50 protein-coding genes are annotated in these 52,857 nt (G+C 69.8%); 32 read left to right on the top strand and 18 right to left on the bottom strand.

Features of this window, described 5'->3' with window-relative positions:
- Nucleotides 1–196: 196 nt before the first annotated feature.
- From QMK28_RS19850 to QMK28_RS19835, 4 genes are all read right to left on the bottom strand, one after another.
- Complete coding sequence (locus QMK28_RS19850; protein ID WP_326439797.1) at nucleotides 197–967, bottom strand: succinate dehydrogenase/fumarate reductase iron-sulfur subunit; 771 nt, start codon at nucleotides 965–967, stop codon at nucleotides 197–199.
- Nucleotides 964–2,952 (bottom strand): fumarate reductase/succinate dehydrogenase flavoprotein subunit, encoded by a 1,989-nt coding sequence (locus tag QMK28_RS19845; protein WP_326439795.1) that lies wholly within the window; start codon nucleotides 2,950–2,952, stop codon nucleotides 964–966. The genes QMK28_RS19850 and QMK28_RS19845 overlap by 4 nt, the downstream gene beginning before the upstream one ends.
- 49 nt (nucleotides 2,953–3,001) lie before the next feature.
- Nucleotides 3,002–3,829: a hypothetical protein gene (locus QMK28_RS19840; RefSeq protein ID WP_326439793.1), complete on the bottom strand. Its 828-nt coding sequence runs from the start codon at nucleotides 3,827–3,829 to the stop codon at nucleotides 3,002–3,004.
- Between the two features lie 320 nt (nucleotides 3,830–4,149).
- Complete coding sequence (locus QMK28_RS19835; RefSeq protein WP_326439791.1) at nucleotides 4,150–4,440, bottom strand: hypothetical protein; 291 nt, start codon at nucleotides 4,438–4,440, stop codon at nucleotides 4,150–4,152.
- A 386-nt stretch (nucleotides 4,441–4,826) separates the two neighbouring features.
- On the opposite strand from QMK28_RS19835, the gene QMK28_RS19830 reads away from it, so the two are divergent.
- The 8 genes from QMK28_RS19830 to QMK28_RS19795 all read left to right on the top strand — a co-directional run bounded on the left by QMK28_RS19830 (nucleotide 4,827) and on the right by QMK28_RS19795 (nucleotide 15,977).
- Nucleotides 4,827–7,208, top strand: a complete 2,382-nt coding sequence (locus QMK28_RS19830) for an ABC transporter family substrate-binding protein (protein ID WP_326439789.1) — start codon at nucleotides 4,827–4,829, stop codon at nucleotides 7,206–7,208.
- Nucleotides 7,209–7,566: 358 nt separating this feature from the next.
- Nucleotides 7,567–9,432: a translational GTPase TypA gene (gene typA / locus QMK28_RS19825; protein ID WP_326439787.1), complete on the top strand. Its 1,866-nt coding sequence runs from the start codon at nucleotides 7,567–7,569 to the stop codon at nucleotides 9,430–9,432.
- 21 nt (nucleotides 9,433–9,453) lie between these two features.
- The gene (locus QMK28_RS19820) at nucleotides 9,454–9,810 is read left to right on the top strand and encodes a hypothetical protein (RefSeq protein ID WP_326439785.1); all 357 of its coding nucleotides are present in this window, start codon (nucleotides 9,454–9,456) and stop codon (nucleotides 9,808–9,810) included.
- A 440-nt stretch (nucleotides 9,811–10,250) separates the two neighbouring features.
- A complete protein-coding gene (locus tag QMK28_RS19815) occupies nucleotides 10,251–11,879 on the top strand; it encodes a peptide ABC transporter substrate-binding protein (RefSeq protein WP_326439783.1) in 1,629 nt (542 codons plus the stop codon).
- A gap of 125 nt (nucleotides 11,880–12,004) precedes the next feature.
- A complete protein-coding gene (locus tag QMK28_RS19810) occupies nucleotides 12,005–12,928 on the top strand; it encodes an ABC transporter permease (protein ID WP_326439781.1) in 924 nt (307 codons plus the stop codon).
- Nucleotides 12,921–13,898, top strand: coding sequence for an ABC transporter permease (locus tag QMK28_RS19805; protein WP_326439779.1), 978 nt, complete (start codon nucleotides 12,921–12,923; stop codon nucleotides 13,896–13,898). The genes QMK28_RS19810 and QMK28_RS19805 overlap by 8 nt, the downstream gene beginning before the upstream one ends.
- Before the next feature lie 11 nt (nucleotides 13,899–13,909).
- Complete coding sequence (locus QMK28_RS19800) at nucleotides 13,910–14,947, top strand: ABC transporter ATP-binding protein (RefSeq protein ID WP_326439777.1); 1,038 nt, start codon at nucleotides 13,910–13,912, stop codon at nucleotides 14,945–14,947.
- Nucleotides 14,940–15,977 (top strand): ABC transporter ATP-binding protein, encoded by a 1,038-nt coding sequence (locus QMK28_RS19795; protein ID WP_326439775.1) that lies wholly within the window; start codon nucleotides 14,940–14,942, stop codon nucleotides 15,975–15,977. The genes QMK28_RS19800 and QMK28_RS19795 overlap by 8 nt, the downstream gene beginning before the upstream one ends.
- A gap of 121 nt (nucleotides 15,978–16,098) precedes the next feature.
- Here QMK28_RS19795 and QMK28_RS19790 read toward each other — a convergent pair whose 3' ends face one another.
- Nucleotides 16,099–16,509 carry an ATP-binding protein gene (locus QMK28_RS19790; RefSeq protein ID WP_326439773.1) on the bottom strand — a complete coding sequence of 137 codons (411 nt, stop codon included), beginning with the start codon at nucleotides 16,507–16,509 and terminating at the stop codon, nucleotides 16,099–16,101.
- Between the two features lie 162 nt (nucleotides 16,510–16,671).
- Here QMK28_RS19790 and QMK28_RS19785 point away from each other — a divergent pair, with 162 nt between their 5' ends.
- From QMK28_RS19785 to QMK28_RS19735, 11 genes are all read left to right on the top strand, one after another.
- Complete coding sequence (locus tag QMK28_RS19785; RefSeq protein ID WP_326439771.1) at nucleotides 16,672–17,562, top strand: helix-turn-helix domain-containing protein; 891 nt, start codon at nucleotides 16,672–16,674, stop codon at nucleotides 17,560–17,562.
- Between the two features lie 11 nt (nucleotides 17,563–17,573).
- A complete protein-coding gene (locus QMK28_RS19780; RefSeq protein WP_326439769.1) occupies nucleotides 17,574–17,771 on the top strand; it encodes a DUF397 domain-containing protein in 198 nt (65 codons plus the stop codon).
- Between the two features lie 40 nt (nucleotides 17,772–17,811).
- Nucleotides 17,812–18,009 (top strand): DUF397 domain-containing protein, encoded by a 198-nt coding sequence (locus QMK28_RS19775; protein ID WP_326439767.1) that lies wholly within the window; start codon nucleotides 17,812–17,814, stop codon nucleotides 18,007–18,009.
- A gap of 195 nt (nucleotides 18,010–18,204) precedes the next feature.
- Complete coding sequence (locus tag QMK28_RS19770) at nucleotides 18,205–18,975, top strand: alpha/beta fold hydrolase (RefSeq protein ID WP_326439764.1); 771 nt, start codon at nucleotides 18,205–18,207, stop codon at nucleotides 18,973–18,975.
- 402 nt (nucleotides 18,976–19,377) lie between these two features.
- The gene (locus QMK28_RS19765; RefSeq protein WP_326439762.1) at nucleotides 19,378–19,638 is read left to right on the top strand and encodes a type II toxin-antitoxin system Phd/YefM family antitoxin; all 261 of its coding nucleotides are present in this window, start codon (nucleotides 19,378–19,380) and stop codon (nucleotides 19,636–19,638) included.
- Nucleotides 19,635–19,880, top strand: a complete 246-nt coding sequence (locus tag QMK28_RS19760) for a type II toxin-antitoxin system RelE family toxin (protein WP_326439760.1) — start codon at nucleotides 19,635–19,637, stop codon at nucleotides 19,878–19,880. The genes QMK28_RS19765 and QMK28_RS19760 overlap by 4 nt, the downstream gene beginning before the upstream one ends.
- Before the next feature lie 175 nt (nucleotides 19,881–20,055).
- Entirely contained in the window at nucleotides 20,056–21,690 is a 1,635-nt protein-coding gene (locus QMK28_RS19755; RefSeq protein WP_326439758.1) for a peptide ABC transporter substrate-binding protein, read from the top strand.
- Nucleotides 21,691–21,762: 72 nt separating this feature from the next.
- Nucleotides 21,763–22,686, top strand: coding sequence for an ABC transporter permease (locus QMK28_RS19750; protein WP_326439756.1), 924 nt, complete (start codon nucleotides 21,763–21,765; stop codon nucleotides 22,684–22,686).
- On the top strand, nucleotides 22,679–23,680 hold the full coding sequence (locus QMK28_RS19745; RefSeq protein ID WP_326439754.1) for an ABC transporter permease: 1,002 nt from the start codon (nucleotides 22,679–22,681) through the stop codon (nucleotides 23,678–23,680). The genes QMK28_RS19750 and QMK28_RS19745 overlap by 8 nt, the downstream gene beginning before the upstream one ends.
- Before the next feature lie 11 nt (nucleotides 23,681–23,691).
- Nucleotides 23,692–24,738 carry an ABC transporter ATP-binding protein gene (locus QMK28_RS19740; protein WP_326439752.1) on the top strand — a complete coding sequence of 349 codons (1,047 nt, stop codon included), beginning with the start codon at nucleotides 23,692–23,694 and terminating at the stop codon, nucleotides 24,736–24,738.
- Nucleotides 24,731–25,837 carry an ABC transporter ATP-binding protein gene (locus QMK28_RS19735; protein ID WP_326439750.1) on the top strand — a complete coding sequence of 369 codons (1,107 nt, stop codon included), beginning with the start codon at nucleotides 24,731–24,733 and terminating at the stop codon, nucleotides 25,835–25,837. The genes QMK28_RS19740 and QMK28_RS19735 overlap by 8 nt, the downstream gene beginning before the upstream one ends.
- 180 nt (nucleotides 25,838–26,017) lie before the next feature.
- Here the strand turns inward: QMK28_RS19735 and QMK28_RS19730 are convergent, their stop codons facing one another.
- The 5 genes from QMK28_RS19730 to QMK28_RS19710 form a co-directional block, all read right to left on the bottom strand.
- The gene (locus QMK28_RS19730) at nucleotides 26,018–27,148 is read right to left on the bottom strand and encodes an ABC transporter ATP-binding protein (protein ID WP_326439748.1); all 1,131 of its coding nucleotides are present in this window, start codon (nucleotides 27,146–27,148) and stop codon (nucleotides 26,018–26,020) included.
- 12 nt (nucleotides 27,149–27,160) lie between these two features.
- Nucleotides 27,161–28,222 carry an ABC transporter ATP-binding protein gene (locus tag QMK28_RS19725; protein WP_326439745.1) on the bottom strand — a complete coding sequence of 354 codons (1,062 nt, stop codon included), beginning with the start codon at nucleotides 28,220–28,222 and terminating at the stop codon, nucleotides 27,161–27,163.
- Between the two features lie 11 nt (nucleotides 28,223–28,233).
- On the bottom strand, nucleotides 28,234–29,211 hold the full coding sequence (locus QMK28_RS19720; RefSeq protein ID WP_326439743.1) for an ABC transporter permease: 978 nt from the start codon (nucleotides 29,209–29,211) through the stop codon (nucleotides 28,234–28,236).
- Between the two features lie 109 nt (nucleotides 29,212–29,320).
- On the bottom strand, nucleotides 29,321–31,117 hold the full coding sequence (locus tag QMK28_RS19715; protein WP_326439741.1) for an ABC transporter substrate-binding protein: 1,797 nt from the start codon (nucleotides 31,115–31,117) through the stop codon (nucleotides 29,321–29,323).
- A 56-nt stretch (nucleotides 31,118–31,173) separates the two neighbouring features.
- Complete coding sequence (locus QMK28_RS19710; RefSeq protein WP_326439808.1) at nucleotides 31,174–32,208, bottom strand: ABC transporter permease; 1,035 nt, start codon at nucleotides 32,206–32,208, stop codon at nucleotides 31,174–31,176.
- A gap of 461 nt (nucleotides 32,209–32,669) precedes the next feature.
- Between QMK28_RS19710 and QMK28_RS19705 the strand changes: the two genes are divergently transcribed.
- On the top strand, nucleotides 32,670–33,764 hold the full coding sequence (locus tag QMK28_RS19705; RefSeq protein ID WP_326439739.1) for a hypothetical protein: 1,095 nt from the start codon (nucleotides 32,670–32,672) through the stop codon (nucleotides 33,762–33,764).
- 114 nt (nucleotides 33,765–33,878) lie between these two features.
- On the opposite strand, the gene QMK28_RS19700 is transcribed toward QMK28_RS19705, so the two are convergent.
- Entirely contained in the window at nucleotides 33,879–36,035 is a 2,157-nt protein-coding gene (locus QMK28_RS19700; protein WP_326439737.1) for a S9 family peptidase, read from the bottom strand.
- A 190-nt stretch (nucleotides 36,036–36,225) separates the two neighbouring features.
- Between QMK28_RS19700 and QMK28_RS19695 the strand changes: the two genes are divergently transcribed.
- From QMK28_RS19695 to QMK28_RS19680, 4 genes are all read left to right on the top strand, one after another.
- On the top strand, nucleotides 36,226–36,420 hold the full coding sequence (locus QMK28_RS19695) for a hypothetical protein (RefSeq protein ID WP_326439735.1): 195 nt from the start codon (nucleotides 36,226–36,228) through the stop codon (nucleotides 36,418–36,420).
- Between the two features lie 46 nt (nucleotides 36,421–36,466).
- The gene (gene mshB, locus QMK28_RS19690; RefSeq protein WP_326439733.1) at nucleotides 36,467–37,375 is read left to right on the top strand and encodes an N-acetyl-1-D-myo-inositol-2-amino-2-deoxy-alpha-D-glucopyranoside deacetylase; all 909 of its coding nucleotides are present in this window, start codon (nucleotides 36,467–36,469) and stop codon (nucleotides 37,373–37,375) included.
- 65 nt (nucleotides 37,376–37,440) lie between these two features.
- On the top strand, nucleotides 37,441–37,809 hold the full coding sequence (locus tag QMK28_RS19685; RefSeq protein ID WP_326439806.1) for a DUF6113 family protein: 369 nt from the start codon (nucleotides 37,441–37,443) through the stop codon (nucleotides 37,807–37,809).
- A 255-nt stretch (nucleotides 37,810–38,064) separates the two neighbouring features.
- Nucleotides 38,065–40,224: a hypothetical protein gene (locus QMK28_RS19680; RefSeq protein WP_326439731.1), complete on the top strand. Its 2,160-nt coding sequence runs from the start codon at nucleotides 38,065–38,067 to the stop codon at nucleotides 40,222–40,224.
- 246 nt (nucleotides 40,225–40,470) lie between these two features.
- Here QMK28_RS19680 and QMK28_RS19675 read toward each other — a convergent pair whose 3' ends face one another.
- Entirely contained in the window at nucleotides 40,471–40,689 is a 219-nt protein-coding gene (locus QMK28_RS19675) for a DUF397 domain-containing protein (RefSeq protein WP_326439730.1), read from the bottom strand.
- Nucleotides 40,686–41,534, bottom strand: a complete 849-nt coding sequence (locus QMK28_RS19670; RefSeq protein WP_326439728.1) for a helix-turn-helix domain-containing protein — start codon at nucleotides 41,532–41,534, stop codon at nucleotides 40,686–40,688. The genes QMK28_RS19675 and QMK28_RS19670 overlap by 4 nt, the downstream gene beginning before the upstream one ends.
- A gap of 126 nt (nucleotides 41,535–41,660) precedes the next feature.
- On the opposite strand from QMK28_RS19670, the gene QMK28_RS19665 reads away from it, so the two are divergent.
- The 4 genes from QMK28_RS19665 to QMK28_RS19650 all read left to right on the top strand — a co-directional run bounded on the left by QMK28_RS19665 (nucleotide 41,661) and on the right by QMK28_RS19650 (nucleotide 42,902).
- The gene (locus QMK28_RS19665; RefSeq protein ID WP_326439726.1) at nucleotides 41,661–41,846 is read left to right on the top strand and encodes a hypothetical protein; all 186 of its coding nucleotides are present in this window, start codon (nucleotides 41,661–41,663) and stop codon (nucleotides 41,844–41,846) included.
- Entirely contained in the window at nucleotides 41,843–42,100 is a 258-nt protein-coding gene (locus QMK28_RS19660) for a hypothetical protein (RefSeq protein ID WP_326439724.1), read from the top strand. Before QMK28_RS19665 ends, QMK28_RS19660 begins: the two co-directional genes overlap by 4 nt.
- Before the next feature lie 11 nt (nucleotides 42,101–42,111).
- The gene (locus tag QMK28_RS19655) at nucleotides 42,112–42,366 is read left to right on the top strand and encodes a DUF7848 domain-containing protein (RefSeq protein WP_326439722.1); all 255 of its coding nucleotides are present in this window, start codon (nucleotides 42,112–42,114) and stop codon (nucleotides 42,364–42,366) included.
- Between the two features lie 245 nt (nucleotides 42,367–42,611).
- Nucleotides 42,612–42,902, top strand: a complete 291-nt coding sequence (locus QMK28_RS19650) for a response regulator transcription factor (protein WP_326439804.1) — start codon at nucleotides 42,612–42,614, stop codon at nucleotides 42,900–42,902.
- Nucleotides 42,903–42,945: 43 nt separating this feature from the next.
- On the opposite strand, the gene QMK28_RS19645 is transcribed toward QMK28_RS19650, so the two are convergent.
- Together QMK28_RS19645 and QMK28_RS19640 are read right to left on the bottom strand one after the other, a co-directional pair.
- Entirely contained in the window at nucleotides 42,946–43,785 is an 840-nt protein-coding gene (locus tag QMK28_RS19645) for a transglutaminase-like domain-containing protein (protein WP_326439720.1), read from the bottom strand.
- 17 nt (nucleotides 43,786–43,802) lie between these two features.
- Nucleotides 43,803–44,993, bottom strand: coding sequence for a GNAT family N-acetyltransferase (locus tag QMK28_RS19640; RefSeq protein WP_326439718.1), 1,191 nt, complete (start codon nucleotides 44,991–44,993; stop codon nucleotides 43,803–43,805).
- A gap of 140 nt (nucleotides 44,994–45,133) precedes the next feature.
- Here QMK28_RS19640 and fdxA point away from each other — a divergent pair, with 140 nt between their 5' ends.
- Both fdxA and dapC read left to right on the top strand, forming a co-directional pair.
- The gene (fdxA, locus tag QMK28_RS19635) at nucleotides 45,134–45,460 is read left to right on the top strand and encodes a ferredoxin (protein ID WP_326439716.1); all 327 of its coding nucleotides are present in this window, start codon (nucleotides 45,134–45,136) and stop codon (nucleotides 45,458–45,460) included.
- A gap of 323 nt (nucleotides 45,461–45,783) precedes the next feature.
- A complete protein-coding gene (gene dapC / locus QMK28_RS19630; RefSeq protein WP_326439801.1) occupies nucleotides 45,784–46,908 on the top strand; it encodes a succinyldiaminopimelate transaminase in 1,125 nt (374 codons plus the stop codon).
- A gap of 201 nt (nucleotides 46,909–47,109) precedes the next feature.
- Here dapC and QMK28_RS19625 read toward each other — a convergent pair whose 3' ends face one another.
- Both QMK28_RS19625 and QMK28_RS19620 read right to left on the bottom strand, forming a co-directional pair.
- Nucleotides 47,110–47,559: an ATP-binding protein gene (locus QMK28_RS19625; protein WP_326439714.1), complete on the bottom strand. Its 450-nt coding sequence runs from the start codon at nucleotides 47,557–47,559 to the stop codon at nucleotides 47,110–47,112.
- Between the two features lie 302 nt (nucleotides 47,560–47,861).
- Complete coding sequence (locus QMK28_RS19620) at nucleotides 47,862–49,001, bottom strand: hypothetical protein (RefSeq protein WP_326439712.1); 1,140 nt, start codon at nucleotides 48,999–49,001, stop codon at nucleotides 47,862–47,864.
- A 293-nt stretch (nucleotides 49,002–49,294) separates the two neighbouring features.
- Here QMK28_RS19620 and dapE point away from each other — a divergent pair, with 293 nt between their 5' ends.
- Together dapE and QMK28_RS19610 are read left to right on the top strand one after the other, a co-directional pair.
- The gene (gene dapE / locus QMK28_RS19615) at nucleotides 49,295–50,365 is read left to right on the top strand and encodes a succinyl-diaminopimelate desuccinylase (RefSeq protein ID WP_326439710.1); all 1,071 of its coding nucleotides are present in this window, start codon (nucleotides 49,295–49,297) and stop codon (nucleotides 50,363–50,365) included.
- A gap of 215 nt (nucleotides 50,366–50,580) precedes the next feature.
- On the top strand, nucleotides 50,581–51,450 hold the full coding sequence (locus QMK28_RS19610) for a TIGR00730 family Rossman fold protein (protein WP_326439708.1): 870 nt from the start codon (nucleotides 50,581–50,583) through the stop codon (nucleotides 51,448–51,450).
- A 167-nt stretch (nucleotides 51,451–51,617) separates the two neighbouring features.
- Here the strand turns inward: QMK28_RS19610 and folP are convergent, their stop codons facing one another.
- A complete protein-coding gene (gene folP / locus QMK28_RS19605) occupies nucleotides 51,618–52,478 on the bottom strand; it encodes a dihydropteroate synthase (RefSeq protein ID WP_326439799.1) in 861 nt (286 codons plus the stop codon).
- Nucleotides 52,479–52,857 lie beyond the last annotated feature (379 nt).

The raw sequence follows: 52,857 nt of genomic DNA, 5'->3' as shown, positions 1-52,857 counted from the left end.
GCATGAACCCGACATGGACGAATCATCACAAGACAGGCAGCTCGGGGTTGACGAAAGACATAGGGGCACCCCCCCCGCGCCGGCGCGGGGGGAGGGAGAGGGCGTGCGGGGCGGCGCGGGATTCCGCGCGGGCCCGTCCCGTCCCGCGCTTACGATCCACCCCGCGCTTACGGTCCCGCCCCGCGCGCCCCCAAGCTCACCCGTTCCGACGCCTGATCTTGTCCCCCAGCCAGACCAGCGGATCGTACTTACGATCCGCAGCCCGCTCCTTCAGCGGGATCAACGCATTGTCGGTGATCTTGATGTGCTCCGGGCAGACCTCGGTGCAGCACTTGGTGATGTTGCACATCCCGAGCCCGTGGTCGTCCTGGGCGGAGGACTTACGGTCGAGACCCGTCTCGGCCGCCGCGTCGAGCGGGTGCATGTCCAGTTCCGCGATGCGCATCAGGAAGCGCGGCCCGGCGAACGCCGGTTTGTTCTCCTCGTGGTCGCGGACCACATGGCAGGTGTCCTGGCACAGGAAGCACTCGATGCACTTGCGGAACTCCTGCGAGCGCTCGATGTCCTGCTGCGCCATCCGGTACTCGCCCGGCTTCAGGTCGGCGGGCGGCACGAAGGCCGGGATCTCGCGCGCCTTGGCGTAGTTGAAGGACACATCCGTCACCAGGTCCCGGATGACCGGGAAGGCCCGCATCGGGGTGACGGTGATGACGTCCGTCCGCTCGAAGGTCGACATCCGGGTCATGCACAGCAGCCGGGGCCGTCCGTTGATCTCGGCGCTGCACGAACCGCACTTGCCCGCCTTGCAGTTCCAGCGCACCGCGAGATCTGGCGTCTGGGTCGCCTGCAAGCGGTGGATGATGTCGAGCACGACCTCGCCCTCGTTGACCTCCACCTGGAAGTCCCGCAGGCCGCCGCCCTCCGCGTCGCCCCGCCACACCTTGAAGTGCGCCTCGTACCCGCTCACCGGCTCAGCTCCTCGTCCGTCAGGTACTTCACCAGTTCGTCCGTCTCGAACAGCTCCAGCAGATCGGGCCGGATCGGCGTCACCTCGCGCCGCTCCAGCTTGATCCGGCCGAGCGCCGGGTCCAGGACGTTCAGCCCGCCGTTGGGCTCGGTCAGCCGGCAGTAGAGGTTGACCCGCCGCCACTGCCGGTCCATCTCCGGATGGTCGTCGCGGGTGTGCCCGCCGCGGCTCTCGGTGCGCTCCAGCGCCGCCCGCGCTACGCACTCGCTGACCAGCAGCATGTTGCGCAGGTCGATCGCGAGGTGCCAGCCGGGGTTGAACTGCCGGTGCCCCTCGACGCCGGCCTGCCGGATGCGTACGCCCAGATCGGCCAGCCGGCGCAGCGCCTCGGTCATCTCGTCCGCCCGGCGGATGATGCCCACCAGGTCGTTCATCGTCTGCTGGAGTTCCTGGTGCAGGGTGTACGGGTTCTCGGCGGCGCTCGACGCCTGCTGCGGATCGGCGGTCTCCGCGCTGAACGGGCGCAGCGCCTCCACCGCCGCCAGGTCCACCTGGGCGTCGTCCACCTCGGGGCGCGCGTCGCCCAGGCCGAGGGTGTACCGGGCCGCGTGCAGCCCCGCGCGGCGGCCGAAGACCAGCAGGTCGGAGAGCGAATTGCCGCCGAGCCGGTTGGAGCCGTGCATGCCTCCGGAGACCTCACCGGCCGCATAGAGGCCGGGCACGCCGGCCGCCGCGGCGCTGTCCGGGTCGACGGCGATGCCGCCCATCACGTAGTGGCAGGTGGGGCCCACCTCCATCGGCTGGGCGGTGATGTCCACGTCCGCCAGTTCCTTGAACTGGTGGTGCATGGACGGCAGCCGGCGGCGGATCGTCTCGGCGGGCATCCGGGTCGAGACGTCCAGGAACACACCGCCGTGCGGGGTGCCGCGGCCCGCCTTGACCTCGGAGTTGATCGCGCGGGCGACCTCGTCGCGGGGGAGCAGTTCGGGCGGCCTGCGGTTGTGGTCCGGGTCCTCGTACCAGCGGTCGCCCTCCTCCTCGGACTGCGCGTACTTCTCCTTGAAGACGTCCGGGATGTAGTCGAACATGAAGCGCTTGCCCTCGCTGTTGCGCAGCACCCCGCCGTCGCCGCGCACCGACTCGGTGACGAGGATGCCCTTCACGGAGGGCGGCCAGACCATCCCGGTGGGGTGGAACTGCACGAACTCCATGTTGATCAGCGGCGCCCCGGCGAGCAGCGCGAGCGCGTGCCCGTCCCCGGTGTACTCCCAGGAGTTGGACGTCACCTTGAAGGACTTGCCGATGCCGCCGGTGGCGAGCACCACGGCCGGGGCCTCGATGACGAAGAACCGGCCGGACTCGCGCTCGTACCCGAAGACCCCCGCGACGCGCTGCGCGGCTTCGCCGGCGGCGGCCCCGGCGCCCTCTGCGCCCTCAGTGGGGCCCTCTTTGAGCACCCGGGTGACCGTGAACTCCTGGAAGACCTTCAGCCGGGCCTCGTAGTCGCCGAACTCCCGCAGGTCCTCCTGCTGGAGCGAGACGATCTTCTGCTGGAGGGTGCGGATCAGCTCCAGGCCGGTCCGGTCGCCGACGTGCGCGAGCCGGGGATACTCGTGACCGCCGAAGTTGCGCTGCGAGATCCGGCCGTCCGGCGTCCGGTCGAAGAGCGCGCCCCAAGTCTCCAACTCCCAGACGCGGTCCGGTGCTTCGCGGGCGTGCAGCTCCGCCATCCGCCAGTGGTTGAGGAACTTGCCGCCGCGCATCGTGTCGCGGAAGTGCACCTGCCAGTTGTCGCCCTCGTTGACGTTGCCCATGCTGGCCGCGATGCCGCCCTCGGCCATCACCGTATGGGCCTTGCCGAACAGTGACTTGCAGATCACCGCGACCCGCATGCCCTGTTCGCGGGCCTCGATCGCGGCGCGCAGCCCGGCGCCGCCCGCACCGACCACGACGACGTCCCACGACTGCCGTTCGACTTGCGTCATTTCCCTGTCCCCTTCGAAGTCCCGCCCACAGTCCCGCTCAACAGACTTCTCAAAACAGTCTTGGGTCGTCGAAGGCGCCGCTGGCCAGCAGATACACATAGAAGTCGGCGAGGGCGACGCTGACCAGCGAGACCCAGGCCAGGAGCATGTGGCGCTCGTTGAGCCGGCTCACCAGATTCCACATCCGGTAGCGCACGGGATGTTTGGAGAAGTGCTTGAGCCGCCCGCCGACGATGTGCCGGCAGGAGTGGCAGGACAGCGTGTAGGCCCAGATCAGCGTGATGTTGACGAGGAAGATGATCGTCCCGAGGCCCATGTGGCCCCACTCGTAGTGCTCGTCGCGGAAGCTCAGGACGGTGTCGTACGTCAGGATGCCCGCGACCGGCACCGCGGCGTAGAAGAAGTACCGGTGGATGTTCTGCAGGATCAGCGGGAAACGGGTCTCGCCGGTGTACTTCTTGTGCGGCTCGGCGACCGCGCAGGCCGGCGGCGAGGCCCAGAATCCCCGGTAGTACGCCTTGCGGTAGTAGTAGCAGGTCAGCCGGAAGCCGAGCGGGAAGATCAGGATCAGCAGCGCGGGCGAGAGCCCCCACCAGCTGCCGAAGACGTCCAGGTTCGGGCCGTTGCGCATCGACTCGCAGTTGTCCGCCAGGCAGGGCGAGTAGAACGGTGAGACGTACGGGGCGTCGTAGTAGTCGGCGTTCCAGAAGGCCCGCCACGTCGAGTACACGATGAAGGCGAACAGCCCGGCCGCGGTGGCGGCGGGCGCGAGCCACCACCGGTCGGTGCGCAGATGCCGGGCCGGGATCGCGGCGCGGGTGGCGGAGCGCACTCCGTACGCGCCCGCTGAGGGTTTGGGTTCGGTGCCGGTTGCCAAAGGGGGCTCCGTGGTCGGGGATGGTCGCTGGTCCTGATCTGGCGAACGGGCTCGCCCGCGCCGGGCGGGGCCGCCGCTCGCGGGCCTCCGGGCCGGTGTCCGGCCGGCGTCGGCGCGGGCCGCCGGGACGCCCGCAAGCCGGCCGCCGGGCGACGAGGCGCGCTCGCGCGGGGCCGCCCGGACGGCCCCGTACGGCTCGCGCCGCTCCGGCGTCCGCGGCGGGCGTACGGCTGACCCGGCCGCCGCCGGTGCGGGGCCGTGCGTGCCGGACGCCTGGGAGGTCGCCGGAGCGGGGCGGGGCCGAGGTTCGTCGGACGGGGCTAAGGGGCGTGCCGGTCCTGCGCCCCCAGCCCCTCGTCGTCCACGTCCGTCCACAGCGCGCTGTCGTACGGCGCGTCGGGGATCGTGACCATGGCGGGTCGGCCGCTCCGCTCACGGTCGGGGGGAGCGGAGTCGTGCAGCAGCGCGAGACTCTCGCGCAGGTGGTCCGTGTCGCTCCGGACCCGCCGGATCTCCAGACCTGAGCCGATCCGCGCTTCGAGTCGGCCGATGGAGCGGACCAGGTCGTCGAGGCAGCGCTGAGCTGCCGTCAAATCGTCCTGCAGGGACATGACTTGCCTCCACCTCGCAGCTGCGGCGGGCAATGTGCGGGCGCGTCGCCGAGTAGTCCGGGGTCCTGCCCCCGGACCCCGGAAGTGTGGCGCGTCGCACTCCCCGTTGGGAAGGGATCTGTCGTGATTGTACCCACGCGAGGGTATGTTTTCCGGTTGCTTTCTCCACGAACAGAGCCATTCGTCCGGATTGAGCAACGCTCTTCGTCCCGATTGAGCCGGGCGGGTGGCATCCGGGCCGCGGCCGTCGTGTCGCCGTCGCGGAGTGCCGCCGGTCGCTTTCAGTGGGTCAGCGATAGATGCGATGAGCCGCAGAATGCGCCAAATGTGATCATCCTCGGCCGACTTCCCCGGGAGGCCGCGCGGCGAGCCCTGGAGGTACAGCCATGCCCATCGACGGCGACACGAACGGGGACACGGGCCGCGAAGCCCGTACGGTCCCGGGAGCAGCCACGGACGTGAGAGCCGCCGACGCGAGCGCCGGCCAGGCGGCCCGTAGGTCCCGTGGCCCGGGTGGCCCCCGTAACACCGCGACCGCGCGCGGCCTGCGCTGCGCCGCGCTGCTGGCGGCCGGGGCGCTGCTCCCGCTGCCGGCGCTGGCGGGGTGCGGCTCGGGCGGCGAGGAGATGGTGGGGGCGCCGGTCGTCCAGGACATCGCCGCCACCTCCCGCGACAAGGTGCGTACGGGCGGCACGGTGCACTGGGCGGTCCGCGAGCGGCCCGCCACCTACAACGTGTTCCAGACCGACGCGGACGAGGGCACCGACCGGGTGGCCGGCGCCGTGCTCCCGGCCCTGTTCACCCTCGACGAGCACGGCCGCCCGCAGCGCAACCCGGACTACCTGGACGCCGCCGGCATCGTCGACCGCGAGCCCAAGCAGACCGTCGTCTACCAGCTCAACCCCGAGGCGGCCTGGAACAACGGCCGGGCGATCGGCGTGTCGGACTTCAAGGCCCAGTGGAAGGCGCTCAGCGGCCGGGACAACGGTTACTGGACCGCGCGCAACGCCGGCTACGAGCGGATCGGGAAGGTCGAGCGGGGCGCGAACGCGCACGAGGTCAAGGTCACCTTCCGCAAGCCGTACGCCGACTGGCGCTCGCTGTTCACACCGCTCTACCCGAAGAGCGTGATGGGCAGCCCGCACCGCTTCAACGACCGCTCGCGCAAGAAGCTCACGCAGAGCGCCGGGCCGTTCGCCGTGAAGAGCAGGAACAAGAAGAAGGGCAGGGTCACGCTCGTCCGCGACCCCGAGTGGTGGGGCGGGCGCGCCAAGCTCGACAAGCTCGTGCTGCAAGCCGTCCCGCGTGCCGAGCGGGACACCGCGCTCGCCTCCGGGAAGCTCGACCTGGCCGACATCGATCCGCGGGACGCGCGCCGCATCACCCGACGGGACAAAGCGTCGGACGACGCGCCCCGGGCGAACGGCGACGAGGCGGCGGCCTCCCTCAAGTTGTGGGCGGTCCGGCACGGCGGTTCGAAGTCCGCGCGCGCCGAGGCCAGGGCGGTGGTGCTGAAGACCCGGGCCAAGGATCGTGCGCTGCGCCGGCTCCGGGCCCTCGCGGTCCGCAAGGCCCTGGCACCCGGCTATACACAGCTGGCGCTCAACGGCAGCGCGGGACCGCTGGCCGACGAGCAGGTGCGCCGGGCGGTGGCCCGCGCGATCGACCGCGAGGAGCTCGCCGATCTCGTCCTGAAGCCGCTGCACCTGCCGGCCGAGCCGCTGGGCAGCCATCTGCTGATGGCCGGGCAGCGCGGTTATCAGGACAACAGCGGCGCACTCGGCGGACAGGACGCCCAGGCGGCCCAGGCGATGCTGGCCGAGGCGGGCTGGCGCGCGCGCCGTCCGTCCGGCCCCGGTGCGGGCGAGGCCGACGCGAAGCGCGAGCAGAAGCCGGACGCGCAGTCCGGCACGGACGCCGAGGCCGGGTCCGGTGCCGGGGCCACCGAGAAGGCCGCCGAGGCCGATCGCGCGGCCGGCGCCCAGGCGGCGCGTGACACGGCCTGGCGGCTGAGCGTCGAGCCCGGCGCGCAGGCCCAGCGCGCCGCGCTGCTGCGGCAGGCGGCGGAGTACCGGTCGAAGAAGGAGGAGAAGAAGGCCAGGAAGGCGGCGAAGAGGACGGCGAAGCGGGCGACCAGGGCCGCGAAGAAGGCGCTGGCGCGGCGGACCGCGGCGCTCGCGGCCGCCTACCCCGCCACCAGCGGGCGCGGCTCGGTGGGCGCGGTGCGGCCCGCCGCCCGGATGAAGGACGGCAAGTCGCTCACCCTGCGCTTCGTCCTCCCCTCGGGGCCCGGCTCCGCGTCGCTGCGCGAGGTCGGCGGCCGCATCTCCGGGATGCTCGACACGATCGGCGTACGGACCCGGATCGTGAAGGTCTCCGACAGCAGCTATTTCAAGGACCACATCGGCGCGGGCGACTACGACCTCGCCCTCTACTCCTGGCCCGCCACCGCCTACCCGGCCACCGACGCGCGCCCCATCTTCGCCAAGCCGGAGCCCGCCGCCGACGGCTCGCTCCTCGTCGAGCAGAACTACACCCGGGTCGGCACGGACCACATCGACCAGCTCTTCGACCAGGCGGCCTCCGAGCTCGACGACGGAGCCTCCCGCGACCTGGTCAAGCGCGCGGACGCCCGCATCTGGGCGGCGGCGGGCTCCGTCCCTCTCTACCAGCGGCCCCAGCTGGCGGCGGCGAAGCCGGATCTGGTGAACGCGGGAGCGTTCGGGTTCGCGACGCCGCGCTATCAGGACATCGGTTACAAGAAGTAACCGGCCACGAGAAGTACCCGGCCACGAGAAGTAACCGGACTTCTACGAGAGGTATCCGGCTTTGACCGGAAGTATCCGGCTTCGAGAAGTCGGGCGGCGCGCGCTCGGCGGCACCGCCCGACCGGTCCGCGGAGCCGTCGCCGTGGCCCGATAATCGGCCCCGATCCGCTCGGGTGCGCATTCGTGGCAGGTAGAAAAGTCCTGATCAGGAGGGTTTTGGGGGGTGCTGAGGGTCGCCGATGAGGCCCGTGCGCCCCCTGGCCCGTACCATGGGGTGAGGCCGTGGCGTGTTCTGCCCGGCGGGCGCGCGTGCCGGACCGTACGCGATGCCACCCACGATTACGGGAGAAGCGCCGCAGTGCCCACGCGCCACGACATCCGCAATGTTGCCATCGTCGCTCACGTCGACCACGGCAAAACGACCCTCGTCGACGGCATGCTCAAGCAGGCCGGTGCCTTCGCGGCACACCAGCATCTGAACGAACGGATGATGGACTCCAATGACCTGGAGCGCGAAAAGGGCATCACCATCCTCGCCAAGAACACGGCGGTGAAGTACCACCCGAAGGATGGCGGCGACGTCGTCACGATCAACATCATCGACACCCCCGGCCACGCCGACTTCGGCGGTGAGGTCGAGCGCGGTCTGTCGATGGTGGACGCGGTCGTCCTCCTCGTCGACGCGTCCGAGGGACCGCTGCCGCAGACCCGCTTCGTGCTCCGCAAGGCGCTCGACGCCAAGCTGCCGGTGATCCTCTGCATCAACAAGACGGACCGCCCCGACGCCCGGATCGACGAGGTCGTCAACGAGACGTACGACCTCTTCCTCGACCTGGACGCGGACGAGGACCAGATCGAGTTCCCCATCGTCTACGCCTGCGCGCGTGACGGTGTCGCCTCGCTCACCAAGCCGGAGAACGGCCAGTCGCCGCCCGACAGCGACTCGCTGGAGCCGTTCTTCTCGACGATCCTCGCCTCCGTTCCGGCTCCGGAATACGAAGAGGGCGCGCCGCTCCAGGCCCACGTCACCAACCTTGACGCGGACAACTTCCTCGGCCGTATCGCGCTCTGCCGTGTCGAGCAGGGCGAGCTCCGCAAGGGCCAGCAGGTCACGTGGATGAAGCGCGACGGCTCGGTGCAGAACGTCAAGATCACCGAACTGATGATGACCGAGGCGCTCACCCGCAAGCCGGCCGAGAAGGCCGGCCCCGGCGACATCTGCGCGGTCGCGGGCATCCCCGAGATCATGATCGGCGAGACCCTGGCCGACCCCGAGAACCCGATCGCGCTGCCGCTGATCACGGTCGACGAGCCGGCCATCTCGATGACCATCGGCACCAACAACTCCCCGCTGGTCGGCAAGGGCGGCAAGGGCCACAAGGTCACCGCCCGCCTGGTCAAGGACCGGCTGGAGCGTGAGCTGATCGGCAACGTCTCGCTCCGCGTGCTGCCGACCGAGCGCCCCGACACCTGGGAGGTCCAGGGCCGTGGTGAGCTCGCGCTCGCCATCCTGGTCGAGACCATGCGCCGGGAAGGCTTCGAGCTGACCATCGGCAAGCCGCAGGTCGTCACCCGCCAGATCAACGGCAAGCTCCACGAGCCGGTCGAGCGGCTGACCATCGACTCCCCCGAGGAGTACCTGGGCGCGATCACCCAGCTGATGGCCTCCCGCAAGGGCCGCATGGAGACCATGACGAACCACGGCTCCGGCTGGGTCCGCATGGAGTTCGTGGTGCCCGCCCGCGGCCTGATCGGCTTCCGCACGGAGTTCCTCACGGACACCCGCGGCACCGGCATCGCGCACAGCATCTTCGAGGGCCACGAGCCGTGGTTCGGCGACCTGCGCACCCGTAACAACGGCTCCCTGGTGGCCGACCGCGCCGGCGTCGTGACGCCGTTCGCGATGATCAACCTCCAGGAGCGAGGCGTGATCTTCCTGGAGCCGACCACCGAGGTGTACGAGGGCATGATCGTCGGCGAGAACTCGCGCTCCGACGACATGGACGTCAACATCACCAAGGAGAAGAAGCTCACCAACATGCGCGCCGCGGCCGCGGACACCACCGAGAACGTGGTCCCGCCCCGCAAGCTCTCGCTTGAGCAGTCCCTTGAGTTCTGCCGCGAGGACGAGTGCATCGAGGTCACCCCGGAGACCGTGCGTATCCGCAAGGTCATCCTGGACCAGAAGGAGCGCGGTCGCGCGTACTCGCGCGCCAAGCGCTGACGCTTCTGCCTCGCAAGGTTCTTGTCCGGCCCGGAGTCCCGCTCAGCAGAGCGGGACTCCGGGCCTGCCAAGATTCTCGCCAGCCTGGAGGCGACGGTCAATCTCGACCTGGCGAGGAACAAGAGCAGGTCGCAGACTAGGTCGGTAGCTGTCACGGACCATCTGACCAAGAAGGGCCAGTACTACTTCTACCGCGGCCGTCGCTACGTGTCGGGCTACTGGACTGGCTCCGTCTGTAGCTCAGATGGAACGCGGATCAAGAAGGTTTCCAACGGCAAGGCGCACAGTTTCGGTGTGAAGGTGGACGGCGCGGTGCGCTGTGGCGAGAGGGTCAGTAAGAAGTCCCTCGGCTACAAGGTCAAGAAGCAGTATTGCTGACCCGTCCCTGAACATGCCGATGGCTCGGCACCAGCTCATCCTGAGCGGGCGCCGAGCCATCGGCATGTTCAGGGACGGCGTTTCCTAACGCTGGGCCCGGCCGAGGGCGCGGCGGGCCCGCAGTGCTCTTGAACCGTCCACGGCATGGACGAGATCGCTTCCTTCGGTGCGACCGGCACCGCTTCGTGTCCGCCTAGATGGATTATTTTGTCCGGATTCCGGACGTGGATCATCGGTATGTGATCGAAATGAGATCACTTACGTGTGGTTTATGGGGCGAACGTGACTAAGACTGGGGCCAATTGAGCTCGGGTCAATGGGTCCAGCGCTGTGGAGAGCGCCGACTCACGAGCATCAGGGGCCGGTCGTAGCTGTCAGGGGTGTCAGCACGGAACCGGCTCCTTTCCATGTAGTAACTGGACTCATGAGGAGGCAGTCCCATGCGCGGTGCCAAGAGCGCCACTTGGGTCGCAGGAGCGATAGCCATTGCTCTGACAGCAACGGCATGCGGTGGGAACAGCGACAACGCTGGCTCCGACGCCGGGATAGTGCGGGCCGCGTGGGGTGACCCGCAGAACCCGATCGAGCCGGCGAACACCACCGAGGTCCAGGGCGGCAAGGTGCTGGACATGATTTTCAGCAACCTGAAGCAGTACGACCCGAAGACCGGCGAGGCGACGAACGACGCCGCCGAATCCATCGGCACCAAGGACCAGCAGACCTTCACCATTAAGGTGAAGAAGAGCCTGAAGTTCTCCAACGGCGAGGCCGTAACCGCCAAATCCTTCGTGGACGCCTGGAATTACGGCGCTCTGAGCACGAACAAGCAGTTGGGTGGCTACTTCTTCTCCGACGTCGAGGGCTTCGACAAGGTTGCCCCGGCCAAGGGCCAGCCGACTGCCAAGACCCTCTCGGGTCTGAAGGTGGTCGACGAGCAGACCTTCACGGTCAAGCTCTCCCAGAAGATGTCCACCTGGCCCACCCGTCTCGGCTATAAGGCCTTCGCGCCGCTGCCGAAGGCGTTCTTCTCCGACCACGACGGCTACCTGGACAAGCCCGTCGGCAACGGCCCGTACGAGATCACCTCGTACAAGAAGGGCACGGAGATGAAGCTCGTCCCGAACAAGCACTACAAGGGCGACGACAAGCCGAAGAACAAGGGCGTCCTGCTCAAGGTCTACACGGACTCCAACACCGCGTACTCCGACCTCCAGGCTGGCAACCTCGACGTGCTCGACAGTCTCCCCGCAGAGCAGATCAAGAACGCCGACGCCGATCTGAGCGGCAACTACGTCTCGCAGCCCGCGGGCATCGTGCAGACCATCACCTTCCCGCTCGACAAGAAGGCGTGGAACAAGGACGGCGTGGAGAAGGTCCGCAAGGGTCTGTCCATGGCGATCGACCGCAAGCAGATCACCGAGAAGATCTACCACGGGACCCGTACCCCGGCGACCGACCTGACCTCCCCTGTGCTCGGCGCGACGAACGGTTACAGCAAGGACGTCTGCGGCGACTCCTGCACGTACAACCCGGCCGAGGCCAAGAAGCTCATCAAAGCAGGCGGCGGCATCCCCGGCGGGAAGATGACCATCAGCTACAACGCTGACAAGGACTCCCACAAGGATTGGGTCGACGCGGTCTGCAACAGCATCAATAACGTGCTGGGCAAGGACACCGCGTGCGTCGGCAACCCGGTCGGCACCTTCGCGGACTTCCGCAACCAGATCACCAAGGGTGAGATGACCAGCCCGTTCCGCGCCGGCTGGCAGATGGACTACCCGCAGATCGAGAACTTCCTGACTCCGCTGTTCGCCACAGGGGGTAGCTCCAACGACTCGAAGTGGAGCGACAAGAAGTTCGACGGTCTGCTGAAGCAGGCCGCGGCCGAGCCGGACACCAAGAAGGCGGTCGACCTGTATAAGGACGCCGAGAAGCTCGTCCTCGACGACATGGTGGCCATCCCGCTCTGGTATCAGAACGGCATCGCCGGATGGTCGCAGAACGTCTCCGACGTCACGCTCGACCCCTTCAGCGTCCCGGTCTTCACGGACGTCAAGGTCAAGGGCTGATCCCGACCGACACATGAGCCCCTGAGCGGGGCACATCGAATCAACCGCTCACGGCGGCAGGGAGCGGCCGGGACCTGGTCAACAGGTTCCGGCTGCCCCCGCGTCGGCGCTTTTCTGGAGGACACATGGGGCGCTACGTCTTGCGACGACTGCTCCAGATGGTTCCGGTCTTCATCGGCACCACATTCTTGATCTTCGTCATGGTCTACGCGCTCGGTGACCCCGTCGCGGCCATGTTCGGAGACCGGACACCGGACCCGGCAACGGCCGCGCAGATCCGGGAGTCCCTGCACCTGAACGACCCGCTGTGGAGTCAGTATCTGCAGTACATGGGCGGCATCTTCCAGGGTGACTTCGGTACGGCCTTCAACGGCCGGCCCGTTGTCGATCTGATGGCCGACGCCTTCCCGAACACCATCAAGCTGACGCTGGTCGCCTTCGCCATCGAAGTCGTCGTCGGTGTGCTGCTCGGCCTGATCGCGGGCATGCGCCGGGGCCGGCTGATCGACACCGGCGTGCTGGTCTTCACGCTGCTCGTGATTTCGGTCCCGACCTTCGTCACTGGTTACCTCTTGCAGTACTTCGTCGGCGTGAAGTGGGGCCTGGCGTCACCATCCGTCTCGGCCGAGGTCCCCTTCGGCGACCTCATTCTCCCCGGTATCGTGCTGGCGGGTGTCTCCCTGGCGTACGTGGCCCGACTGACCCGCACGTCCATCGTCGAGAACATCCGCTCCGACTACCTCCGCACGGCCACTGCCAAGGGCCTGCCGCGTCGCCGGGTCGTCACGGTGCACCTGCTGCGCAACTCGCTGATACCCGTCATCACCTTCCTCGGCACCGACATCGGCGGCCTGATGGCCGGCGCCATCGTCACCGAGCGGATCTTCAACCTCCAGGGCGTCGGCTACCAGCTCTACCAGGGCATCCTGCGGCAGAACGCGCCCACCGTGGTCGGCTTCGTCACCGTCCTGGTGGTTGTCTTCCTCGCTGCCAACCTGCTCGTCGACCTGCTCTACGCGGTCCTGGACCCGAGGATCCGGTATGCCTGAGATACAGCCTGACGTTTCCCCCGCCCAGGCAGCGCCGGCAACGGCCTTGCCCGCCCTGGAACAGCAGAACCACAACAGTCAGAACCAGGACGGGCCCGGCCCGACCGCCAAGGCGCGGGAAGAGAAGGCGCGCAGCCTGTGGGGCGACGCCTGGCACGACCTGCGGCGTAACCCGGTCTTCTACATATCCGCGGTGCTGATCCTCTTCCTGGTCGTCATCTCCATCTGGCCGACCCTGATGACCAGCACCAGCCCGTACGCGTGCGATGTCTCCAAGTCCGGTCAGGGTTCCGCGAGCGGCCACCCCTTCGGGTTCGACAAGCAGGGCTGCGATGTCTATGCCCGTACGGTCCACGGTGCCCGCGCCTCCGTCACCGTCGGCATCTGCACCACTCTCCTCGCCGCCGCCATCGGCTGTGTGATGGGTGGCCTCGCCGGGTTCTTCGGCGGCTGGCGTGACGGGGTGCTCTCCCGTATCGGCGACATCTTCTTCGGGATCCCGATCCTGCTTGGCGGCATCGTTTTCCTGTCCGTCGTCAAGGGCGGCTCGATCTTCACCGTCGTGGTGCTGATGGCACTCCTCGGCTGGCCGCAGATCGCACGCATCGCACGCGGAGCGGTAATCACTGCCAAGCAACAGGACTATGTCCAGGCGGCACGAGCCCTCGGTGCGAGTACGCCCCGGATCCTGCTGCGCCACATCACGCCCAACGCGCTGGCCCCGGTCATCGTGGTGGCCACGATCGCGCTCGGCACGTACATCTCCCTGGAAGCGACGCTGTCCTTCCTGGGCGTGGGCCTCAAGCCCCCGACGGTTTCCTGGGGTATCGACATCTCTCAGGCCGCCACCCAGATCCGCAACGCTCCGCACACGCTGCTCTACCCGGCAGGCGCACTGAGTATCACGGTGCTCGCGTTCATCATGCTCGGCGACGCGGTGCGCGACGCCCTCGACCCCAAGCTGCGCTGAGGAGGCCGTACGTGACCACCATCGAGAAGACCGCGGGCGTCCCCGTGCCCCGAACCGAGGATGAGAGCAGCGGCCCGCTGCTCGAAGTCCGCGACCTGCACGTGGAGTTCCACACTCGGGACGGCATCGTCAAGGCCGTCAACGGTGTGAACTACAGCGTCGGCGCAGGCGAGACGCTTGCTGTGCTGGGCGAGTCAGGCTCCGGCAAGTCCGTGACGGCGCAAGCCGTGATGGGCATCCTCGACATGCCGCCGGGCCGGATTCCGCGGGGAGAAATCCTCTACCGCGGCCGGAACATGCTGGAGATGTCGGGCGAGCAGCGCCGGAAGATCCGCGGTGCCAAGATTGCGATGATCTTCCAAGACGCGTTGTCCTCCCTCAACCCCGTGCTCTCCGTCGGCTACCAGCTAGGCGAGATGTTCCGAGTCCACCAGGGAATGTCTAAGAAAGCGGCCAAGGTGAAAGCCATTGGGCTGATGGACCGGGTGGGCATCCCCGCCGCCAAGGAGCGGATCGGCGACTACCCGCACCAGTTCTCCGGCGGCATGCGCCAGCGCATCATGATCGCGATGGCGCTGGCCCTGGAGCCCGACCTGATCATCGCGGACGAGCCCACCACCGCGCTGGACGTCACTGTCCAGGCCCAGGTGATGGACCTGCTCGCGGAGCTCCAGCGCGAGTTCAACATGGGCCTGATCCTGATCACCCACGACCTCGGCGTCGTCGCCGACGTCGCGGACAAGATCGCGGTGATGTACGCGGGCCGGATCGTGGAGACCGCCCCGGTGCGCGAGCTGTACAAGCGCCCCGCGCACCCGTACACCCGCGGCCTGCTGGACTCGATCCCGCGCCTGGACCAGAAGGGCCACGAGCTCTACGCGATCAAGGGCCTGCCGCCCAACCTGCTCAACATCCCGGCCGGTTGCGCCTTCAGCCCGCGCTGCCCCAAGGCGCAGGACATCTGCCGCACCGACGTGCCGGCGCTGGAACAGGTCAGCGACGAGCGCGCGAGCGCGTGCCACTTCTGGAAGGAGACGATCGATGGCTGAGCAGCGTGAGCCGATCCTCCAGGTCCGCAACCTGGTCAAGCACTTCCCGCTGACCCAGGGGATTCTGATCAAGAAGCAGATCGGCGCGGTCAAGGCCGTCGACGGCATCTCCTTCGATCTCTACCGGGGCGAGACCCTGGGCATCGTCGGCGAGTCCGGCTGCGGCAAGTCCACCGTCGCCAAGCTGCTGATGACCCTGGAGAAGGCCACCGCGGGCGAGGTCTTCTACAAGGGCCAGGACATCACCAAGCTGTCCGGCCGCGCGCTGAAGACCGTGCGCCGCAACATCCAGATGGTCTTCCAGGACCCGTACACCTCGCTCAACCCCCGGATGACCGTCGGCGACATCATCGGCGAGCCGTACGACATCCACCCCGAGGTGGCCCCCAAGGGCGAACGCCGGCAGAAGGTCCAGGACCTGCTGGACGTGGTCGGGCTCAACCCGGAGTACATCAACCGGTATCCGCACCAGTTCTCCGGCGGCCAGCGCCAGCGCATCGGCATCGCCCGCGGCCTCGCGCTGAACCCGGAGATCATCATCTGCGACGAGCCGGTCTCCGCGCTCGACGTGTCGGTGCAGGCGCAGGTCATCAACCTGATGGAGAAGCTCCAGGACGAGTTCGATCTGTCCTACCTCTTCATCGCGCACGACCTGTCGATCGTCCGGCATATCTCCGACCGGGTCGGCGTGATGTATCTCGGCAAGATGGCCGAGATCGGCACCGAAGAGCAGATCTACGAGCACCCGACCCACCCGTACACCCAGGCGCTGCTCTCGGCCGTCCCCGTCCCGGACCCCGAGCTGCGCGACCACCGCGAGCGCATCATCCTGTCGGGAGACGTCCCGTCCCCGGCCAACCCGCCCTCCGGCTGCCGCTTCCGTACGCGCTGCTGGAAGGCGCAGGACAAGTGCGCCACGGACGTCCCGCTGCTGGCGATCCCGGAGCGCTTCCGGGGCGCGGACTCACCCGCCGCGCACGACTCGGCCTGCCACTTCGCCGAAGTCAAGGACGTCGTCGGCGCGGTGTAGCCTGCGGCTCGCTTTGGGGGGTGCGCTCGGTCCGTACGGACCGAGTGCACCCCTTCGGCGTTCCTCCCGCCGACGTCAGGCCGGCGTCAGGCTCCTGCGTCAGGCCGACGTCAGGCCGACGTCACGCCGGCTTCGGTGCCATGCTGAACCACACCGACTTGCCCGTGACCTCGCCCGCCTTGTCGGTGAACTCCTCGACCCCCCAAGTCTCCGCGAGCGCCTCGACGAGCCCCAGCCCGCGCCCGTTCTCGTCCTCAGGACCGGGGTCCAGCTTGCGCGGCAACGCCGGCCCGGTGTCCCAGATGGCCACCCGCAGATCGTCCGGAACCCAGTCCACGCTGACGAACGCGTCCTCGCAGCCGCTGTGCCGGTAGGCGTTGGTGACCAGCTCCGAGACGAGCAGTTCGGTGGTATCGATGAGACAGTCCAGCCGCGCCGCCGCGAGGATGCTGCGCAGGGTGGCTCGGACGACGCCGACGGCGCGGGGGTCGCGGGGGATGTAGAGACCGTAGGTCCAGGGTTCTTCGGGCATGCACATGTGGCAGCCTCCAGGTGTGGGTTCTGTGACTGATGCCACACTCACGGTAAGACCAGCGGGCTTCTATATACAACCTCATTGGCAAAAGAGGCAGTTACGAACTGGACGGACTTGGTGGCCCTGAGTGAGACTGTGTGGGTCTGATTGGGAGGATGTATGGGTCTGAGGGGCAATCCCACTTACCGTCAGCGCCGGTTCGGGGCGGAGCTCCGCCAACTGCGGGAGCGGGCCGACCTTTCGTCGACCGATGCTGCCGCCCTTCTCGGTATGAAGCAGCCGCACATGAGCGCCATTGAGGCGGGCAAGACCAGCCTTGCGCTGGAGCGCGTACAGCGTCTCGCCGGGATCTATGGTTTGAGTTCTACCCCGTTTCTCGAAAGCTTGACCGAGATGGGGAAGGATTCGGGCAAGGGCTGGTGGAGTGCCTACCGCAAGATGCTCGGTGCATCCCATCTGGACCTGGCCGAGCTGGAATCGGCAGCTGTCGGCCTCGCCAGCTACGAGCTGCTGTTCATTCCGGGCTTGCTCCAGACTCTGTCGTACATGACGGCTCTGCACAGCGGGGGCTCCGGCAGCTCTCGACCCGAAGTGCAGGATGCGGCCGTCGAGTTCAGGATGGAACGCCAGAAGATCCTCACCGGTGAGAATCCGCCTCGCCTGCACGCGATCATCCACGAGACGGCTTTGCGGGTTCAGTACGGAGGGCACGAGGTGATGCGGGACCAATTACTCCGGCTCATCGAGGTGTCCCGGCTCCCTAACGTAACCATCCAGATCGTCCCGTTGGAGGCGGATGCGCGGGCGGCGTTCAGCCACTCCTTCATGGTGATCGAGCCCGCCGTGCGGGAACTGGGCACGATCCTCGTCGATCAACTGGGCAAGTCCCAGCTTCGGGGCGACCCGCAGTCGATCACTGACTACAGTGCTAATCACACCAGGTTGAGCGAGCTGGCCCTTCCTGCGGTCGACGCCCGGTCCGAGCCGGAGACGCGCACGGTAAAAGACTCGCTGGGGCTCATCCAGCACATCCTGTACCCCTTGCTCTAGGAGAGACGCGCATGGCCTCGCTGCGGTGGCAGAAATCCAGCTTCAGCTCGGGTGATGCCGCGAACTGCCTCGAACTCGCCGTCGGCACCGGCATCACCCACCTCCGCGAGAGCGACGACCCTTCGCGGGTCGTCACGACCACCCCCGCCGCGCTCCGCGCGTTCCTGCGGGCTGCGAAGGCGGGGGAGTTCGACCACCTCGTTCCGTAGCGGCGTAGATCCGGTAGCCCTGGCTCTAGGGGAGACGCACATGCCCCCGCTTCACTGGCAGAAGTCCAGCTTCAGCGAAGCCGGTGCATCCAACTGCGTCGAACTCGCAGCCGGCACCGGCGTCACCCACCTCCGCGAGAGCGACGACCCGTCGCGGGTCGTCACCACGACCCGCGCCGCGCTCCGCGCGCTCCTCCGCGCCGCGAAGGCGGGGGAGTTCGACCACCTCGTTCCGTAGCGGCGTACATCCTGTAGCCCTGGCTCTAGGGGAGACGCACACGACCCAGCTCCACTGGCAGAAGCCCAGCTTCAGCGAGGGCGGCTATGTGGCCTGCGTGTTGCGTTGACCTGTCCTGTCGCAGACCGCGAGAGTTGGTCGTCGGTGATCTCCGGCATCCGCACTGGGAAACCACCTTATGATCAGAGGCCCATCGTGACAGGACAGGTTATTCCGCACGAGGTGCAGGGCAGCGGCCCGGAACGAGCCCTGCTGCTCCACAGCTGGTTCGGCGACCGGTCGAGCTTCGACCAGATGCGTGAGCACCTGAACGGGGACACGTTCAGCTCCGCGTTCCTGGATTGCCGTGGGTACGGCGAGGCGATGGACGCCGACGGCGCTTTCACGATGGAGGAGGTCGCCGAGGACGCCCTTGCCGTGGCCGACCATCTGGGCTGGGAGACCTTCTCGGTCATCGGTCACTCCATGAACGGTGTGGCGGCCCAGCTGATGCTGCTCGACGCCCCGTCGCGCGTCCGCTCGATCATCGGCATCTCGCCGGTGGCCGCATCCGGCTTCCCGCTCGAAGGGGAGAGCTGGGAGCTGTTCGCCGGGGCCGCGAAGAATCCCGGCAACCGCAGAGCGATCATCGACAACACCACCGGCGGGCGGCACAACGACGCCTGGCTGGACGCCATGGTGAGCCGCTCGGTGGAGCGTTCCTCGGCGACGGCCTTCCGCGCGTATCTGGACTCCTGGTCGCGCACCGACTTCCACGAGCGTGTGAAGGACAACCCGACCCCGGTGCTCCTCGTCGCCGGCGCGAACGACCCGGCGCTGGGACCCGAGGCCATGCAGGCCACCTGGCTGCAGTGGTATCCGAATGCCGAGCTTGAGGTGCTCCAGGACGCGGGCCACTTCGCGCCGGAGGAGACCCCCAAGGCCCTCGCCGCGGCTGTCGAGCGGTTCCTCGGCCGTTTGGGCTGACTGATCGATTCGGAATGAAGCTCGGAGTCGGCGGCGGCAGATGATCGTTTGCGTAGGAGACGTCGGTACTCATCGAACTCGTACCCGCGGTCGGCAACAGCCGCTTGGGGCGTTGAGGTGGCTGCCAACGCGGCCGGCGGCACCCACCTCCGCGAGAGTGACGACCCCGCGCGGGTCGACACCACGACCCGCTCCGCGCTTGAGCGTTCCTGCGGGCTGCTGAGGCGGGGGACGTACGACCACCTCGTTCCGTAGCCGCGTATATCCCGTAGCCCCTGCATGGATGAGGAAGGCGCACCTGTCTCAGTACCCGTGAACAAGCTGATCGCAGCAGGATCCGGCATCCGCAGTCGGATGCGCGACCCGGACCCCAAATGCGCGCACTTCTGTAAACTAGTGTGCATGACGGAGATCACCTATTCGATCGTGGAAGCCCGCGCCCGGCTCGGCGCCATCGCCCGCGAGGTCAGCGCCACCCGCGAGCCGGTCGCCATCACCGATCACGGTCACACCATCGCGATACTGGTCAGCCCGGCCGATGCCCTGGAGCTCCAGGAGATGCGGGCGCTGGCCGCCTACCGTGAGCGGCAAGCCCGCGGGGAGCGGGCCGGCGTCCCGCACGACGAAGCGTTCCGCCGCGTCTTCGGCGGTGGCGCGGCGTGACGTATGACGTCATCTGGGGGTCCGAGGCCCTCGCCCAGGCGGAGCGTTTCGCCCAGGACGACCCCAAGGGGGTCCGGCAGGTCTTCGCCGCGGTCGACCACCTCGCCGACGACCCCCGGCCCGAGGGCGCGTTCGGCAGCGCCGATGTGCTGCGCATCCACATCGGGATATACCGCGTCCTGTACGAGATCGGCGACCGGCAGGTCCGGGTCAGCGTGATCCACCTCGGCAGCCTGCGCTGAGCAGCCCGCATCAGCTGGTCCACACACCCGCTCCACGCAGCCCGTATCGCCACTCGCGCATACGGGGGTTTCTGCGTGCCCGCCCGCGCGTGCGGCCGTACTGAAAGTACAAGCTGTCGCATATTGGGGTGCTATTTGCTACAAAGCGACGCTTGGAATCTGAGGAGGCACCCCCATGCGCGGAGCCACACACGTCAAGTGGGCCGCATGCGCGGTCGCCGTCGCCCTCGCGGCGACGGCCTGTGGAGGCGGCGACGGGGGTGGCGGCGGCGGTGGCGGCGGCGGTGGCACCGTGTCGTCCTCGTGGGGTGATCCGCAGAACCCGTTGGAGCCCTCGAACACCAACGAGGTGCAGGGCGGCAAGGTCCTCGACATGCTCTTCCGGGGTCTCAAGCGGTACGACCCGAAGACCGGCGAGGCCAAGGACATGCTGGCCGACTCCATCGAGACCTCGGACTCGACTAACTTCACCGTCAAGATCAAGGGCGGCTGGACCTTCAGCAACGGCGAGAAGATCACCGCGAAGTCGTTCGTGGACGCCTGGAATTACGGGGCCGACGTCAGGAACGCGCAGAAGAACGCGTACTTCTTCCAGTACATCGACGGCTACGACAAGCTGCACCCGGAGTCCGGCAAGCCCTCCGCGACCAAGCTCTCGGGCCTGAAGGTCAAGGACGCCAAGACCTTTACCGTCAAGCTCAGCCAGAAGTTCTCGACCTGGCCGGACACCCTCGGCTACGCGGCCTTCGCGCCGCTGCCCAAGGCGTTCTACGACGACCACGCGGCCTGGGTGAGCAAGCCCGTCGGCAACGGCCCGTACACGGTGGACTCGTACACCAAGGGCTCGTCGATGAAGCTCAAGAAGTGGGACAAGTACCCGGGGGACGACAAGGCGAAGAACGGCGGCGTCGAGCTCAAGGTCTACACCGACAACAACACCGCGTACACCGACCTCCAGGCCGGCAACCTCGACCTGGCCGACGACATCCCCGCGTCCCAGCTCAAGAACGCCAAGGCCGACCTCGGCGACCGCTACATCAACCAGCCGGCGGGCATCATCCAGACGCTGGCCTTCCCGATGTACGACAAGGACTGGTCGGCGGCGGGCAAGGAGAAGGTCCGGCGCGGCATCTCCATGGCGATCAACCGCAAGCAGATCACCCAGCAGGTCTTCCAGAAGACCCGCACCCCCGCCACCGACTGGACCTCGCCGGTGCTCCGCGCCGAGGGCGGCTACAAGGCCGGGCTGTGCGGCGACGCGTGCGACTACGACCCGGCCCAGGCCAAGAAGCTCATCAAGGAGGGCGGCGGGCTGCCCGGCGGCAAGCTCACCGTCACCTACAACTCCGACACGGGCTCGCACAAGGACTGGGTCGACGCGCTCTGCAACAGCGTCAACAACGTTCTGGACAACGACAAGGCGTGCGTGGCCAACCCGGTCGGCACCTTCGCGGACTTCCGCAACCAGATCGGCGAGCACAAGATGCCCGGTCCATTCCGGGCCGGCTGGCAGATGGACTACCCGCTGATCCAGAACTTCCTGCAACCGCTGTACTACACCAACGCCTCCTCCAACGACGGCAAGTTCAGCGACGACGCCTTCGACAAGCTCGTGGACAAGGCCAACGCGGAGACCGACACCGCGAAGGCGGTCGTCATCTTCCAGGACGCGCAGAAGATCCTCGCCAAGCAGATGCCCGCCATCCCGCTCTGGTACCAGAACGGCAGCGCCGGCTACTCCGACAAGATCTCCGACGTCGCGCTGAACCAGTTCAGCGTCCCGGTCTACAACGAGATCACGGTCAACTAGATCGCCGCGACGGCCCGGCGCGCGGACCCAGCAGGGGCCCGCGCCGGGCCGTCGCCGATCCACGGAGGTCCCATGGGGCACTATGTGATCCGGCGCCTGTTGCAGATGATCCCGGTGTTCATCGGCACCACGCTGCTGATCTTCTTGATGGTCAACGTGATGGGCGACCCCATCTCCGCGCTCTGCGGCGACCGGAAGTGCGACCCCGCCACCGCCGCCCGGCTGCGGGAGCAGTTCAACCTCAACGCGCCTTTGTGGCAGCAGTACTTGACCTACATGGGCAATATCTTCACCGGCGACTTCGGCACCGCCTTCAACGGCCAGCGGGTCACCGAGCTGATGGGCACCGCGTTCCCGGTCACCATCCGGCTGACCGTCGTGGCGATCATCTTCGAGATCGTCATCGGCATCAGCCTGGGCGTCGTCACCGGACTGCGCCGGGGCCGGCCGATCGACACCACGGTGCTGCTGCTGACGCTCGTGGTGATCTCCGTGCCCACCTTCGTGACGGGCCTGCTGCTGCAACTGCTGCTCGGCATCAAGTGGAACGTCATCGAGCCCTCGGTGTCCGCCGCCGCCGACTTCAGCGAGCTGATCGTGCCCGGACTCGTCCTCGCCTCGGTCTCGCTGGCCTACGTGACCCGGCTGACCCGTACCTCCATCGCGGAGAACGCGCGCGCGGACTATGTGCGCACGGCGACGGCCAAGGGCCTGCCGCGCCGCCGGGTGATCATGCGGCACCTGCTGCGGAACTCGCTGATCCCCGTCGTCACCTTCATCGGCACCGACATCGGCTCGCTGATGGGCGGGGCGATCGTCACCGAGCGGATCTTCAACATCCACGGCGTCGGATACCAGCTGTACCAGGGGGTGCTCCGGCAGAGCTCGCCCACGGTGGTCGGGTTCGTGACCGTGCTGGTCATCGTCTTCCTGCTGGCGAACCTGATCGTCGACCTCTTGTACGCCGTGCTCGACCCGAGGATCTGGTATGCCTGAGCCCCATAATTCCGACGGAGTCATCGCGCCGACCGGTGTCGGCGGCGCGATGGACCTCGCGATGAGTGAGGCCGAGACCCTTGAACGGGACGCGCGGGACGCGCGGGGCGCGCCCGGCGAGCAGCAGCCCGGCGGCGGCCCGACCGGCAAGCCGCGCAGCCTGTGGTCGGACGCCTGGCACGACCTGCGGCGCAACCCGGTCTTCCTGATCTCCGCGCTGGTGATCCTCTTCCTGATCGTCATCTCGCTGTGGCCGTCGCTGATCGCGAGCGGCAACCCGCTCACGTGCGAGCTGGGCAAGGCGCAGCAGGGCTCGCAGCCCGGCCACCCCTTCGGCTACAACAACCAGGGCTGCGACGTCTACACCCGTACGGTCTACGGCGCCCGCGCCTCGGTGACGGTCGGGGTCTGCGCGACGGCCGGGGCCTCGATCATCGGCAGCCTGGTCGGCGGGCTCGCCGGGTTCTTCGGCGGCTGGTCGGACGCGGTGCTCTCGCGGGTCGCCGACGTGTTCTTCGGCATCCCGGTCGTCCTCGGCGGTCTGGTGTTCCTGTCCGTCGTCACCAGCGAGACCGTCTGGCCGGTGGTCGGCTTCATCGTGCTGCTGGGCTGGCCGCAGATCTCCCGCATCGCGCGCGGCTCGGTCATCACCGCCAAACAGCACGACTACGTCCAGGCCGCGCGGGCGCTCGGCGCGAGCAACACCCGGATGCTGCTGCGGCACATCGCGCCGAACGCCATCGCGCCGGTCATCGTCGTCGCCACCATCGCGCTGGGCACCTACATCTCGCTGGAGGCGACGCTCTCGTACCTCGGCGTGGGGCTGCGCCCGCCGACCGTCTCGTGGGGCATCGACATCTCCGCCGCGTCCCCGTTCATCCGCAACGCGCCGCACATGCTGCTGTGGCCGGCCGGGGCGCTGGCGGTCACGGTGCTCGCGTTCATCATGCTCGGCGACGCGGTGCGCGACGCCCTCGACCCCAAGCTGCGCTGAGGAGCCCGCCGATGACCACGCCGCCGATGAGCCCGTCCCCGGTGAGCCCGTCCCCGATGACCGCCTTGCTGGACGTGCGTGACCTGCACGTGGAATTCCGTACCAGGGACGGCGTCGCCAAGGCCGTCAACGGCGTGACGTACAGCGTCGACGCGGGCGAGACGCTCGCGGTGCTCGGCGAGTCCGGGTCCGGCAAGTCGGTGACCGCGCAGGCCGTGATGGGCATCCTCGACACCCCGCCGGGCTTTGTGACCGGCGGGCAGATCCTTTTCCGGGGCGAGGACCTGCTGACGATGGGCAGGGAGGACCGGCGCAAGGTGCGCGGCGCGAAGATGGCGATGATCTTCCAGGACGCGCTGTCCTCGCTCAACCCGGTGGTCTCGGTGGGCGCGCAGCTCGGCGAGATGTACGAGGTCCACCAGGGGATGAGCCGCAAGGCGGCGCGGGTGAGGGCCGTCGAGCTGATGGAGCGGGTGCGCATCCCGGCCGCGAAGGAGCGGGTGGGGGACTATCCGCACCAGTTCTCCGGCGGCATGCGCCAGCGCATCATGATCGCGATGGCGCTGGCCCTGGAGCCGGACCTGATCATCGCGGACGAGCCGACGACGGCGCTGGACGTCACCGTCCAGGCCCAGGTGATGGAGCTGCTGGCGGAGTTGCAGCGTGAGTTCACCATGGGTCTGATCCTGATCACCCATGACCTGGGTGTGGTCGCCGACGTCGCGGACAAGATCGCGGTGATGTACGCGGGCCGGATCATCGAGACCGCCCCGGTGGGCGAGCTGTACAAGCGGCCCGCGCACCCGTACACGCGCGGCCTGCTGGACTCGATCCCGCGGCTCGACCACAAGGGCCGGGAGCTGTACGCGATCAAGGGCCTGCCGCCGAATCTGACGAACATCCCGCCGGGCTGCCCCTTCAACCCGCGCTGTCCCCGCGTCCAGGACGTCTGCCGTACGGACCGGCCGCCGCTGCTGCCGGTCGCCGAGCCGGACGGCACGCCGCTGCCGGGGCGGGCCAGCGCCTGCCACTTCTGGAAGGACGAGCTGAATGGCTGAGCTCAGCAAGCAGCCCCCGCAGGCCCAGCCGCCGCACACACCGGAGCCGGCGGTGGACCGGCCGCCCCGCCAACGCGAACCGATCCTGGAGGTCCGGGACCTGGCGAAGCTCTACCCGCTGACCCGCGGCATCGTGATCAAGAAACACGTCGGCGCGGTCAGGGCGGTCGACACGGTCTCCTTCGACCTGCTGCGCGGCGAGACCCTGGGCATCGTCGGCGAGTCCGGCTGCGGCAAGTCCACGGTCGCCAAACTGCTGGTCAACCTGGAGCGGCCGACCTCGGGCACCATCCGCTACAAGGGCGAGGACATCAGCAAGCTCTCGCCGCGCGCGCTCAAAGCCGTGCGGCGCAACATCCAGATGGTCTTCCAGGACCCGTACACCTCGCTCAACCCCCGGATGACCGTCGGCGACATCATCGGCGAGCCGTACCAGATCCACCCCGAGGTCGCGCCGAAGGGCGACCGGCGGCGCAAGGTGCAGGACCTGCTGGACGTGGTCGGGCTCAACCCGGAGTACATCAACCGGTATCCGCACCAGTTCTCCGGCGGCCAGCGCCAGCGCATCGGCATCGCGCGCGGCCTCGCGCTCCAGCCGGAGATCATCGTGGCCGACGAGCCTGTCTCGGCGCTGGACGTGTCGGTGCAGGCGCAGGTGGTGAACCTGCTGGAGCGGCTCCAGGACGAGTTCGACCTGAGCTACCTCTTCATCGCGCACGACCTGTCGGTGGTCCGGCACATCTCCGACCGGATCGCGGTGATGTACCTGGGCCGGCTCGCCGAGATCGGCACCGACACCGAGATCTACGACCACCCCACGCACCCGTACACCCAGGCGCTGCTGTCGGCCGTCCCGGTGCCCGACCCGGCCGCGCAGGTGGGCCGGGAGCGGATCATCCTGGTCGGCGACGTGCCCTCGCCGGCCAACCCGCCGTCCGGCTGCCGCTTCCGCACCCGCTGCTGGAAGGCGCAGCAGCGGTGCGCCGACGAGGTGCCGCTGCTGGCGGTGCCGGCGGTCTTCCGCGACACGGACACCCCGGCCGCGCACGACTCGGCGTGCCACTTCGCGGAGGAGCGGCGGGTCGTGCCGACGGACTAGCGACGGTGCGGCGCCGGCGTTTGGGAACGTCGGCGTTCGGGAACGTCGGCGTTCGGGCACGACAAGGCCCGCGCCAGGGAACGCCGAACCCCGCGTCATGGAATGCCGAAGCCCGCGTCCGGGAGGTGCTGGGGTGTCCGGACGCGGGCTCCGTTCCGAGCGGAGGTCAACGAACTCGGGTCAATGGGTGTCGTTCGCCTCCTCGATCGCGGCGAGCGCCGGGTCGAGGACGACGTCCTCGTCCCGCGCCGCGGTCGTCGGCTCTTCGGGGAAGTGGCAGGCCGTGAGGTGGCCGGCCTTGTTGCCGGCGATCTGGAGCAGCGGCGGCTCCTCCATCGCGCACTTGTCCTGCGCCTTCCAGCAGCGGGTGCGGAAGCGGCAGCCGGAGGGCGGGTTGATGGGGGAGGGGACGTCGCCGGCGAGGCGGATGCGCTCGCGGCCCTCGTCCCCGCCCGCGTCGGCGTCCGTCAGCTTCGCCTCGGGGACGGCCGAGAGCAGCGCGTGGGTGTACGGGTGGCGGGGGCGGTTGTAGATCGAGTCGCGGTCGCCGACCTCCACCACCTTGCCGAGGTACATCACGGCGAGGCGCTGCGAGAAGTGCCGCACGATCGCCAGGTCGTGGGCGATGAAGAGGAACGCGATGCCCATCTCGCGCTGGAGTTCCTGGAGCAGGTTGACGACCTGCGCCTGGATGGAGACGTCGAGCGCGGAGACCGGCTCGTCCGCGATGATCAGCTTGGGGTCGAGGGCGAGCGCGCGGGCCACCCCGATGCGCTGCCGCTGGCCGCCGGAGAACTCGTGCGGGAAGCGGTTGTAGTGCTCGGGGTTGAGGCCGACGATCTCCAGCAGCTCCCGGACCCGCTTCTCGCGGCCTCCGGTCGGCATGATCCCGTTGATCTCCATCGGGCCGCCGATGATGGTGCCGACGGTCTGCCGCGGGTTCAGCGAGGAGTACGGGTCCTGGAAGATCATCTGGATCTCGGACCTGATGGGCGCGAGCTGCTTGCGGCCCGCGTGGCTGATGTCCTGGCCGGCGTAGGTGATGGTGCCGGCGGTCGGCTCCAGCAGCCGGGTCAGCAGCCGTCCGGTGGTGGACTTGCCGCAGCCGGACTCGCCGACCAGGCCGAAGCTCTCGCCCGCGTGCACGGTCAGGTCGATGCCGTCGACCGCCTGCACCGCGCCGACCTTCCGCTTGAACGGAAAGCCGCCGTAGATCGGGAAGTGCTTGGTCAACCCCTCGGTGGTGAGGAGCGGTTCGCCCTGCGCGGGGGCGGCGTCCCGGGGCGCGGGGAGAGTGATGTTGTCTTTCATCGTGGGTGCTCCCTAGCCCAGCCGGGGCTTGATCTGCTCGGTGAAGAAGGTCAGCTTCTGGTCTGCGCTCAGGTGGCAGGCGGCGCCGCGGCCGGCGGGCAGCTCGGGGCGCGTGTCGGTGCACCGGGTGCCGCCGACCTCGTGCACGAAGGCGCAGCGGGGGTTGAAGGGGCAGCCGGGGGGCGGTGAGAGCAGGCTCGGCGGGGCGCCGGGGATGGGGATGAGCGGCTCGGTGACGTCCGAGGCCAGCCGCGGCATGGCGCCGAGCAGGCCCCAGGTGTACGGGTGCTGCGGCGCCTGGAGCACCTCGCGGACGGTGCCGCGCTCGACGGCCCGGCCCGCGTACATCACCAGCAGGTCGTCGGCGGTGTTGGCGACGACGCCCAGGTCGTGGGTGATCAGGATGATCGCGGAGCCGAACTCCTGCTGGAGATCCTTGAGCAGGTCCAGGATCTGCGCCTGCACGGTCACGTCGAGGGCGGTCGTCGGCTCGTCCGCGATCAGCAGATCGGGGTTGCAGATCAGCGACATGGCGATCATCGCGCGCTGCCGCATGCCGCCGGAGAACTGGTGCGGGTAGTCGTCGACCCGCAGCGTCGGGTTGGGGATGCCGACCTTCTCCAGCATCTCGATGGCGCGCTGCCGCGCCTCGCGCTTGGAGACGCCCATGTGCTTGCGGTACGGCTCGGCGATCTGCCGGCCCACGGTGTAGTACGGAGACAGGGCGGTGAGCGCGTCCTGGAAGATCATCGCGACTTTGTTGCCGCGGAGCTTCTCCATGGTCCGCTCGGTGGCGCCGGTCAACTCCTGGCCGTCCAGGATGATCTCGCCGGAGACCTCGGTGTTGCGCGGGTCGTGCAGACCCAGCACGGCGAGGTTGGTGACGGACTTGCCGGAGCCGGACTCGCCGACGATGCCGAGGGTCTGGCCGCGCTTCAGGTCGAAGGAGAGGCCGTCCACGGCCTTGACGATCCCGTCCTCGGTCCTGAAGTGCACGAAGAGGTCGCGCACCGAGAGGAACGTGCCGGAGTCGGCGGGTGCGGGGCTGGCCGCTTCCTTGGTCAAGGTGGTCACTGCAGGAGCTCCTAGGCCAGCCGCACGCGCGGGTCGATGAACGCGTAGGTGGCGTCCACGAGGATGTTGAACAGGATGATCGCGGTGGCTGCGAAGAGCATCACGCCCATGAGCATGGGCAGATCGGTGTTGGTCACCGACTGGACGGCGAGCCGGCCGAGGCCGGGCAGCGTGAAGGTCCACTCGGTGATCATCGCGCCGCCGAAGAGCGAGCCCATGTCGATGCCGAAGATGGTGACGATCGGGATCAGCGAGCCGCGCCAGGCGTAGCGGAAGAAGACGGTCCGCCGCGACATGCCCTTGGCCTTCGCGGCCCGTACATGCTCTTCCTGCAACTGTTCGATCATCGAAGAGCGCGCCATACGGGTGTAGTTGGCGGTGAAGATGACGGACATCACGCACCACGGAATGATCAGCCCGGCGAGCCAGCCGACCGGATCGGAGGTGATGTCCACGTACTTGGGTTGCGAGAACCACTGGAGTTGGTAGACGAACAGCGCGAGCACCAGCGGGCCCAGGAAGTAGATCTGCATCGAGCTGAGCACCAGCGAGGCGGAGCTGAAGGTCTTGTCGATGAGGGTGCCGCGCTTCCAGGCGGCGATCATGCCGGCGCCGAGGCCGACGGTCAGGAACACCACGGCGCCGCCGGCGGCCAGCGAGATGGTGGTCGGGAAGCGGTCCAGGATGGTGTCCCAGACAGGCGAGTTGTCGACGAACGAGTAGCCCAGGCAGGGCGCGGGACACGGGCCTACGGCGAAGTCGCGGCCGGCGAAGATGCCGACCATGTAGTGCCAGTACTGGACCGGCACGGGCTCGTTGATGCCCATGTTCTTGCGGATGATCGCCAGCGCGTCCGGGGTGCAGTTCTTGCCGCAGGCCAGCAGGGCCGGGTCGCGCGGGATGCTGTAGAAGAGGAAGAAGGTCAAGGCGCTGATGATCAGCAGGATGACCACGGCGCCGAGCGCCCGGCGAGCCAGGAATCGCAGCATGTCGGTGGGTGCTTTCAGAAACGGCCAGGAACGGCGGAGGCTGGGGTGGTGCCGGATGGGGGCCCGCCCGCCGGGTCGGCGGACGGGCGCCCGGCACCCGAGGAGGCTGCTACTTCTTCACGTAGAGCTTCGTCGGGTCGATGCCGCTGAGGTCGTCGTTGTAGACGGTGCCACCGATCTTGGACCCGCTGATCTGCATCTGCTTGTAGTAGTACGCGGGGACGACCGGCAGGACGTCCTCCAGGATGTACTTGCTGAGGTCGAACCACTCGGTCGCGGCCTTGGCCGGGTCCGAGATCTTGTTGATCCGGTCGATCTCAGAGTTGATCTTCGCGTTGTCGACGTGCGAGTAGTTGTTCGCGCCGTCGGCGATCTTCCGGCCGTCGAACAGCGGCGGGATGACCGTGCCGCTGCTCGGCCAGTCGTGGCCCCAGTTGTTGCGGTACAGGTCGTAGCCGGTGTCGACCTTGCCGACCAGGTCGTAGTACGTGTCGGCGGGCAGCTCCTTGCGCTGTACGTTGAAGCCCGCCTTCTTGAGGGCGTCCGCGACGGCGACCGAGACCTGCTGGTCCTCCTTGCTGTTCGCGTAGGCGTAGGTCAGCTTCATGTTGAGCTTCCCCGCCTCCTTGAGCAGCTTCTTCGCCTTGGCGGGGTCGCCGTTCGGGTTCTTGAGCTTCCCGTACGGGTCGTAGCCCTTCTGGTAGCCGGGGAGCAGCGGGCTGATCAGACCGCCGGCCAGCTCGCCGCCCGCGGTGCCGCCGTACGGCGCCAGCACCGACTTGATCGGCAGCGCGTAGGTGATGGCCTCGCGGATCCTCTTGTCCTTGAGGGTCTTCATGTTCATCGCGTACTGCGCGATGTAGCTCTGGTAGCCGGAGACCGAACGGCTCTTGATGGACGGGTCGCTCAGCACCTTCTGCACCGAGCCCGCGTCCACCTGGTTGGTGAAGGTGGTGGCGTACTTGTTGTCACCGGTGTCGGACATGATCCGCTTGCTGGAGTCCTCGAACTGGTGGTTGAACGTGATCTCGAACTTGTTCGGGTACTGGTGCCGGGACGAGTCGGTCTTCGGGTCCCAGGCGGTGTTCTTGACCAGCGTCGCCGACTTGCCGGACTTGAACGACTGGACCTTGTAGGGGCCGCTGCTCAGCGGCTTCTTGTCGTACTTCTCCTTGGTGTCCTTGGCGCCGTCCGGAACGACCCCGTAGCCGGCCATGCCCACCGCGTACGGCAGGTCGTTGTGGGCCTGCTTGAAGTGGAAGACGACCGTCTTCGAGTCCGGGGTCTCCAGGACCGAGTCCGGCAGGTGCTTGCCGTCGAAGCCGCCCTTGGGGAGCAGCTTGCGGTACTTGGCGCCGGCCTCGTTCGCGAGCCAGCCCTGGACGAAGGTCGGGCCCTCGGTGATGAACTCGGCGAACTGCCGCTCGAAGGTGTGCCGGATGTCCTTCGAGGTGATGGCCGAGCCGTCCTCGAGCTTGATGCCGTCCTTCAGCGTGAACTTCCAGGTCTTGCCGCCGTCCGAGACCTGACCGCTGTCGGTCGCGAGGTCGCCGACGACCGTGTACTTGCCTTTGTTGTCCAACTTGACGGTGGTCAGCCGGCGGTGCAGCAGGGTCGACAGCATGCCCTCGTCGGACACGTAGATCTGCGCCGGGTCCAAGTGGGAGAAGCTGTCGCGCTGCAGTATGCGGACCGTGCCGCCGGGGGCGGCGCCCTTGATGTCCTGGGCCGGTCCGGTGGAGTCCTTGGCGTTCGCGAACTCGATCAGGCCCTGTTCCTTGGCCTGCGGACCCTTGTCCTTCGAGTCGCTGTCGCCGCTCCCGCTGCTGCAGGCGCTGAGGACGAGCGCCCCCGCGGTCAGCGCCACTACTGCGGCGCGCCCTCTGCGTACCTGGTTTGGTGTCATGGCTACTTCTGCACCTGCCTGTTGATTGAGTCCGGTGGAGCCGGGTGGGTCGTACGTCAGCGGTTGGTCTTGGGGTCGAAAGCGTCCCGGACCGAGTCCCCGAGGAGGTTGAACGCGACGATGAAGATCACCATCGCGATCCCCGGGAAGAACATGTAGGTGAAGTCGTTCTCGTATACGTCGGCTCCGATGGCGAACATCCGCCCCCAGTCGGGGGTGGGTTCGACCAGGCCGACGCCGAGGAAGGACAGCCCCGCGATGGAGGTCACCGTGTTCGGAAGCATGTACGTGCCCTGCACCAGGATCGGGGTGACCACATTGGGCAGCAGCTCCTTGCGGATGATCCGCCAGGGCGATGCGCCGCTGATCTTGGCCGCCTCGATGTACTCGCGTTCCCGGAGCGACAGCACCGCGCCGCGCAGGATTCTCGCCAGCGACATCCAGCCCAGGAACCAGAGCACCAGCGTGATCGCGGTCATCCGGATGTAGGTGGGCGTCTCGTCCGCCGGGTCGACGAACAGCGCGACCACGATCGGCATGAAGGCGACGAAGAAGAGCTGGTTGGGGAAGGCCATCAGCAGGTCGATGACCCGGCCGACGAAGAAGTCGACCTTGCCGCCCACGTAGCCCGCCGCGACGCCCAGGATGACGCCGGTGAGGACCGAGATGACGGTCACCACCAGCGAGAGCATCAGCGAGGTCCGGATGCCGTAGATCAGCTGCATGAACACATCGCGGCCCAGCACCGGCTCGATGCCGAACCAGAAGTCGCCGGACATCCCGCCGTTGGGCTTGACCGGATACTCGAACTCATTGAGCAGACCCGGAGTCGTCTGGCCGTACCGGGTGTACGGGTCCTTGCCGTACAGCCAGGAGATCACCGGCGCGAGCAGACCGACGGCGAAGAACCCGATCACGATCCACGCCGAGATCACACCGGCCCGGTCCCGCTTGAAGCGGGCCCACATCAGCTGTCCGGGCGACCGGCCGACGAGCTCGCCGCCCTTGCCGTCCTTCACCGTGATCAGACCGCCGGGATCGAGACCTGGGGTGTCGGTCCCTGATGCCGCGGTCTGGGATGGACTAGTCATCGCGAAGTGCCCCCGCGCCGAGTTCTCTTGGAACATGAAGCAGCGCTACACACGCCGCAGTTGAGCTGGACTTTCGCAACTGATTTATCGCGCAGTCAAGGGTTACGGCTGGAAGATGTGTGGCGCTCGCGCTTCTTGAGCGAAGATTGCGCAGATTGAGGTGAACACGTGCTTGACACGGATCTGCTGTAGGCGACATGGGGGATAAATGCCCATCAAACTCGTTAACAAGCAGGCAACTTGACTGTCGCCACTCCGATATACGAACGAGCCATCCTGAACACCGTACGGCCGTGCGGGTGCCGTAAGGCCGGCCGGGACGACGATGTGGTCCCGGCCGGTCACACCCCGGCATCGAAGCGGCCGTTGCTGTTGTTCGAACGTGTGGACCAGGAGTACACCTGGTCTGTTGACCGGATGCTCACCGCACACACGGTCCACCGGGGGAGAAACCGACACTCATGGGGCAGCCACGGATACTCGCGCGCGGCACGCGCGTCCTCGGCGCGCTCGGCTGCGCCCTGCTGGCCCTGACCGCTCTCGCGTGGATCGTCCGGGACCTCACCGTGGTCCACGAGCCCGGCGAGCTGTGGTGGATGTGGGCCGGCTCGCGCGCCGCCGCGGCGGACGGAGCGGTCTGGGGATCATCGCTCCAGGACCTCATCCTGCTCGCCGTCTGCTCCACGGCCGCGATAGCCGCGCTGCGTTCGCCGGTCGCGGCCGGAGCGCTCGCGGCGGCCGGCGCCGCCGCCGTGCTGCTGCGGCTGCCCACCCTGTGGCTGGTGGACGCCGACTGGATGCCGCACTCCGACGACGGTCTCTCGGCGCTCGCCCGGATCAGCGCCGTCTCGGGCGCCGTGCTGGGCTTCGGGCTGCTGGTCCTCGCGGCGGCGGGGCGGCGTCCCGCGGGGGCGTACGGGGCGGGGGCGTCCGGCGCGCGCGGGTACGGCCGGCTCTCCTCGGCCGCCGACGAGCCGCCCGTCAGGCCCGGCCGCGGCGTCTGCGTCACGGCCTTCCTGGTGCTCGGCGCGAGCGCGGGCATCGCCGCCGCCTGGGAGATCCACCGGGCCCTGGACCTCGGCTGGGGCCGCTACCGGCGGCTGCTCACCGGCGGCCCCGAGTACTTCTACTCGCTGAGCGCCGCGCCCGCCTCCTGGGTGGGCTGGACGATCGCCGTACTGAGCCTGACCGCGGCGCTCGGCGCGCTCCGCCGGGCCCCGTTCGCCCGCCCGCTGGGCATGACGGCGGCCGTCCTGCTGCTCGGCTGGGGAGCCGCGGCCGTCTCGCTCTACCAGCGGGTCGAGCTGTTCGCCCACTTCGGCGAACTGCATCTCCGCGAGCAACTGCTGCTGGCCACCGCGGTGTTCCAGGTGCCGGCGGGGGCGCTGGTGCTGCTCGTGCTGGCCCAGCGCGGCCGACCGGCGGGTGCGGGCGGCCCGCTGGGGGGCAGGCAGTGGCCGACGGCCCCCTCGTACGGCAGCGGGCCGTACAGCGGCGGTCCGTACGGGGGCGGGAGCTTCGGCCCGCCGCCGTCCTCGCCGCCACCCGGCTGGTGACGGACGGCTGTTGAGCGGAGGCGGGAGGGCGGTTGCCGCCCCACCCCGCCCCCGTCCGGACCCCTCAGGCCAACATGCCCCCTGCTCCCGCAGCCCTGTCCGTCTCGGATCGCCTCAGGCCATGCCCAATGACCGCTTCAGAAAGTCCACTTGGAGCAGCAGCAGATTCTCGGCGACCTGCGCCTGCGGCGTCATGTGGGTCACCCCGGACAGCGGCAGCACCTCGTGCGGACGGCCGGCGGCGAGCAGGGCCGAGGAGAGCCGCAGGGAGTGGGCCACGACCACGTTGTCGTCCGCGAGTCCGTGCACGATCATCAACGGCCGGTGCTGGTCGGCGGCTTGGGAGAGCCCCTCGTCCGTCACCACGGAGTTGGCGGCGTAGACGCCGGGCTGCTTCTGCGGGTCGCCGAGGTAGCGCTCGGTGTAGTGCGTGTCGTACAGCCGCTGGTCGGTGACCGGGGCGCCCACGATGCCGGCGTGGAAGACGTCGGGGCGGCGCAGCACCGCGAGGGCCGCGAGGTAACCGCCGAACGACCAGCCGCGGATGCCGACCCGCGTGAGGTCGAGCGGAAAGCGGCCGGCGAGGCCCTGGAGCGCGTCGACCTGGTCCTCGACGGTGGCGAACGCGAGATCGCCCGCCACCGCCTTCTCCCACGCGGGGGAGCGGCCCGGAGTGCCCCGGCCGTCCGCGACGACCACCGCGAAGCCCTGGTCGGCGAACCACTGGGACGTCAGATGAGCGTTGTGGGCGGCGACGACGCGCTGGCCGTGCGGTCCGCCGTACGGGTCCATCAGGACCGGCAGCGGTCCGTCGCCCGCGCGGTGACCGGTGGGGAGCACGACGGCGCACGGGATGCGGCGTGCGCCCCCCTCAGTGAACTGCGCGCGGGCAGTGAGCACCGGGGTCTCGGCGTACGAGGCGACCGTGACCGCCGGCCTGCCCTCGCGCAGCACCCGGACCTCGGCCCCGCTGCGCTCCATCGAGGTCGACGAGAGCACGGTGACGCGCCCGGAGCGGACCGCCGAGTGCAGGCCGACGCCCTCCGAAACCCGCTCGGTGCCCAGCTCGTTGACGCGCAGCACATGGACCTGGCCGAGCTCGGGCTCCTTGGCCTCGGGGCCGGTGGAGGCCGAGACCAGGATGTCGTCCTCGCCGATGTGCAGCACCGCGCGGACGTGCGCCTGCGGGCCGGTCAGCGGGCGGTCGCCGACCATCAGCACCCGTGCGCCGCCCTCGTCGGCGATCCGGACCAGCTGCCCCTCGGAGGTCCAGGCCGGGACGCCGTGGAACAGTTCCAGCCACACCGGGTCCTCGTCGACGTGCAGCGTCCTGGTCGCCCCGGTGTGCGTGTCCACCATCAGATAGAGCTGGCTGCGCTGGTCGCGGGCCTGTACGAGCAGCAGCGGCGGACCGGCCGCGGACCAGTGCACGCGGGCCAGGTACGGGTAGCCCTCGCGGTCCCACGTCACCTCGGTGCGCGAGCCGTCGAGGCCCAGCAGGGCCAGCGTCACCCGGGCGTTGGGGGTGCCCGCGGCCGGGTAGGCGACCTCGGCGGGCCGCCGGTCCGGGTTGGCGGGGTCGGCGATCCACCAGCGCCGCACGGGCGCGTCGTCCACGTGGGCGGCGAGCAGCTGTTCGCCGTCCGGCGACCACCAGAAGCCGCGGGTGCGGTGCATCTCCTCGGCCGCGATGAATTCGGCCAGGCCCCAGCCGCTGGTGTCGTTCTCCGGTTCGGCCAGCGCGCGGTCGCCGCCGCCGTCCGCCGCGATCACCCGCAGCGCGCCCCGCGCCACGTAGGCGACGTGCCGCCCGTCCGGCGACGGGCGCGGGTCCGCGACCGGGCCGGGGACCGGCAGCTCGCGGGACGTACCGGCCCGCAGCTCGGCCGTGAAGAGCCGGCCGGACAGCGCGAAGGCCGCCAGCTCGACCGCGTCGTCGACCGCGTAGCCGACCACCCCCGCCGAGCCCTCGCGGCTGCGCTCGCGGCGCGCCCGCTCCTCGGCGGACAGCTCCTCCGTCGCGCCGCCCAGCAGCACTTGGGGATCGGCCGCGGGGTATTCGCGGACGCCGCCCTTGGCTTTGCCCGCGCCGTTCGCGCTGCCCGCGTCAAGATCGAGTACCCAGAGCACATTCGCTCGATCGGTGCCCGTGCGCGAGCGCAGGAAGACGAGCCGCGAGCCGTCGGGGGAGACGGTGAAGGAACGGGGCGCGCCGAGCGAGAAGCGCTGCGTCGTGGCGTGCTGGCGCGGGAACGAGAGCTGTCCTGTCATGCGGCCGAGCCTACGGCGCGCGGCGTGCGCGCAGGGGGCCGACGAGAGCGCGTGCGCCTCCCCTGCTCCCGTGCACCGAGTTATGCGCGCGCACGTAAAGTTATGATCCATTGCGCATCGTGGGTATGAAGCTTCTGGCATCCCCGTGCCATCCGTTGTTCCGACCACGCGTACCTGGAGGTGAGCCGCCGTGGCGCTCTCGATTTCGGCTGTGGTGCTGCTGGCGATCGTCGTCTTCCTGCTGGTCCGTAAATCCGGACTCAAGGGAGGGCACGCCGTGGTCTGCGTGCTGCTGGGCTTCTATCTGGCCAGTTCGTCCATCGCTCCTACGATCAGCGACCTGACCAGCAACATCGCCGGAATGATCGGCGACATCAAGTTCTGACGCGGTTCCGCTCGGTCCGGGCTGCCGCTGCTCGTAGGCTGTAGGCATGACGGACCTTCCCGCCCGTCGTCTGCTGCTGGTGCACGCGCACCCCGACGACGAGTCGATCAACAACGGCGCAACCATGGCGAAATACGCGGCCGAGGGGGCCCGGGTCACCCTGGTGACCTGCACCCTCGGCGAAGAGGGCGAGGTCATCCCGCCCGGCCTCGCCCACCTCGCCGCCGACCGGGAGGACAGCCTCGGCGCGCACCGGATCGGCGAACTCGCCGCCGCGATGGCCGAGCTGGGCGTCGAGGACCACCGCTTCCTCGGCGGGCCCGGCCGCTACCGCGACTCCGGAATGATGGGCCTCGAACAGAACGAGCGGGCCAACGCCTTCTGGCACACGGACGTCGACGACGCGGCCCCGTACCTCGTCGAGGTGATCCGCGAGGTCCGCCCGCAGGTGCTGGTCACCTACGACCCGGACGGCGGCTACGGCCACCCCGACCACATCCAGGCGCACCGGGTGGCGATGCGCGCCGCCGACCTGGCCGCCGAACCGGCGTACCGCCGCGACCTCGGCGATCCGCACACGATCGCCAAGGTCTACTGGAACTGCACGCCCCGCTCGGTGGTCGAGCTGGCCTTCGAGCGGCTCAGGGCGGCGGGCAAGGAGATCCCCTTCCCCGGCATCGCCACGGTCGACGACGTCCCCGGTGTGGTGGACGACAGCGTGGCGACCGCCGGGATCGCCGGCGTCGAGTACGCGAAGGCCAAGACGGCCGCGATGCGGGCGCACGCCACCCAGATCGCCGTCGACGGCCCGTTCTTCGCGCTGTCCAACGAACTCGGCCAGCCGCTGTTCGGGACCGAGTACTACCGCCTCGTACGCGGCGAACCGGGCGAGCCGGCAGCCGACGCGCCCGCTCCGGCGCGCGAGGACGACCTGTTCGCCGGGGTGGCGCTGTGAGCGCGGGCACGGGCGGCGAGCCCCGGCAGGGCGGTACGAAGCCCGGCGGCGGCGCCGTCAACGCGATGGCGCTACCGGTCCCTACCGTCAACGCTCGACGCGTATTCACCTATTCGGGACTCTTTGTTCTCGGACTGCTGGCAGGATTCGCGGGCACTCTGGTACAAGGCGGCTGGTTCCCCGGCGGGTTGCTGCTCGCGCTGGTCGGCGCCGGAGCGCTGTTCATCGGCGGCGGCAAGGCCACCGAGACCAGGGGCGGGGCGCTCGCGCCGGCCGCCGGCTGGCTGGTCGCCGTGATGCTGCTGATGACCACCCGGCCCGAAGGAGACTTCCTCTTCGGGGTGGGTTTGGGTACGTACGTCTTCCTGTTCGGAGGGATGCTGGTCGGTGTGATCTCCGCCACGGTGCCCACATTGTCGCCACCAGGCCCATAACGTGCCCGACTTGGCGGAGGAAGGGCCGACTCGGCCCTGTCATACGATCGTTCAGAAGGCCCGTTCGGGCAGCCGATCGGACGGTCGCCGGATACAGATCGGTGGTGCCCAGTATGGTGGTGCGCGCCGCCGAGCCGCCCGTGCGAGGTCCCAGGCCCTGGCCGGCAGACCACGACGGGCGACGCCGCCCGCTGTCCCGGCCCGATCGGCCGGCCGGGAGCAGACAGACGGCGGAGTCAACCGGGAGAACCTGCTTTGAGCCGTGAATCTGACAGTTCGTCCTCCGGGCCCCACGGGCGCGGCGCTGCCGCCTACCCGTCGGGTACCCCGTCGTACGGATCCCGCCAGTATCCGTCGGCGGATCCGACGCAGGACGACGCATACGACAGCTCCGCTCCGGCGGGCTCCGACGCCGCGCCGCGGCCCGAGTCCCCCGCAAAGGACGAGGGCCCGAAGACCGAGACCACGCTGACGACGCGCATCCGGATCAACATTCCGGGCTCCAGACCCATACCGCCGCTCGTCGTGCGCACGCCCGTCGCCGACGGAAACGACCGCGGCAAGGACGCGGAGCGCACCGGCAACACGCCGCGGCCCGCTCCGGCCGCGCCCGCCGCACCGGTCGGGCAGAGCGGTCCGCCGGCCGCGCCCGACGGCGCTCCCGGCCCGGGCCAGGCTCCGGGCGGCAACGCGTCCGCGCCCGCGCCCAGCGACTGGTTCGCGCCGCGCAAGGGGGGCACCCAGGGCGGCGGCGCCGCTCCTGGACCGGTCGCGCCCGCGCCCGCCTCGGACACCACGGGGACGTCGCCGCGCCCCGACCTCCCGTACTTCACCGACACTCCCGCAGCGCCCCCCGGCGGCGCCGGGCCCGGCGGCTTCGGCGGCGGCGCGGCGGCCGGCGGACGCCCGCCGGGCGGACCCGCGGGACCGACGAGCGGCCCCGCGGGCGGCGACAGCCCGCTGCTGCCGCCGGCCTTCCGGCAGAACGCGGGACCGGGCACCGGCCCGCCCCCCGGCAGCGCTCCCGGCGGCCCCGGCACGGGCGCGCCCTTCGGCTCGGGCCTCGGCTCCGCACCGGGCGTCGGCCCCAACCCGCCCATGAGCGACGACACCGCCCCCATGGCCCCGCAGCCCCCCGGCCCCGCCGGCGGCGGACCCGGCTTCCCTGGCGGGCCGCTCAACGCCTTCACCCCGAACGGCCCCGGTCAGGACAACCCGGCGGGCGACTACCCGCCCGGCGGCCCGGCGGGCCCCGGCGGTCCCGGCGAGCACGTCTCCGGCGACACCCTCGTCAGCGGCATCCCGAAGGTCCCGTCGGCGGGCGGCCCGACGTCCGCCTCGCCCTCCCCGTTCGCCCCGGGCGGTCCCGGCGGCCCCGTCCCGGCCCCGCCGTACGACGGCGACACCGCGCCGCCCCGCGCGGCGGCCACCCCCGCCGCGAGCGCTCCGGCGGCCGGACGGGCGGCCAAGAAGGGCCGCTCCAAGCTGATGCTGGCCGCGGTCGCGATCGTCGTCGTGGCGGGCGTCGCGTACGGCGCGGGCCTGCTGCTCGACCACGCGGACGTACCGAACGGCACCACCGTCCTCGGCACGGAGATCGGCGGCACCTCGAAGGAAGAGGCCGTCAAGAAGCTCGACGCCGCGCTGGGCGACCGTCCCACCGCCCCGCTCAAGCTCACCGTCGGCGACCGCCCCGCCGAGCTGACGCCGCGGGTCGCGGGGCTGGCCATCGACACCCAGGCGACCGTCCGCGGCGCTGCCGGCCGCGACTACAACCCGGTCTCGGTCATCGGCTCGCTGGTCGGCGGCGCTCGCGCGGCCGACCCCGTGGTGACCATCGACGAGGAGAAGCTGACGGTCGCGCTCCAGGGACTCTCCGGCGCAAGCGGAGCCGCGCAGGACGGCACGATCGAGTTCACGCCCGGCAAGGCCGTCGCGGTGCCCGGCAAGACACACGAGGCGCTCGATGTGGAGAGCTCCGTCGACAAGGTCGCCGCCGCCTACCGCGACCGCGCCGCGACCGGCCGCAACACGGCCGTCCAGCTCGCGGTCAGCATGCGCAAGCCGGCGGTCAGCCAGGCCGAGATCGACCGCAAGATGAAGGAGTTCGCCATCCCGGCGATGTCCGGCCTGGTCACCATCAAGGCCGGCGACGCGTCGATCCCGTTCGGCCCCGACCGGTCACTGCCGAAGATCCTGTCCATGCGGCAGGTCGACGGCAAGCTGGTCGAGCACTACGACCGCGCGGCGCTCAAGCAGCTGTACGGGAACGTCTTCGACGGTGTGCTGATCACGCGCGGCAACGGCTCGAAGACCCCGGTCCAGCCGACGGACGTCGCGGCGGCGCTGGGCCAGGCGCTGCGGGGTAAGACCCCGGCGGAGCGCACGCGGGTGATCGAGACCAACGCGAACTAGGCGGTGGCCGCCCGGTGGACGGGTGCCCTCAATCTCCCCCGGACTTCGTCCGGGAGGAGTCCCCAGCGATTGAGGACACCCGGGTCGGCGTGAGGACATCCGAGTTGGCGCGCCCCGGACCAGCACGATCCAGCAGGCCCGGCACGCCCTCCTCGCATGGCGGCCCCCGCAGGGCCGCCTGAGCAGTGCGAAAGCCCCGCCGCTCCGAAGCGGAGGACCGGCGGGTCCTCTTGGGGTTTGCGACGACTACACGTCAGCGTTACGGGCGAACTCAACCAGCCCCGCCCAACCCTCGCGCGTGAACGTGAGCACGGGGCCGGTCGGGTTCTTGCTGTCACGGACGGGGACGACGCCGGTCGCGGCTGCTGCCGCGGGTGACCACTCGATGCACTGGCCGCCTTCGCCGCCGCTGTACGTGCTCTTGACCCAAGGGCTGATGGTGCTGGGTTCGGTGGTGTTGTTCATCTGGCGTGATCCTCCGTCGTGATCTTGCGGAATAGGTCCAGCGAGGCTTCCGCCGAGAGTGCCGCAGCGCGTAGCCGCTCATACGTGGCTGTCGCGCTGGCCACCGCCCCGGCCGAGTCGTTCACGTGACCCTTCTCCCTGGTCTCCGAGTACAGGACAGGTGCCTCGTCGTCTTGCGTAATCAGCGTAAACGGCAAGGACGACGCAGGGGCACCCGCGCTGAACGGGAGAACTTGAACCGTGACGTGAGGTGTTGCCGCCTCGGCGGCCAGGCGCTCAAGTTGCCCGACCATGACGGCCCGACTGCCGACGACGGTACGTAGCACCGACTCGTGAAGGATGACCCACAGGAGCGGGGGCGCTTCACGCTCCATCACATCGTGACGCCGAAGGCGTGCTTCAACGCGGGATTTGATCTGGTCGTCATCCTCGCGGGGGTGAGTGGAACGAAAGGCGGCCTCGGCGTACTCCGAGGTCTGGAGCATCCCCATTACGAAAGCATTCGAATAGTCGCTGATTCCGGATGCTTCGCGCTCCAACTTGAGGTACGGAACGAACCAGCCTGGGTGGCCGCGCTCGCTGACCCTGTGCCGGAGGCGAGCGAAGCTGCCGGGGGTGTTGAAAACCCTGTCGCACGCTTCCGCGAAACGTTCGGACGATAGGCGCTTGCCGCCTTCCACACGCGTTACGTAGGTGCGCTCAAATCCCGTCTGGCTGGCTAGCTCCCCTTGGGTCAAACCCTTATGTACGCGCGCGTGCATAACCTCGTTACCGAGGTACTCCGGCCCGTCTTCCGGCTCTTCCGCCTCGACCGGCTCTTCCGATTGAGTGACCGATTCGCTCATGTGTCCAACTCCGTTATGTGCCAAAGGTGTTGGCACGCCATTTTGCCTGGTTCCGGCGTGCGTGGGGGGCGAACCTAGAACTAGAAATGACTCCATCGGAAACGACGATGCGAAGGGCGCGCGACCATGGCGGACCACTCAGCACCAGCAGCCACAAGACAGACCGACGACGCCGGCGAGCTGGCCGCACTGATAGACGCCGGGGGCTTCTGGCGGCTCGCCCCGGAGTGGGTGCCGCGCGCGGGCTACGCGACGCCGACCCCCGACCTCCTGCGGGACGTCGAGGCAGGACTACGACGGTGGATCGTATGAGCAGCACTCATGAGCACTCCTCAGAGCCCGCATACGCCCCCGAGCCGGGCGAGACGGTCCGGGACGACAGGGGTACCGGCAGGGTCGGCACGGTCATGGCCAAGCTGGGGCCGTATTACCAGCTCCGCCCGATCGGTGGTGGGAGGGAGTGGGACGCTCCGCCGGAGAACGTCCACCCCATAAGCCAAGCCGAAATCCTGAGCGCGCGCCTGCGCGCCGCGAATGACCGCAGCCGGTACGGGGGTTGCCGCTGATGCGGGCTGTCATGCGCTACGTACCGTTCACCACCATTCAAGATCTCGCAGCCGTGCCGGAATACGCGGCCGAATGCGTGTCGGGCGACGAGAAGCCGTGCGGTGAGAAATCGGGCGAGCACACCCACCCGGAGCATGTCGAGGAATGGATGCGACGCCATACCCAAGAGACCCGGCACCAGAACTACCGCCGGACCTTTACGGACTTCGCGATCATGGCCCCCTCCGAACTCGAACCGGCGCGAGTGGCGCGGGTGAAGGCGTGATGCGGGCGCGCGCCCTGGTCCGTCCCGGTAGCCGCCGACGAGACGGGAGGGGGTGGGGCCGGAGGGGTGGTGGGTCCTGGACGCTGTCGTGTATTTGTGGGCCGCCAGGCCCGTAAATATACGGTCCAGGACCCACCACCCCGCAGGTCCCGCCCCCGGCACCGAACTCCCACCCGATGCCCCCGACCACGGCAAACGGTTAACCTTCAAACGTGATCAGGGTCCTACTGGCCGAAGACCAGTCGATGGTGCGCGAGGCGCTGGCCGCGCTGCTCGGTCTGGAAGCCGACATCGAGGTCGTGGTGCAGGTGGCCCGGGGCGACGAGGCGCTGGCCGACGGCGCGAGCCCGCTGACCGACCGGGAGCGCGAGGTGCTGCGCACAGCGGCGGACGGCTCGACGAACGCCGAGGTGGCGCGTGCCCTGCACCTCTCGCAGGGCACGGTCCGCAACTACCTCTCCACGGCCATCCAGAAAACGGGCGCACGCAACAGAGCGGAAGCGGCCCGGATAGCTCGCGAAAAGGGCTGGCTCTGACCGCACCCTCGCCCCGGCCCGCACCCCGACCGCCCCCGGCCCGTCAATTCAGCATCGCCCGAGCGGCCCGAGCCTGATACCGAATGGACTCGCCCACGCGCGGATCCATCACCGCGGCCACCTCCGCGTAAGCCTCCAGCTCCGCCGCGCCGGTCACGTAGTCCCCGCGCTGCACGAGCAGCTGGGCGCGCTCGTACCGCAGCCGGGCCGGGTGGCTGGGCAGCAGCAGGGCCAGTTCGACGGCCCAGAGCTGGACGTCGGTGCGTTCGGGCCGGGCCGCGGCCCAGGCGCGGATGTTGTTGAGGATGCGCAGCATGATCTGCAACGGCCGCGCGGGGGTGAGAATCCCGGCGGACATCGGCGCGCCGGTCGCGCCCGCGACCAGCAGCGCCGCGTCGTCGCTGGCGAGCCGCCGGCCGCCGTTGAAGGGGTCGGCGAGCACATGCCCGCCGGGCCGCGCGGGATCGCCGAAGCCGACGATGAAGTGGCCCGGCAACGCGACCCCGTAGACCGGCGCGCCGGCTCGCCGGGCCACCTCGATCCAGACGACGGAGAGCAGGATCGGCAGCCCGCGCCGCCGCCGCAGCACGTGGTGCAGGAGCGAGGACTCCAGCCGCTGGTAGTCGGATGACGCGCCGCGGAAGTCGCACTGGTCGCCGAGGAGCTCGCCGACGGCGTTCGCCCAGTCGCTCGGGTTGTCGAAAGCGGAGCGCGGCAGCAGGGCGGCCAGCGCGTCGATCTCGATCAGGGCCCGTTCGATCCGGGCGTCGGTGAGCGCGGGATCGGCCTCCGCGGCCACCAGGAGGCACAGCAGTGCGAGGTCGGGGCGCTCGGCGCGCGCCGCCTCCGCGAACCGCTGTCGTCGGCTGCCGGTCTCGTCCATATCTGGTTCGTACCCGTTCAGCGCGGGTCGCTCTGCGGCGCGCGCCAGTGGTGGTAGGAGTGATGGGTGGTGAAACCCATCGCGTCGTAGAGAGCGCGCGCGGGCGCGTTGTCGGCCTCCACCGCGAGGTAGGCCGCCGAGGCCCCCTCGTCCAAGGCCCGGCGGGCGAGAACGGTCATCACGGCGGAGGCGAGCCCCTGCCGCCGGTACGCCGGATCCACCTCGATCGCCATGAAGCCCGCCCACCGCCCGTCGATCACGCAACGCCCGATCGCCGCCGGGCTCTCCTCGTCCGTACCCGCTACGGTCGCGAACCAGACCGACGGCCCGCCGCCGAGCACGCTCAGCACCTCGGGTCCGGGCGACCTGAAGCGCTGGTAGCGCGAGAGCCAGGCGTCGCCGACCTCACGGGACAGCACCACGACACCGGCCGCACCCGCACCGGCACCCGACCCGAAACCGGCACCCGCACCAGCACCGGCACCGGCACCGGCACCGGCACCGGCACCCGCACCCGCACCCGCACCGGCACCAGCACCCGACCCGGAACCCGCACCCGAACCCGACCCGGGAACGGAGCCCGCACCCGACCCCACCCCATCCCGGAACCCCACATCCGCGTCACCGATCGGCGCGAGCGCCGCGATCCGCAGCAGCGCCGAGACCTCCAGCGTCCAGCCGCGCCGCTCCAGCTCCGCGGCCAGTAGCTCCTGGGTGCCCTCGGCCCCCGTGCTGACCTGGATGTACGCGGGCAGCCCGCGCTCGGCGTACCAGTCGGTGACGAACCGCAGCGCGTCATCGAGCGGCCGGCCGGGACCGCCGGTCGGCAGGACGGAATTCGCCCTGCGGGTGAAGCCGGCCGAGGCGCGCAGCGTCCAGTCGCCGAGCGGTTCGCTCTCGACGGGGGGCCAGCCGCGGGCCGCGACCCGGTCCAGCTCCGCGGCGCTCGCGGCGGGGCCGCGCCTGCGGGCCGGGGCGGCGGGCACGACTTTGCCCGCCACAAGAGTCGATTCCGCGATCCGGACGATCTCGCCGGTCTTACGGGTGACGCACAGCGTGCCGTCGTCCCACGATGTGAGAACGCCGACCGTGTCGGTGAACTTCGCGTCCGCTTCTCCAGCATCGGTCAACCGCCGTACGGATACCCTTTTGCCCACGTCAGCAGTGGTGATGCGGACCTCCAGTTGTGCGCCAGCAGTGAAATCCACAGCTCTACCCGCCCCTCCTGTTCGTCTCCTGCCCGGGAACGGAGATACTAGATGCGGGCATCGACGACGCCGCGCTCCCGCGCGCCCCGTGGCGGAGCCGGAGAGACGGTCCGCCAGCCCTACCGAGGAGGAACGACAGCGTGACTTACGTCATCGCGCAGCCTTGTGTCGATCTGAAGGACAAGGCCTGCATCGAGGAATGCCCGGTCGACTGCATCTACGAGGGCTCCCGGTCCTTGTACATCCACCCGGACGAATGCGTCGACTGCGGGGCATGCGAACCGGTCTGCCCGGTCGAGGCGATCTTCTACGAGGACGACACCCCGGAGGAGTGGAAGGACTACTACAAGGCGAACGTCGAGTTCTTCGACGAGCTCGGTTCGCCCGGTGGCGCTTCCAAGCTCGGCCTGATCGAGCGGGACCACCCCTTCATCGCGGCGCTGCCACCGCAGCCCCAGGAAGCCTGAGCCGACGGCCCGCGCCGCCCCGGTCCCGTACGGCCTGCCCGCTGTACGGGGCCGAGGCGTTTCCCGCCGCTGTCCCGATACGGGGCGCGACCCGGGTTGCGGGCGACGCGCGTGCCGACGCCCTGTCCGCCGGGTGCCGAGGCCATGATGGCCGGTGCCGGTGCCCGTGCGGATGCCCGTGCCCGCCCGACGCCCCGCGTGCCGGCGCTCGCGTCCGCGTCCGCGCCCGAGCCCCCTGTCCGAGCCTCCGCGCCCGAGCCCCCTGTCCGAGCCTCCGCGCCCGAGCCCCTGTCCGAGCGAAAGTGAACTCCTCCGTGTCAGCCCTGTCAGACCCGCCGGCCCCGCCGGCCCGCTCCGCCGTCTCCGCCCGCTTGCCGGTGTTCCCCTGGGACCGCCTGGAGCCGTACAAGACGGCCGCCGCCGCGCACCCGGACGGCATCGTGGACCTCTCGGTGGGCACGCCCGTCGACCCGGTCCCCGAGCTGATCCAGCGGGCGCTGACCGGGGCGGCCGACAGCCCCGGCTACCCGACGGTGTGGGGCACCGCCGCGCTGCGCGACGCGCTCACCGGCTGGGTCGGCCGGCGGCTGGGCGCGAGCGGAGCCGGGCACGCCAATGTGCTGCCGGTCGTCGGCTCGAAGGAGCTGGTGGCCTGGCTGCCGTTCCAGCTCGGGCTCGGCCCGGGGGACAAGGTCGCCTACCCGCGGCTCGCCTACCCGACGTACGAGGTCGGCGCGCGGCTGGCCGGCGCGGAGCCGGTCGCCTACGACGAGGTGAGCGACCTCGACCCGGCCGGGGTGCGGCTGCTCTGGCTGAACTCGCCGTCCAATCCGACCGGCCGGGTGCTGACGAAGGACGAGCTGCGCACCGCCGTCGAGTGGGCGCGCGAGCACGGCGTGCTGGTGTTCAGCGACGAGTGCTACCTGGAGCTGGGCTGGGAGGCCGAACCGGTCTCCGTCCTGCACCCGGACGTCTGCGGCGGCAGCTTCGAGGGCCTGGTGGCGGTGCACTCGCTGTCCAAGCGCTCCAACCTGGCGGGCTACCGCGCGGCGTTCCTGGCCGGTGACGCGGCGGTGCTCGGCGAGCTGCTGCAGATCCGCAAGCACAGCGGAATGATGGTCCCCGCCCCCGTACAGGCCGCCACGATCGCGGCGCTCGGCGACGACACGCACGTGGCCGAGCAGCGCGCCCGCTACGCCGCCCGCCGCGCGGCGCTGCGCTCCGCGCTGGAGGCGAGCGGCTTCCGGATCGAGCACAGCGAGGCGAGCCTCTACCTGTGGGCGACGCGCGACGAGCCCTGCTGGGACACGGTGGGGGACCTGTCCAAGCGGGGCATCCTGGTCGCGCCCGGTGACTTCTACGGCCCGGCGGGCGAGCGCTTCGTACGGGTCGCGCTCACCGCGACGGACGAACGCGTCGAGGCGGCGGTGCGGCGACTGACGGCCTGACGGCTGTACGGCCTGACGGCTGTACGGCCGGGACTGGCGGGTTCACAGCAAGCCGCCGCGCCGCCCGACGGCCCCGACCGCCCGACGGCTTCACCGCAGGCCGCACGAGTACGAGTACGCGAAGGGGGCCCGGGGAGAACGAACTCCCCGGGCCCCTTTCACCGTCGGCGCGTACGCGAGGCACGGCAGCCGCGAGTCGGATCAGCCGCCGAGCGGCAGGCCCTTGACCGGGAGCTGGCCCGTGCTCGGCGCACCCGCGCCCAGTCCCTTGGTCGGCAGACCGTCCTTGGTGGCGGTCTTGGTGGTCTCGCCGAGGAGGCCGCCCGCGTTGCCCGCGGTCTCGCCCGCGACCTTCTGTGCGGCCGGGGTGGCGGTCTTGACGGTCTTGCCGCCGGTCTTGCCCACGGCGGGGACCGCGGTCTTGACGGCCTTGCCGCCGGCCTTGCCCGCCACGTTGGTGGTGTTCTGCGCGGCACCGTCCACGGTGTCACCGACGTTCGAGGTGTCCATGGCGCTCAGTCCACCCAGGTCGGGGGCGCTCGGCAGCTCAGTGGCGGCGCTCGCGGAGCCGACCGCACCGACCAGGGGAGCCGCGCTCGCTGCGACCAGCAGGGCGGCTCGGGCGATCCGACGCGTGAGGGGGAGAGACATTGTGCTCCTTCTACGGAGGGACTTCGTGCTTCTGACGGAGCTGACATGTCCGCCGAGCGGACGCATTGACTACCGCGCGAGCGGCCGAATGGTTGCGGGACGCCCAGGTAAAGAGTCTGCAATGCGTCGCATAATCTGTTCCGGCTAAAAGCGGGCAAACGCATAGATCGCCGAACGGCTGGGGAAACGTCACAGCCCATCGCGCGCATGGGAGTTGACGTCTTCCTGGCGGCACCTGACGGAGGTGCGCGGCACGCGTCGCCCAGGACCGGCCGGGTGCCTCTTCCGGGGGATCAGCCGCACTAATGCGCGGTGGTGATGCGAACCTCGCCGGCGGAATTCTTCCCGCCGGTATCCGACGCGTCACCGGTATCGGCCGCGTCACCCGTACCCGCCGCGTCACCTGTACCCGTCGCGTCACCGGAATCCGCGGCGGAGCCAGCGTCCGGCGAATCGCTCGCGTCCGCGGAGCCGCCCGCGTTCTTCGAGCCGCCGCCCTGCTCGCGCCAGCCGTCCTCGGAGTCCGCCGCGGTCCACACCTGGCGGCCGTACGAGATCCGGTCGATGCGGAGCTCGGACGCGTGGGCCACCGCCCAGTGCGCGAGCTCCCAGCCGCGCCGGGCCGGGTCGCCCCCGGGGGCGGCGGCGGAGGCCCGGACCGGGACGGTCACGACCGGGTCGCGGTCGGCCGCCCGCTCGCCCTCGCGCCCGCCGTCGTCCGTCGCGCGCTGTGTCTCCTGCGGCACCCGCGCTCCCCGCGTCTGCCGCGGACCCGGCGTCTGGCGCGCCTTCTGCGGCTGCCCGGCCTCGCGCGCCGCCGCTGCCGGCAGCACCTCGGGGCCGAACTCGCGGGTCAGCTTGGCCCGTACCCGCGCAGGGTCGCCCGGGGTGCCGTCGTCCACCGGCATCGTGCAGTTGAAGGTGCCGGCCGTACGCCCGGTCAGCGCGGAGGTGAGCAGCGCCGCGTCCACCTCGTGTTTGGCGTAGGCCTGCGGGAAACCGCTGCGCTGGACCTTCTGCGCGGCGACCGTCAGCGGCAGCCGGGAGTAGCCGGGCACCTTGACCAGGTGGTCGTAGAACCGGCCCGCCGAGTAGACCGGGTCGCGGATCTGCTTTCCGGTGCCCCAGCCCTGCGAGGGGCGCTGCTGGAAGAGGCCGACGGAGTCCCGGTCGCCGTGGGTGATGTTGCGCAGCCCCGACTCCTGCATCGCGGTGGCCAGCGCTATGGTCACCGCCCGTTCGGGCAGCCCGCGCGAAGAGGCCACGGCTTCGATGCTCGCGGCGTTGACGGCCTGTTCGGGGTCGAGTACGTACGTCGTGCCGTCCCCCGTGCCGTCGCCTTCGGCCCGTACGGTGCAGCGCGGTGCGCCGGCGCCGCCGGTCTCGTAGTGCACCAGCAGGTAGCCGGCCAGCGCGAGCAGCACGGCGAAGGCCGCCAGCATGCGAAGGACGCGGCCGCGACTGGGTGGGGCGGAAGGGGACAGGGGCACGTTCACACCGTACTGGAGTGCTGCCGCGGCCCAGCCGGAGCGTTTGTGGCGTGACCGGCAGGGTTCTCCCCCCTCGGTCCGGGAGGCGACTCCCTGGATACGCGCCCTCGGCCGCGCTTGTCCTCAAGCGCCGGACCGGCTGAAAATTCAGCTGTCCGGCGCTGGAGGAGACCCGCCCACCGGGCGGACCCGGTCAACCAATGCGGTCACCGCACGGCATGCGCCCACCGCACTACAGTCGCCGCATGGAACCCCCCGCACTCGATCTCTCGCTGGACGCCGCGCAGCTCACCGCGCAGCTCGTCGACATCCCGTCCGTCAGCCTCGATGAGAAGTCCCTCGCCGACGCCGTGGAGGCCGCGCTGCGCGCGCTGCCGCACCTGACGGTGGACCGGGACGGCGACTCGGTCGTGGCCCGGACGAACCTGGGGCGGGCGGAGCGCGTCGTGCTCGCCGGCCACCTGGACACGGTCCCGATCGCCGACAACCTGCCCTCGCGGCTCGACGCGGACGGCGTGCTGTGGGGCTGCGGCACCTCGGACATGAAGGCCGGGGTCGCCGTGCAGCTGCGGCTCGCCGCCACGCTGCCGGAGCCCAACCGCGACCTCACCCTCGTCTTCTACGACGCCGAGGAGATCGCCGCCGAGTTCAACGGGCTCAAGCGGCTGGTCGAGAAGCACCCGGAGTGGCTGGCCGGGGACTTCGCGGTGCTCCTTGAGCCGACCGGAGCCAAGGTCGAGGGCGGCTGCCAGGGCACCCTGCGGGTGCGCGTCGAGACCACAGGCCGGCGCGCGCACTCGGCGCGCAGCTGGCTCGGCGAGAACGCCATCCACAAGGCCGCGCCGATCCTGGCCCGGCTCGCCACGTACGAGCCGCGGCACGTCGACATCGACGGCCTGATCTACCGCGAGGGCCTCAACGCGGTGATGATCGAGGGCGGTCACGCGGGCAACGTCATCCCCGACGCGTGCGCGGTGATCGTCAACTTCCGCTTCTCGCCCGACCGCGACGAGGCGCAGGCGCTCGCGCATGTCCGCGAGGTCTTCGCGGGCTACGACGTGGTGGTCACGGACAGCGCGCCCGGCGCGCTGCCCGGTCTGGCGCACCCGGCCGCTGCCGCCTTCGTCGCGGCGATCGGCACCGAGCCGGCCCCGAAGGACGCCTGGACGGACGTCGCCCGCTTCTCCGCCCTCGGCGTCCCGGCGGTCAACTACGGCCCCGGCGACCCGAAGCTGGCGCACACCCGTGAGGAGCACGTCGCGGTCGCCGCCGTGCTGGAGGCCGAGCGGAAGCTGCGCGGCTGGCTGACGGACTGATCAGGCCCGGCGCGGGGGCGGGGGCGGCCGGACGGCCGTCCCCGCCGCTCGGCGGCCGAGGCGATCAGCTCAGGTGATCAGCCGAGGTGATCAGCTGACTGTTCTGTACCCGTTCATGCGCGTTCATCCGATAGAGGAGGGGCGCGCGCGTACGCTGAGCTGCACGATCCTTCCCCTGCCCATGGCGGGGAGGCGGCACGCGGAGGGAGCACGGCATGGACAACGCTGAGGGAGACCGCACGGCCCAACAGCAGAGCGTGGACGCGTTGGCGGAAGCGGTGGGGGACTCGCCCGCGGAACCGGCGAGCGGTACGGCCGGGGATCCGGCGGGATACCGCACAGGAGACACGGCGGACGGGTGGGCGGAGCAGCGGCTCGGCCCTGTCCTGCGCAGGCGGGACCAGGTACAGCCCAGCACCACGGACCAGCGGTTGCTGGACACCCAGCAGGGCTCGACGGAGTGGGTGCACGAGGACCCGTGGCGGGTCATGCGCATCCAGTCGGAGTTCGTCGACGGCTTCAGCGCGCTCGCCGAACTCGGCCCGGCGGTCAGCGTCTTCGGCTCGGCCCGTACGCCCAAGGACTCACCGGAGTACGCGGCCGGGGTGGAGATCGGGCGGGCGCTCGTCGAGGCGGGCTTCGCGGTGATCACCGGCGGCGGTCCCGGCGCGATGGAAGCGGCGAACAAGGGCGCGGGCGAGGCGGGCGGGGTGTCCGTCGGACTCGGCATCGAGCTGCCGTTCGAGCAGGGGCTCAACAAGTACGTCGACATCGGCGTGAACTTCCGCTACTTCTTCGTCCGCAAGACGATGTTCGTGAAGTACGCGAGCGGCTTCGTCGTACTGCCCGGCGGCCTCGGCACCCTCGATGAGCTGTTCGAGGCGCTGACTCTGGTCCAGACGAAGAAGGTGACGCGCTTCCCGATCGTCCTCTTCGGCACGAGTTACTGGCAGGGCCTGATCGACTGGCTGCGGGACACGCTCGTCGCGGAGGGCAAGGCCACTGCGCACGACTTGGAGCTGTTCCACCTCACGGACAGCATCGACGAGGCGATCGCGCTGGTCACGAAGGAGACGGCGCCTTAGCCCTGCGGGCGGCGCATGGGTGATGGGGTGACCGCATTGGTTGACCGGTTCGCCGGTGGACAGGTGTCCTCAATCTCCCCCGGACTTCGTCCGGGAGGTGCCCCCAACGGGCTTGATTTAGCGCCCCGAATTCGTCTGAGGACAGCGCGGCCGAAGGGCGCGTTCTCCTAGGCCAACCCCCGGCGGGCGACCGCCGGGGGCCGGTGGCCGGCGATCGAGGCGACCATGTCGAGGACCTGACGGGTCTCGGCCACCTCGTGCACCCGGTAGACCCGCGCGCCCAGCCAGGCCGACACGGCCGTCGTCGCGAGGGTGCCGAGCACCCGCTCCTTGACCGGCTTGTCGAGCGTCTCGCCGACGAAGTCCTTGTTGGAGAGCGAGACCAGCACCGGCCAGCCGGTCGCGGCCATCTCGCCGAGCCGCCGGGTCGCCTCCAGCGAGTGCCGGGTGTTCTTGCCGAAGTCGTGCCCCGGGTCGATCATGATCGCGTCGCGCCGTACGCCCAGCGCGGCGGCCCGCTCCGCGAGGTCCAGCGTCACCCGCAGGATGTCCGCCATCACGTCCTCGTAGCCGGTCCGGTGCGGCCGGGTGCGCGGCTCCGCGCCGCCCGCGTGCGTGCACACCAGACCCACGTCGTACTCGGCCGCGACCTCGGCCAGCTTGGGGTCGACCCCGCCCCACGCGTCGTTCAGCAGGTCCGCGCCCGCCTCGCAGACCGCCCGGCCGACGTCGTGCCGCCAGGTGTCGACGCTGATCACCACGTCCGGGTGCCGCCTGCGCACCTCGGCGACGAAGCCGACCGTGCGGCGCGCCTCCTCTTCGGCCGAGACCTCCTCGCCGGGGCCGGCCTTCACACCGCCGATGTCGATGATCGCGGCGCCTTCCGACACCGACTGCTCGACGCGCGCGAGCGCGGGCTCGTCGCGGAAGGTGGCGCCCTGGTCGTAGAAGGAGTCCGGAGTCCGGTTCACGATCGCCATGATCACCGGCTCGCCCTCGGCGAACTCGCGCGTCCCCAGCCGCAGCACCACGTACCTCCGTAAGTTTTCGGGCGGCCCGGGAGACCGGGCTGCCGCCCCGCACCCCCGCGGCGGTCGCTCGACGCGGCCCGCCGCACCGTCCGCGGCAGGCCCGTCAGAGACCCTAGCCGCTCCGCGCGGAGCGGACGGAGCGCGCCCGGCCGGGGGCGGCGGGGCGGCACAGGGACCGGGTCCCGGCCGATCGCGGTGAGCGCGGCGGACGGCCGCCGGGCAGCGTGGGACCGGCGGCCGGCGGGGCGTGGCACGATCGTGCCCTGACAGGTGTGGCACAGCCCTGGGAGAGCGTCGTGTTCTGGTTCATGCTGATCGCGTTGGTCGCGGTGGTCGCCGTAGAAATAAAAACCGTGGTGGGGGGCGGGGGGGGGGG

The organism is Streptomyces sp. H27-D2 (genome assembly GCF_035828615.1).
Lineage (GTDB): Bacteria > Actinomycetota > Actinomycetes > Streptomycetales > Streptomycetaceae > Streptomyces.
The sequence above is the reverse complement of the archived record's forward strand: the minus strand, read 5'-3'. Positions and strand labels throughout refer to the sequence as shown.

What these genes read in the sequence shown, in the direction of transcription:
- QMK28_RS19720 (WP_326439743.1), bottom strand. Translation starts at nt 29,211, where the DNA reads ATGCTGCGATTCCTGGCTCGCCGGGCGCTCGGCGCCGTGGTCATCCTG.
- QMK28_RS19665 (WP_326439726.1), top strand. Translation starts at nt 41,661, where the DNA reads ATGGCGGACCACTCAGCACCAGCAGCCACAAGACAGACCGACGACGCC.
- QMK28_RS19700 (WP_326439737.1), bottom strand. Translation starts at nt 36,035, where the DNA reads ATGACAGGACAGCTCTCGTTCCCGCGCCAGCACGCCACGACGCAGCGC.
- QMK28_RS19715 (WP_326439741.1), bottom strand. Translation starts at nt 31,117, where the DNA reads ATGACACCAAACCAGGTACGCAGAGGGCGCGCCGCAGTAGTGGCGCTG.
- QMK28_RS19745 (WP_326439754.1), top strand. Translation starts at nt 22,679, where the DNA reads ATGCCTGAGCCCCATAATTCCGACGGAGTCATCGCGCCGACCGGTGTC.
- QMK28_RS19765 (WP_326439762.1), top strand. Translation starts at nt 19,378, where the DNA reads ATGACGGAGATCACCTATTCGATCGTGGAAGCCCGCGCCCGGCTCGGC.
- QMK28_RS19730 (WP_326439748.1), bottom strand. Translation starts at nt 27,148, where the DNA reads ATGAAAGACAACATCACTCTCCCCGCGCCCCGGGACGCCGCCCCCGCG.
- QMK28_RS19705 (WP_326439739.1), top strand. Translation starts at nt 32,670, where the DNA reads ATGGGGCAGCCACGGATACTCGCGCGCGGCACGCGCGTCCTCGGCGCG.
- QMK28_RS19835 (WP_326439791.1), bottom strand. Translation starts at nt 4,440, where the DNA reads ATGTCCCTGCAGGACGATTTGACGGCAGCTCAGCGCTGCCTCGACGAC.
- QMK28_RS19815 (WP_326439783.1), top strand. Translation starts at nt 10,251, where the DNA reads ATGCGCGGTGCCAAGAGCGCCACTTGGGTCGCAGGAGCGATAGCCATT.
- QMK28_RS19735 (WP_326439750.1), top strand. Translation starts at nt 24,731, where the DNA reads ATGGCTGAGCTCAGCAAGCAGCCCCCGCAGGCCCAGCCGCCGCACACA.
- QMK28_RS19780 (WP_326439769.1), top strand. Translation starts at nt 17,574, where the DNA reads ATGGCCTCGCTGCGGTGGCAGAAATCCAGCTTCAGCTCGGGTGATGCC.
- mshB (WP_326439733.1), top strand. Translation starts at nt 36,467, where the DNA reads ATGACGGACCTTCCCGCCCGTCGTCTGCTGCTGGTGCACGCGCACCCC.
- dapE (WP_326439710.1), top strand. Translation starts at nt 49,295, where the DNA reads ATGGAACCCCCCGCACTCGATCTCTCGCTGGACGCCGCGCAGCTCACC.
- QMK28_RS19785 (WP_326439771.1), top strand. Translation starts at nt 16,672, where the DNA reads ATGGGTCTGAGGGGCAATCCCACTTACCGTCAGCGCCGGTTCGGGGCG.
- QMK28_RS19645 (WP_326439720.1), bottom strand. Translation starts at nt 43,785, where the DNA reads ATGGACGAGACCGGCAGCCGACGACAGCGGTTCGCGGAGGCGGCGCGC.
- QMK28_RS19650 (WP_326439804.1), top strand. Translation starts at nt 42,612, where the DNA reads ATGGTGCGCGAGGCGCTGGCCGCGCTGCTCGGTCTGGAAGCCGACATC.
- QMK28_RS19740 (WP_326439752.1), top strand. Translation starts at nt 23,692, where the DNA reads ATGACCACGCCGCCGATGAGCCCGTCCCCGGTGAGCCCGTCCCCGATG.
- QMK28_RS19845 (WP_326439795.1), bottom strand. Translation starts at nt 2,952, where the DNA reads ATGACGCAAGTCGAACGGCAGTCGTGGGACGTCGTCGTGGTCGGTGCG.
- QMK28_RS19675 (WP_326439730.1), bottom strand. Translation starts at nt 40,689, where the DNA reads ATGAACAACACCACCGAACCCAGCACCATCAGCCCTTGGGTCAAGAGC.
- QMK28_RS19795 (WP_326439775.1), top strand. Translation starts at nt 14,940, where the DNA reads ATGGCTGAGCAGCGTGAGCCGATCCTCCAGGTCCGCAACCTGGTCAAG.
- QMK28_RS19670 (WP_326439728.1), bottom strand. Translation starts at nt 41,534, where the DNA reads ATGAGCGAATCGGTCACTCAATCGGAAGAGCCGGTCGAGGCGGAAGAG.
- QMK28_RS19620 (WP_326439712.1), bottom strand. Translation starts at nt 49,001, where the DNA reads ATGCTGGCGGCCTTCGCCGTGCTGCTCGCGCTGGCCGGCTACCTGCTG.
- QMK28_RS19810 (WP_326439781.1), top strand. Translation starts at nt 12,005, where the DNA reads ATGGGGCGCTACGTCTTGCGACGACTGCTCCAGATGGTTCCGGTCTTC.
- QMK28_RS19660 (WP_326439724.1), top strand. Translation starts at nt 41,843, where the DNA reads ATGAGCAGCACTCATGAGCACTCCTCAGAGCCCGCATACGCCCCCGAG.
- QMK28_RS19710 (WP_326439808.1), bottom strand. Translation starts at nt 32,208, where the DNA reads ATGACTAGTCCATCCCAGACCGCGGCATCAGGGACCGACACCCCAGGT.
- QMK28_RS19775 (WP_326439767.1), top strand. Translation starts at nt 17,812, where the DNA reads ATGCCCCCGCTTCACTGGCAGAAGTCCAGCTTCAGCGAAGCCGGTGCA.
- QMK28_RS19685 (WP_326439806.1), top strand. Translation starts at nt 37,441, where the DNA reads ATGGCGCTACCGGTCCCTACCGTCAACGCTCGACGCGTATTCACCTAT.
- QMK28_RS19610 (WP_326439708.1), top strand. Translation starts at nt 50,581, where the DNA reads ATGGACAACGCTGAGGGAGACCGCACGGCCCAACAGCAGAGCGTGGAC.
- QMK28_RS19755 (WP_326439758.1), top strand. Translation starts at nt 20,056, where the DNA reads ATGCGCGGAGCCACACACGTCAAGTGGGCCGCATGCGCGGTCGCCGTC.
- QMK28_RS19625 (WP_326439714.1), bottom strand. Translation starts at nt 47,559, where the DNA reads ATGTCTCTCCCCCTCACGCGTCGGATCGCCCGAGCCGCCCTGCTGGTC.
- QMK28_RS19750 (WP_326439756.1), top strand. Translation starts at nt 21,763, where the DNA reads ATGGGGCACTATGTGATCCGGCGCCTGTTGCAGATGATCCCGGTGTTC.
- QMK28_RS19805 (WP_326439779.1), top strand. Translation starts at nt 12,921, where the DNA reads ATGCCTGAGATACAGCCTGACGTTTCCCCCGCCCAGGCAGCGCCGGCA.
- QMK28_RS19830 (WP_326439789.1), top strand. Translation starts at nt 4,827, where the DNA reads ATGCCCATCGACGGCGACACGAACGGGGACACGGGCCGCGAAGCCCGT.
- QMK28_RS19655 (WP_326439722.1), top strand. Translation starts at nt 42,112, where the DNA reads ATGCGCTACGTACCGTTCACCACCATTCAAGATCTCGCAGCCGTGCCG.
- QMK28_RS19790 (WP_326439773.1), bottom strand. Translation starts at nt 16,509, where the DNA reads ATGCCCGAAGAACCCTGGACCTACGGTCTCTACATCCCCCGCGACCCC.